The 57,671-nt window shown below is 51.8% G+C and carries 46 protein-coding genes (1 of these 46 running past the window's edge); 13 read left to right on the top strand and 33 right to left on the bottom strand.

The genetic code is table 11. The features are described from left to right. Positions 1–567: 567 nt before the first annotated feature. Together DRI82_RS17280 and DRI82_RS17285 are read right to left on the bottom strand one after the other, a co-directional pair. On the bottom strand, positions 568–867 hold the full coding sequence (locus tag DRI82_RS17280) for a DUF1161 domain-containing protein (protein ID WP_114195157.1): 300 nt from the start codon (positions 865–867) through the stop codon (positions 568–570). An 88-nt stretch (positions 868–955) separates the two neighbouring features. Beyond that, positions 956–1,321 (bottom strand): DUF1283 family protein, encoded by a 366-nt coding sequence (locus tag DRI82_RS17285; protein WP_114195158.1) that lies wholly within the window; start codon positions 1,319–1,321, stop codon positions 956–958. 137 nt (positions 1,322–1,458) lie between these two features. Between DRI82_RS17285 and DRI82_RS17290 the strand changes: the two genes are divergently transcribed. Continuing rightward, positions 1,459–1,788: a YnfA family protein gene (locus DRI82_RS17290; protein ID WP_114195159.1), complete on the top strand. Its 330-nt coding sequence runs from the start codon at positions 1,459–1,461 to the stop codon at positions 1,786–1,788. 35 nt (positions 1,789–1,823) lie between these two features. On the opposite strand, the gene ydfG is transcribed toward DRI82_RS17290, so the two are convergent. The 4 genes from ydfG to DRI82_RS17310 all read right to left on the bottom strand — a co-directional run bounded on the left by ydfG (position 1,824) and on the right by DRI82_RS17310 (position 7,236). Then, on the bottom strand, positions 1,824–2,573 hold the full coding sequence (gene ydfG / locus DRI82_RS17295) for a bifunctional NADP-dependent 3-hydroxy acid dehydrogenase/3-hydroxypropionate dehydrogenase YdfG (RefSeq protein ID WP_114195160.1): 750 nt from the start codon (positions 2,571–2,573) through the stop codon (positions 1,824–1,826). Positions 2,574–2,742: 169 nt separating this feature from the next. Continuing rightward, positions 2,743–3,801: an aldo/keto reductase gene (locus tag DRI82_RS17300; protein WP_114195161.1), complete on the bottom strand. Its 1,059-nt coding sequence runs from the start codon at positions 3,799–3,801 to the stop codon at positions 2,743–2,745. Between the two features lie 4 nt (positions 3,802–3,805). Further along, positions 3,806–5,272, bottom strand: a complete 1,467-nt coding sequence (locus DRI82_RS17305) for an MFS transporter (RefSeq protein ID WP_114195162.1) — start codon at positions 5,270–5,272, stop codon at positions 3,806–3,808. 1,358 nt (positions 5,273–6,630) lie between these two features. Continuing rightward, on the bottom strand, positions 6,631–7,236 hold the full coding sequence (locus tag DRI82_RS17310; RefSeq protein ID WP_114195163.1) for an FMN-dependent NADH-azoreductase: 606 nt from the start codon (positions 7,234–7,236) through the stop codon (positions 6,631–6,633). A 297-nt stretch (positions 7,237–7,533) separates the two neighbouring features. Between DRI82_RS17310 and hrpA the strand changes: the two genes are divergently transcribed. Then, entirely contained in the window at positions 7,534–11,409 is a 3,876-nt protein-coding gene (gene hrpA / locus DRI82_RS17315) for an ATP-dependent RNA helicase HrpA (RefSeq protein WP_114195164.1), read from the top strand. Here the strand turns inward: hrpA and DRI82_RS17320 are convergent. Then, entirely contained in the window at positions 11,390–12,223 is an 834-nt protein-coding gene (locus DRI82_RS17320; protein ID WP_114195165.1) for a trypsin-like serine peptidase, read from the bottom strand. The two genes, hrpA and DRI82_RS17320, sit on opposite strands and share 20 nt — an antisense overlap. Positions 12,224–12,353: 130 nt before the next feature. Beyond that, positions 12,354–12,437 (bottom strand): small membrane protein YdgU, encoded by an 84-nt coding sequence (gene ydgU / locus DRI82_RS24855; RefSeq protein WP_484068168.1) that lies wholly within the window; start codon positions 12,435–12,437, stop codon positions 12,354–12,356. A gap of 419 nt (positions 12,438–12,856) precedes the next feature. Here ydgU and dcp point away from each other — a divergent pair, with 419 nt between their 5' ends. Continuing rightward, entirely contained in the window at positions 12,857–15,025 is a 2,169-nt protein-coding gene (dcp, locus tag DRI82_RS17325; protein ID WP_211317676.1) for a peptidyl-dipeptidase Dcp, read from the top strand. Positions 15,026–15,205: 180 nt separating this feature from the next. Here dcp and DRI82_RS17330 read toward each other — a convergent pair whose 3' ends face one another. Then, positions 15,206–15,424, bottom strand: coding sequence for an EF-hand domain-containing protein (locus tag DRI82_RS17330; RefSeq protein WP_114195166.1), 219 nt, complete (start codon positions 15,422–15,424; stop codon positions 15,206–15,208). A 571-nt stretch (positions 15,425–15,995) separates the two neighbouring features. On the opposite strand from DRI82_RS17330, the gene DRI82_RS17335 reads away from it, so the two are divergent. From DRI82_RS17335 to DRI82_RS17345, 3 genes are all read left to right on the top strand, one after another. Next, positions 15,996–16,652: an HAD-IA family hydrolase gene (locus tag DRI82_RS17335; protein ID WP_157968090.1), complete on the top strand. Its 657-nt coding sequence runs from the start codon at positions 15,996–15,998 to the stop codon at positions 16,650–16,652. Between the two features lie 361 nt (positions 16,653–17,013). Continuing rightward, the gene (locus DRI82_RS17340; protein WP_114195168.1) at positions 17,014–17,652 is read left to right on the top strand and encodes an RpiB/LacA/LacB family sugar-phosphate isomerase; all 639 of its coding nucleotides are present in this window, start codon (positions 17,014–17,016) and stop codon (positions 17,650–17,652) included. 687 nt (positions 17,653–18,339) lie between these two features. Next, positions 18,340–19,398, top strand: a complete 1,059-nt coding sequence (locus DRI82_RS17345) for a hemin-degrading factor (RefSeq protein WP_114195217.1) — start codon at positions 18,340–18,342, stop codon at positions 19,396–19,398. A gap of 140 nt (positions 19,399–19,538) precedes the next feature. Here the strand turns inward: DRI82_RS17345 and DRI82_RS17350 are convergent, their stop codons facing one another. From DRI82_RS17350 to DRI82_RS17370, 5 genes are read right to left on the bottom strand one after another with little or no spacing between them, the layout of a single operon-like run. Beyond that, positions 19,539–20,666, bottom strand: coding sequence for an ABC transporter ATP-binding protein (locus DRI82_RS17350; RefSeq protein WP_114195169.1), 1,128 nt, complete (start codon positions 20,664–20,666; stop codon positions 19,539–19,541). After that, entirely contained in the window at positions 20,667–21,620 is a 954-nt protein-coding gene (locus DRI82_RS17355) for a carbohydrate kinase family protein (RefSeq protein WP_211317673.1), read from the bottom strand. A gap of 7 nt (positions 21,621–21,627) precedes the next feature. Beyond that, the gene (locus DRI82_RS17360) at positions 21,628–22,467 is read right to left on the bottom strand and encodes a carbohydrate ABC transporter permease (RefSeq protein WP_114195171.1); all 840 of its coding nucleotides are present in this window, start codon (positions 22,465–22,467) and stop codon (positions 21,628–21,630) included. Continuing rightward, the gene (locus DRI82_RS17365) at positions 22,464–23,366 is read right to left on the bottom strand and encodes a carbohydrate ABC transporter permease (protein WP_114195172.1); all 903 of its coding nucleotides are present in this window, start codon (positions 23,364–23,366) and stop codon (positions 22,464–22,466) included. Before DRI82_RS17365 ends, DRI82_RS17360 begins: the two co-directional genes overlap by 4 nt. A gap of 9 nt (positions 23,367–23,375) precedes the next feature. Continuing rightward, positions 23,376–24,626: an extracellular solute-binding protein gene (locus tag DRI82_RS17370; RefSeq protein ID WP_114195173.1), complete on the bottom strand. Its 1,251-nt coding sequence runs from the start codon at positions 24,624–24,626 to the stop codon at positions 23,376–23,378. Between the two features lie 378 nt (positions 24,627–25,004). Here DRI82_RS17370 and DRI82_RS17375 point away from each other — a divergent pair, with 378 nt between their 5' ends. Continuing rightward, positions 25,005–26,177, top strand: a complete 1,173-nt coding sequence (locus tag DRI82_RS17375; RefSeq protein ID WP_114195174.1) for an ROK family transcriptional regulator — start codon at positions 25,005–25,007, stop codon at positions 26,175–26,177. Between the two features lie 91 nt (positions 26,178–26,268). Here the strand turns inward: DRI82_RS17375 and DRI82_RS17380 are convergent, their stop codons facing one another. The 6 genes from DRI82_RS17380 to folM form a co-directional block, all read right to left on the bottom strand. Next, positions 26,269–26,895, bottom strand: a complete 627-nt coding sequence (locus tag DRI82_RS17380; RefSeq protein ID WP_114195175.1) for a glycosyltransferase — start codon at positions 26,893–26,895, stop codon at positions 26,269–26,271. Beyond that, positions 26,896–29,193, bottom strand: a complete 2,298-nt coding sequence (locus DRI82_RS17385) for an RHS repeat-associated core domain-containing protein (RefSeq protein WP_114195176.1) — start codon at positions 29,191–29,193, stop codon at positions 26,896–26,898. A gap of 152 nt (positions 29,194–29,345) precedes the next feature. Continuing rightward, positions 29,346–30,827, bottom strand: coding sequence for a carboxypeptidase M32 (locus DRI82_RS17390; protein ID WP_170138729.1), 1,482 nt, complete (start codon positions 30,825–30,827; stop codon positions 29,346–29,348). Positions 30,828–30,890: 63 nt separating this feature from the next. Continuing rightward, positions 30,891–32,195, bottom strand: a complete 1,305-nt coding sequence (rstB, locus tag DRI82_RS17395; RefSeq protein WP_114195178.1) for a two-component system sensor histidine kinase RstB — start codon at positions 32,193–32,195, stop codon at positions 30,891–30,893. Next, entirely contained in the window at positions 32,192–32,920 is a 729-nt protein-coding gene (rstA, locus tag DRI82_RS17400) for a two-component system response regulator RstA (protein ID WP_114195179.1), read from the bottom strand. Before rstA ends, rstB begins: the two co-directional genes overlap by 4 nt. A gap of 92 nt (positions 32,921–33,012) precedes the next feature. After that, complete coding sequence (gene folM / locus DRI82_RS17405; protein ID WP_114195180.1) at positions 33,013–33,735, bottom strand: dihydromonapterin reductase; 723 nt, start codon at positions 33,733–33,735, stop codon at positions 33,013–33,015. 127 nt (positions 33,736–33,862) lie between these two features. Here folM and DRI82_RS17410 point away from each other — a divergent pair, with 127 nt between their 5' ends. Then, positions 33,863–34,276: a hypothetical protein gene (locus tag DRI82_RS17410; RefSeq protein WP_114195181.1), complete on the top strand. Its 414-nt coding sequence runs from the start codon at positions 33,863–33,865 to the stop codon at positions 34,274–34,276. Between the two features lie 43 nt (positions 34,277–34,319). Here the strand turns inward: DRI82_RS17410 and DRI82_RS17415 are convergent, their stop codons facing one another. After that, on the bottom strand, positions 34,320–35,711 hold the full coding sequence (locus DRI82_RS17415) for an amino acid permease (RefSeq protein ID WP_114195182.1): 1,392 nt from the start codon (positions 35,709–35,711) through the stop codon (positions 34,320–34,322). Between the two features lie 265 nt (positions 35,712–35,976). After that, positions 35,977–36,930, bottom strand: coding sequence for a DUF1471 family protein YdgH (gene ydgH, locus DRI82_RS17420; protein WP_114195183.1), 954 nt, complete (start codon positions 36,928–36,930; stop codon positions 35,977–35,979). A gap of 532 nt (positions 36,931–37,462) precedes the next feature. Between ydgH and pntA the strand changes: the two genes are divergently transcribed. The 3 genes from pntA (at position 37,463) to DRI82_RS17435 (ending at position 41,924) form a co-directional block, all read left to right on the top strand. Then, a complete protein-coding gene (gene pntA / locus DRI82_RS17425) occupies positions 37,463–38,989 on the top strand; it encodes a Re/Si-specific NAD(P)(+) transhydrogenase subunit alpha (RefSeq protein WP_114195184.1) in 1,527 nt (508 codons plus the stop codon). Between the two features lie 10 nt (positions 38,990–38,999). Next, the gene (pntB, locus tag DRI82_RS17430) at positions 39,000–40,391 is read left to right on the top strand and encodes a Re/Si-specific NAD(P)(+) transhydrogenase subunit beta (RefSeq protein WP_114195185.1); all 1,392 of its coding nucleotides are present in this window, start codon (positions 39,000–39,002) and stop codon (positions 40,389–40,391) included. Positions 40,392–40,700: 309 nt separating this feature from the next. Then, the gene (locus DRI82_RS17435; protein ID WP_114195218.1) at positions 40,701–41,924 is read left to right on the top strand and encodes a LysR family transcriptional regulator; all 1,224 of its coding nucleotides are present in this window, start codon (positions 40,701–40,703) and stop codon (positions 41,922–41,924) included. A gap of 31 nt (positions 41,925–41,955) precedes the next feature. Here DRI82_RS17435 and DRI82_RS17440 read toward each other — a convergent pair whose 3' ends face one another. The 11 genes from DRI82_RS17440 to DRI82_RS17490 all read right to left on the bottom strand — a co-directional run bounded on the left by DRI82_RS17440 (position 41,956) and on the right by DRI82_RS17490 (position 53,273). Next, a complete protein-coding gene (locus DRI82_RS17440) occupies positions 41,956–42,297 on the bottom strand; it encodes a hypothetical protein (RefSeq protein WP_245956871.1) in 342 nt (113 codons plus the stop codon). A 116-nt stretch (positions 42,298–42,413) separates the two neighbouring features. Beyond that, positions 42,414–43,148, bottom strand: coding sequence for a siderophore-iron reductase FhuF (gene fhuF, locus DRI82_RS17445; protein ID WP_114195186.1), 735 nt, complete (start codon positions 43,146–43,148; stop codon positions 42,414–42,416). 285 nt (positions 43,149–43,433) lie between these two features. Next, positions 43,434–45,035, bottom strand: coding sequence for a gamma-glutamyltransferase family protein (locus DRI82_RS17450; RefSeq protein ID WP_114195187.1), 1,602 nt, complete (start codon positions 45,033–45,035; stop codon positions 43,434–43,436). A gap of 75 nt (positions 45,036–45,110) precedes the next feature. Beyond that, positions 45,111–45,986 (bottom strand): ABC transporter permease, encoded by an 876-nt coding sequence (locus DRI82_RS17455; RefSeq protein ID WP_114195188.1) that lies wholly within the window; start codon positions 45,984–45,986, stop codon positions 45,111–45,113. 1 nt (position 45,987) lies between these two features. After that, positions 45,988–46,932 carry an ABC transporter permease gene (locus DRI82_RS17460; protein WP_114195189.1) on the bottom strand — a complete coding sequence of 315 codons (945 nt, stop codon included), beginning with the start codon at positions 46,930–46,932 and terminating at the stop codon, positions 45,988–45,990. A gap of 27 nt (positions 46,933–46,959) precedes the next feature. Continuing rightward, entirely contained in the window at positions 46,960–48,477 is a 1,518-nt protein-coding gene (locus DRI82_RS17465) for an ABC transporter substrate-binding protein (RefSeq protein WP_114195190.1), read from the bottom strand. An 18-nt stretch (positions 48,478–48,495) separates the two neighbouring features. Further along, on the bottom strand, positions 48,496–49,569 hold the full coding sequence (locus tag DRI82_RS17470; RefSeq protein ID WP_114195191.1) for an ABC transporter ATP-binding protein: 1,074 nt from the start codon (positions 49,567–49,569) through the stop codon (positions 48,496–48,498). Continuing rightward, positions 49,566–50,591, bottom strand: coding sequence for an ABC transporter ATP-binding protein (locus DRI82_RS17475; RefSeq protein ID WP_114195192.1), 1,026 nt, complete (start codon positions 50,589–50,591; stop codon positions 49,566–49,568). The genes DRI82_RS17470 and DRI82_RS17475 overlap by 4 nt, the downstream gene beginning before the upstream one ends. Next, positions 50,591–51,322 (bottom strand): FadR/GntR family transcriptional regulator, encoded by a 732-nt coding sequence (locus tag DRI82_RS17480; protein ID WP_114195193.1) that lies wholly within the window; start codon positions 51,320–51,322, stop codon positions 50,591–50,593. Before DRI82_RS17480 ends, DRI82_RS17475 begins: the two co-directional genes overlap by 1 nt. 428 nt (positions 51,323–51,750) lie before the next feature. Further along, positions 51,751–52,512, bottom strand: coding sequence for a 2-dehydro-3-deoxy-D-gluconate 5-dehydrogenase KduD (kduD, locus tag DRI82_RS17485; protein ID WP_114195194.1), 762 nt, complete (start codon positions 52,510–52,512; stop codon positions 51,751–51,753). 293 nt (positions 52,513–52,805) lie between these two features. After that, entirely contained in the window at positions 52,806–53,273 is a 468-nt protein-coding gene (locus DRI82_RS17490; RefSeq protein WP_114195195.1) for an outer membrane lipoprotein, read from the bottom strand. Positions 53,274–54,107: 834 nt separating this feature from the next. Between DRI82_RS17490 and DRI82_RS17495 the strand changes: the two genes are divergently transcribed. Continuing rightward, positions 54,108–56,795, top strand: a complete 2,688-nt coding sequence (locus DRI82_RS17495) for a two-partner secretion domain-containing protein (RefSeq protein WP_170138730.1) — start codon at positions 54,108–54,110, stop codon at positions 56,793–56,795. Positions 56,796–56,875: 80 nt separating this feature from the next. Continuing rightward, positions 56,876–57,671, top strand: the start of a protein-coding gene (locus tag DRI82_RS17500) for a ShlB/FhaC/HecB family hemolysin secretion/activation protein (protein WP_114195197.1). Its footprint extends 914 nt past the window's final position; the window shows 796 of its 1,710 coding nt (coding positions 1–796); its start codon is at positions 56,876–56,878; its stop codon lies beyond the right edge, outside the window.

Genomic DNA, 57,671 nt, shown 5'->3' on the forward strand with positions numbered 1-57,671 from the left:
GAGGAAACTCTTGCAATTGGCCTATGGAGTATTGAAGTCAGGAATGAAATTCAATGCAGAAATCCGTCTTGCCAACTAAGGTGACAAGACGGTATCTTGAACGCCAAACATAATACTTAAAGAACAATAACATAACTTGAGCGTTCAACCAGCAAAGCTATATTTTGACATTCAAGAACATCAATCTGATATCAACTGAAGCCTGCTCGGAGCCAGCTTTTAAACAACCCTTGAGAAATCAAGTCCAACATGACAACCGAAGGCATCCGCAACGCGGGCAATTCATGCTGCGAAAAAGCCCGGGTTCAAAGGGTCGCGGCGACTGGCGACCCTTTGTCGGTTGAGGCTACTTGGCTCAAGTAGAAAAATACACTTATATCAACCGAAATTTACTCCGATATTATTTTTAAATATCAAAACCATAGCCTGGGCATCTAACCAACAAAACCATCTTTTGACCTTCACAGACATAGAAATACAAAGTTCACTTTGAAGAACATAGCCATGTAAAAAAGGCACAGTTCTCAATCACTGTGCCTGTTGTCTTTTTAAATAATGCCACATCAATTATTGACTGCTGGAATCCTGACTGGTACCCGTTTGCGGGCTGGCAGCAGACTCGTCACCGCCATTGGAAAGTTTGGTATAAACAATCTTCTGGGTATCATTTTCACAATGACCCACAACCTGTCCACCGGCTTGATTAGCCTGATCGTTAGCGACGATATCAAGTTTGAAATTTGATTCCGCTACGCCGTTGTTGATGATTTTCTGCGAGATATCCGCTTTCACGCTTTCACATGACGCCTGTGCTGCCAACGGGGCTACCGCCAGTAACGCAACGCCGAAGAGAAGAGATTTATTCATCATAAGTCCTTAGTTAAACAAGAGCGATCGGTATAAAGATAGCACTCATTGTCCGATCGGCCACTAACCTATTGCTAACTCTCTGAAGTTAAGGATTTATCTGGCGGCCTGTTTTGCGATCCAAACAGCGCTGGGTGTTGGCTTCCCAGTACGCGTTAAGGTTCGTACTCTTGTCACAATTATCACGAGTGTCGATAGCCGAATCGAATTTATCGAACTGTTTCTCAACGCGGGTGTTCACTTTTTTACGCAGCATGCGCGTGTCATCCCACTCCTCTTTACTTTGACGTGCCTCTTCATTGGAGATGGCGCTGTTGCTGTTGCCGCCAAATACGCAGGTACCGCCAGCGCAGTTGGTGGCTGCCTGAACCGGGGCTTGCCATGCAGCGGCCAGCAGGAGCAGGGCAATTGGCAGTATTCCAGACATCAGCCGATTAATAGGGATTGTTTTCATCACGTCTTCCTTATAGGTTAACTGCCGGACAGGTTCCGGCTTAGCCACTGAGGCAGTCGCATAAATTATAACACCCCGCCGTGAGACAGCACTAGCCGTCGACATCGCGGTTTATTATTGATTGCAGGAGCGCCCTGATGTTCAAAATTACCTTGCTGTTTTTTGCTACGGCGCTGGCAGAAATCATTGGTTGTTTTCTACCCTATCTTTGGTTGCGCAAAGGAGGGAGTATCTGGCTGCTGTTACCTACGGCGTTGAGTCTGTCACTGTTTGTCTGGCTGCTAACGCTGCATCCGGCGGCGAGTGGGCGCGTGTATGCGGCTTATGGCGGGGTGTATGTGATGACGGCACTTGTCTGGTTGCGGGTGGTGGATGGCGTCAAATTGAGCACGACAGACTGGTTAGGCGCAGCGGTGGCCTTGGCGGGCATGCTGATTATTGTTTCAGGTTGGCGCACGGCGGGCTGAGAACGAGGGTGCAGAACACACCCTCGGTGAAACGTTTAAGGTTCGCGGTGCACATTCAGACCGGCGAAAGACTGGCTGACCGGCATCATTTCAAGGCTATTGATATTGACGCGGGCAGGCAACGTCGCGACCCAAAACACGGCTTCCGCAATATCTTCTGCCGTCAAAGGATTGGCATTGTCGTAAATTTTGCTTACGCGGTTGTCATCACCTTTAAAGCGTACATTTGAGAACTCGGTGCCGCCAACCAGACCGGGCTCAATGTCCGTTACGCGCACGCGGGTACCGAACAGATCGGCACGCAAACCCAGGCTGAATTGCTTCACGAAAGCTTTGGTCGCGCCATAGACGTTGCCGCCATGATATGGCCAACTGGCTGCCGTTGAACCGATATTGATCACGTGCCCCACATTACGCTCAACCATGGCAGGCAATAGCGCTCGGGTCATATAGACCAAGCCTTTGGCATTGGTATCGATCATGGTTTCCCAGTCGTCCGCATTGGCTTTGTGTGCAGGCTCAAGTCCTAACGCCAAACCGGCATTATTGACCAGAACATCGACGTTACGCAGAGCTTCAGGCAGTGCGCCGATGGCCTCCTGAATCGCTGCACGATTGCGGACATCCAGACGAACAGTGTGCAACGCATCGCCAAGTTCTTGTTTCAACGCATCCAGACGCTCCTGACGGCGACCGGCAGCAATGACCTGATGACCGTGGTGAATAAACTTACGCGTGATGGCTTCGCCAAATCCCGACGTTGCACCGGTAACAAAAATGATCATGTTGCTGTTCCTCAAGTAATTTTAATCCGTAGATTTATCGCTATTACTATTAACATACTCTGCGGGTAAGTTGCAGTGGTTCGGCTTTCCTGGCGGAGAATTCAGTGCAAATCCCTTTTCGGGATCGAATGCCCGGTGACAAATGCTTTGTTACCGGGCGCAGGGAAAACTATTTTTGCTTGAGGAATGGCGCGAGCAACGACAGATCAGCCGGGGACAAACGATCGGGGGCGGTCTGCGCCTGATGCCAGTAAGGATAAATCAGCGTTGGCAGGCTAATCTCATCCAGACGTTTCAACTCTTCCGTGTTGAGGATCAGATTGGCTGAATGAAGGTTGTCCTGCAACTGCTCTTCACTGCGCGCGCCGACGATGACGGAGGTCACCGAAGGGCGACTGATTAGCCAGGCCAGAGCGATTTGTGCGGCTGAAACACCGCGCGATCCGGCAATGTCCACCAGGACTTCGATGATGTCATACAGCGCATCTTCGTTATAAATCGGTGGTTCACCCCAATTGGCCAGATGGCGGGTTCCTTCTGGCGCCGCCTGTCCACGGCGGTATTTACCCGACAGCAAACCGCCTGCCAGCGGGCTCCATACCAATACGCCCAAACCCTGATCCTGCGTGATAGGCAGTAATTCGTATTCGGCTTCGCGCGCCTGCAATGTGTAGTGAATCTGCTGGCTGACGGGTTGTACCCACTTGTGTGACTGCGCCACGCCCAATGTTTTCATCAGATGCCAGCCGGAAAAGTTGGATACGCCGACATAGCGGACTTTGCCGCTGGTAACCAGATGTTCCAGCGCAGCCAGCGTCTCTTCCAGCGGCGTCTGTCCATCCCATTCATGGAGTTGATAGAGATCGATATGATCGGTATTCAGTCTTTTCAGGCTTGCTTCGCAGGCACGAATCAAATGATGGCGGGATAAGCCTCCGTCATTCGGGCCATTACCCATATTGAAACGGGCTTTGGTGGCAACCAGTACCTGATTGCGTTTTTCACCCAGGGCTTTGCCCAAAATCTCTTCTGAAACACCGCCGGAATAGACATCGGCGGTATCAAACAGGTTAATGCCGGCATCGATACACATGTCGATTTGGCGTCGTGCGCCGTCGACATCCGTTTCACCGGTTTTGGAAAATTTTCCCTGGCCACCGAAGGTCATGGTTCCCAGACTCAGTACCGATACTTTCAGGCCAGATCGGCCCAGATTGCGGTATTCCATCGTGTTAACTCCTTGACTTGCTGGTTACTGGATCCCCATCCGCCGGGTGGGCCGATGAGGCAGATACTTTTTGCTTTTTATGGCGGATTTCGTCACCGGCATCACGTTGCAGGCTGAAGATATCACACACCGCCAATACCGCGATGACGCCAATGACAACGAAGGCGATCTGGAAATCTGTCACAGGTATCGCGCGATCCGCTTGTGGATGAAACAACTCGGCGAGTCGCAATGCCAGAGCACCAATGGCAATACCCAACCCCGAACCAAGTTGCTGCGACATATTGAACAGCGTGTTGGCTCCCGACATTTGCTGTGCCGGTACTTGTGAGAACGCCAGCGTATTGAGTGCAGTAAATTGCATCGACCGTGTCAGGCCACTGACAAAGAGTAGTGTGATTATTGCCACCATGGGAGTCTCGGGCGTAATAAATGCACAGGCAAAAATCGTGGCTGCGTTCAGTAAACCATTAACGATGAGCGTGGTTTTGAACGGGAATCGATACAGGATGGCGGACGTGAAGGGCTTCATCACCAAATTACCGGCAAACACCGCAAGCACCAGCAGACCGGCGTCGAAAGCGCTCATGCCGAAACCAAGCTGGAACATCAGCGGCAGAAGGAAAGGGACCGCACCGATCGCTATACGGAATAGTGTTCCGCCATAAATAGTGACGGCGTAACTTTTTATTTTTAGCGAAACCAGTTGAAGCAGTGGGTGGGGGTAACGCCGCGAATGGCGCACCAGCAGCGCCGCGAGGGTCAGGCTCCCAGCCACACACAACATGGGTACCATCCAGGACAATGACGGATGACTCACCAGATCCAGGCCGAACATCAGCGCGAAACACGCGACACCGCTGAGCAGAAACCCGCGGATATCGAAGGGAACATTATTGGTCAGAGGTTCTTTTGGAATCAGGCGCAGGCTGAACCACAGCCCGGCGATGCCAAGTGGTACATTAAGAATGAAGATCCAATGCCATGACGCATAGGTGGTGATAAATCCGCCGACCGGTGGCCCGAGGATTGGCGCAACCAGCCCGGGCCAGGTAATGGTCGCGATGGCTTTGATCAGATCGGATTTAGAGGTACTGCGCAGCACCACCAACCGACCGACGGGCACCATCAATGCACCGGCAAATCCTTGTAAAATTCGCGCAGCAGTAAATGTGCCCAGGCTGACACTCATTGCGCACAGAATGGAGGCCAGGGTAAACAGCACAATGGCGATGGAAAAGACATTACGCGCGCCGAAGCGATTGGCAATCCAGCCGCTGGCGGGAATGAACACGGTCAGCGTCAGGATATAGGCGGAAACCCCGATATTGAGATCTACCGCATGCACGCCAAAGGCAGTGGCCATTTGCGGTAGCGCGGTCACGATCACGGTGGCATCGAGATTTTCCATGAAAAATGCGCCAGCCACCAATAGGGGCAATGCAGAACCGACAGGAAGTGACAACTTCATCGCGACCATCCGGTGTTTATCCGATGTCCGCTGAACAAGAAATGCATGATCAATTTCCCTGAAAAACAATAAGCCACACAATTGGATTGGCGAACGATGTTCGAGGACCGGGGCGGCGAAAGAAATGATAAGGAATGAGAATAGCTCATACTGCGATTAATTGGTTTAAAAATAGATTTGGGGCAGATTTTGGTTAAGGTGAGTTTTGTTTTCTACTTGGGGCTTAGACGTGAGCGTTAAAAGGTAGTTTTGCTGGTTGATTGCTTAAGCTATGTTGATCTTTAAAAACAGGCTCGGAGCAGGTTTCGGTTGGTATCAGAGTGATGTTTCTGATTTTCAAAAGATAGAGTTGTTGGTTGAACGCTTTGGCTATGTTGTTGTTCTTTAAGTATTAAGTTTGGCGTTCAAGCAGGGGACAAAAGCGTGTCCCCTGCACCCGCGCTTTCCGCAGCATAAATTGCCCGCGTTGCGGGTCCCTTCGGTTGTCGTGCGGGACTTGATTTCTCATCAAGTGGCTGGTTTTTAAAACAAGCTCGGAGCAGGTTTCGGTTGATATAAAATGGTTTTTCTACTTGAGCCTCCCTGCCTCAACCGACAAAGGGCCGCCAGTCGCCGCGGCCCTTTGAACCCGGGCTTTTTCGCGGCATTCCCCGCCGGCTGCGCCGGTTCCTTCCCTCATCACTCCGGCGGACGGGTCGGCTTTAGCCCACATCCATGTGGGCGGACGCCTCTCACCGCCATCCTGGCGGTTCGCCCCTGCCTGCGTTCTTCGCTCAGCGAGTCATGACGCTCTGGGAAGGTCAACGGAAACAGCAACTTCAAAAAATAAGACAACGGATGAGTTGACAATTTCTTGATGAAATCTTGATATTTTAATTTTGGTTTTATTTCTGTATTTCTTTGCCTTTGCCTTTGACCTTCCCCCGAGCATCATAAATTGCTGAGGGCGGAATGAAGGCAGGGATGAGCCGCCAGGACGGCGGCGAAAGGCGTCCGGCTACAGGGACTGTAGCCTAAAGCCGACCCGTCCGCCGGAATGACAACCGAGGGGACCCGCAACGCGGGCAATTTATGCTGCGGAAAGCGTGGATGCAAGGGGTGCGCTTCACCCCTTGCTTAGATGCCGATCTTCACACTAAAAGAACAACATCATAGCTTACGCATCTAACCAGCAAAGCTATCTTTTGACGCTCGCGTACATTGAAATACATGGCTCAAGTAGAAAAACCATTTTATATCAACCGAAACCTGCGCCGAGCCTGTTTTAAAACCAACAAAGTCATCTTCGACATTAAATCTAAAACCGATCCCTAAAAGCGCGGATGCAGGGGCGCGCTTTTGCCCCTGCTCTCCCAATCTTATGCAGCAATAACCTGCTCAATCAACGACTTCGCCGCATCTTGCGCTTTAGTCGCCACTTCTGGCCCATACGCAATACCTTCCGCAAACACAAAATCAACGTCGGTCATGCCGAGGAAGCCCAGGAACAGACGCAGGTAAGGAACTACCAGATCGCTCGGGGTATCTTTGTGAATACCACCACGGCTGGTCAGCACGATCACCCGCTTGCCAACGATCAAACCTTCAGGGCCTTGCTCGGTGTAGCGGAACGTCACGCCCGCACGAGCGACCAAATCGAAATAGTTCTTCAATTGGGTTGGGATATTGAAGTTGTACATCGGTGCAGCGATAACGACCACATCATGAGCCTGAAGCTCTGCAATCAGTTCATCTGACAGATCCAGCGCTTCCTGCTGACGTGGGGTCAATGTTGCATCAGACGGACGCAGCGCACCCACCAACTCACCATCCAACACAGGGATAGGATTTGCCGCCAGATCGCGGATGGTGATCTCGTCATCCGTATGGTCAGCCTGCCATTGTTTAACAAAATAGTCAGCCAACTGGTTGGTCTGAGAGAAATTCGCCAGAATGCTTGATTTAAGAATCAGTACTTTACTCATGGATAATTCCTTGGTGATTAAGGGCAGAACAGGATGTTCGCTGAATGACTCACACTCTATTGAGAATGTTCAGCCAGTGAAAGCGCAATATTTCGAGCCCTATGTTCGATTTTATTGAACAAGATTGTGCAGGCAGTGCGCGGTGAGAGTGCGGATAGGGGGCCGGTATAGCGCAGCAAGATACAGCCTGCGCAAATCCTGTGCTAACATGATGTGAATAAATGACTTACCCCGATTTCCATGCCTGACATTCATTACAACCAGAAACAGGCCATCCAGTAACAAGGAATTCCGAACGTGAAATCTCCGCTCGCGGCATTGTCCCAGCAGCTTGGGCAATTGATGCTCCGTGACCAGCTCCGCCTGCAGCGTCGTCTGCAAGGTGCCAGCAAAGTAAAAAATCCGCAGGCCCAGCAAGCCATTATGGCTGAAATAGAGGCTGAAATTGCGACCGGTCTGCTACGTACCAAGGCGCGTGAAGCCGCTCGCCCAACCCTGACATATCCAGAAAACCTGCCCGTCAGCCAGAAGAAGCAGGACATACTGGAAGCCATCCGCGATCATCAAGTGGTGATTGTTGCCGGTGAAACAGGTTCCGGTAAAACCACGCAGTTGCCAAAAATCTGTATGGAATTGGGACGTGGGATCAGAGGACTGATTGGCCACACGCAACCGCGTCGACTGGCGGCCAGGACCGTGGCAAACCGCATCGCCGACGAGCTTGATACCTCGCTTGGCGGTTGCGTGGGTTACAAGGTTCGCTTCAACGATCAGGTGGGCGAAAATACGCAGGTCAAACTGATGACCGACGGTATTCTGCTGGCCGAAATTCAGCAAGACCGCCTGTTGATGCAGTACGACACGCTGATTATCGATGAAGCGCATGAACGCAGCCTGAACATCGATTTCATTCTGGGCTATCTGCGTCAGTTGCTGCCAAAACGTCCCGATCTGAAAGTGATTATTACGTCGGCAACCATCGATCCGCAGCGTTTCTCCAAACATTTCAATAACGCGCCGATCATTGAAGTATCGGGAAGGACCTTCCCGGTCGAAGTGCGTTACCGACCCATTGTGGATGATGCCGACGATACTGACCGCGATCAACTTCAGGCGATTTTCGATGCTGTTGATGAATTAGGGCACGAAAGTCCCGGCGATATCCTGATCTTTATGAGTGGTGAGCGTGAAATCCGTGATACCGCCGATGCGCTGACCAAACAGAATCTGCGTAACACCGAAATATTGCCACTCTATGCGCGGTTGTCGAATAGCGAGCAGAATCGCGTGTTTCAATCGCATACCAGTCGGCGGATTGTGTTGGCCACCAACGTGGCGGAAACCTCGCTGACCGTGCCGGGCATCAAATACGTGATCGATCCGGGTACAGCCCGGATCAGCCGCTACAGTTTCCGCACCAAGGTCCAGCGCTTACCGATCGAAGCCGTTTCACAAGCCTCGGCAAATCAACGAAAAGGGCGATGTGGCCGCGTTTCCGACGGTATCTGCATTCGGCTCTACTCGGAGCAGGATTTCCTTTCCCGACCGGCGTTTACCGACCCGGAAATACTCCGTACCAACCTGGCGTCGGTTATTTTGCAGATGACGTCATTGGGGCTTGGCGACATTGCCGCCTTCCCGTTTGTTGAAGCGCCGGATAAGCGCAATATTCAGGATGGGGTGCGACTGCTTGAAGAGTTGGGGGCAATTGAAACCCATGAAGCAGGCCACTACAAATTGACACCGCAGGGACGCCAACTGGCGCAATTGCCTATCGATCCGCGGTTGGCGCGAATGGTTCTGGAAGCGCAGAAGAACGGCTGTGTGCGCGAAGTGATGATTATTACGTCGGCGCTGTCAATTCAGGATCCCCGTGAAAGGCCGATGGATAAGCAGCAGGCATCTGACGAGAAACACCGGCGATTTGCAGACAAAGACTCGGATTTCCTGGCGTTTGTGAATCTGTGGAATTACCTGAAAGAGCAGCAAAATGAGCTCTCTTCCGCGCAGTTCCGCAAGCTTTGCCGCAGTGATTTCCTTAACTATCTGCGCGTCCGGGAATGGCAGGATATTTACACCCAGCTGCGTCAGGTGGTCAAAGAGTTGGGATTGCCGGTCAACAGCGTTGAAGCCGATTATCGCAGCGTACATTGCGCGTTGTTGACCGGTCTACTGTCCCATGTCGGGCAAAAGGATGTCGAAAAGCAGGAATTTACCGGAGCCAGGAATGCGCGTTTTGCTATTTTCCCTGGCTCGGGACTTTTCAAAAAGCCGCCAAAATGGGCGATTGTGGCCGAACTGGTCGAAACCAGTCGCCTGTGGGGGCGCGTTGCGGCGCGTATTGAGCCCGAGTGGATTGAACCCCTGGCGCAGCACATTGTTAAACGCAGCTATAGCGATCCGCATTGGGAAAAAGCGCAAGGTGCAGTCATGGCCGAAGAGAAGGTCACGCTGTTTGGCTTGCCGATTGTGGCGGGCAGGAAAATCAATTACAGCACCATTGATCCAGCCCTGTGCCGCGAACTGTTCATCCGCCATGCGCTGGTTGAAGGCGACTGGCAGACCCGACACGCCTTTTTCCGCGCCAATCTCAAATTGTTGGCTGAAGTCGAAGAACTGGAACATAAGTCTCGTCGCCGCGATATCTTGGTCGATGACGAAACGCTCTTCACCTTTTACGATCAGCGCATTGGGCATGAGGTGATATCCGCACGTCACTTCGACAGTTGGTGGAAAAAACAGCAGCCTGACCTGCTCAATTTTGAAAAGAGCATGCTGATTAAGGAAGGGGCGGGAAAAATCAGCGCGCTTGATTACCCTAACTTTTGGCATCAAGGTGCGATCAAATTGCGCTTGAGCTATCAATTTGAGCCGGGAACGGATGCGGACGGCGTGACCGTGCATATTCCTTTGCCGTTGCTTAATCAGGTTGAGGCGCAAGGATTCGACTGGCAGATCCCCGGAATTCGGCGCGATCTGATCATGGCACTGATCAAATCGCTGCCCAAGCCGATTCGTCGTAACTTTGTTCCTGCACCTAACTATGCCGATGCTTTTCTCGCAAGGGCAACGCCATTGGAAATGCCACTACTGGACTCCCTTGAGCGTGAGTTACGCAGAATGACCGGCGTTACGGTGTCACGCGAAGATTGGCAATGGGATCAGGTACCCGATCATCTTAAAATGACGTTCCGGGTGATCGACGAAAAAAATCGTACCTTGCGAGAAGGTAAAGATCTGGCCGAGCTTCGCACGCAACTCAAGGAAAAAGTGCAGGAAACGCTGTCAGCGGTAGCGGATGACGGTATTGAGCAGAGCGGTCTGCATGTCTGGAGTTTTGGTACACTGCCTGATTGCTATGAGCAAAAACGGGCGGGTTATCAGATGAAGGCCTATCCCGCGCTGGTAGACGATAAAGACAGTGTGGCGATCAAGCTCTTTGACAGCGAGATTGAGCAGAAGCAGGCGATGTGGCGCGGAACCCGGCGTTTACTGCTGCTGAATATTCCTTCGCCGATCAAATACCTGCATGAGAAACTGCCCAACAAAGCCAAGCTCGGGCTGTACTTCAATCCTTATGGCAAAGTGCTGGATCTGATTGATGATTGCATCTCCTGTGGCGTCGACAAACTGATCGATGAGTTTGGCGGCCCAGCCTGGCAAGAAGAGTCTTTCGCCAGTCTGCATGAGCATGTGCGCGCGCATCTCAATGAGGCCGTGGTGGACATTGCCAGGCAGGTCGAGCAGATCCTGACCGCAGTATTCAACATTAATAAACGGTTGAAAGGGCGGGTGGATATCTCACTGGCACTGGCATTGTCAGATATCAAGAGCCAGATGTCCGGCCTGGTTTATCGGGGTTTTGTGACGCAAAACGGCTGGAAACGGCTCGGGGATACGTTGCGTTACCTGCACGCCATTGAGCGGCGTCTCGAGAAGCTCGCTATCGATCCTCATCGCGATCGGGCGCAGATGCTGAAAGTGGAACATGTGCAGAAAACGTGGCAACAGTGGCTGACTAAGCTGCCTCCGGCGAAAATGGAGCTTGATGAAGTCAAAGAAGTGCGGTGGATGATCGAGGAGCTGCGCGTCAGTTATTTCGCGCAGCAACTCGGTACGCCATATCCGATTTCGGATAAACGTATACTGCAAACTATCGAGCAGTTGTCGTAGTCGCCAGCGTCTTTAACTGCGCCTTGATGGTCGTGACGGCCAGGGCGCGGTTATCGGCGCGATAACGATCGGCGGCGCCGGGCGCGGAGCTTTGCACCGCAATCAAGGACCAGCTATTGTCATCAGGGTTCTTCATCAGCAGGGGCGAGCCGCTGTCTCCGGGGAGCGTATCGCACTGATGTGACAAGACACCGTCCTGCGCCCAGCCAGTGATCAGGCAATCCTGATGGCTATAAAGATTATCCAGATGATCTTCTGGATAACCTGCTTGCGTTACTCGCCTTTCAACCTTTTTCAGGGCGGCATTCAGCTGCGAGCGCGAACCTTGCCAGAGCGGCAGGGGTTTAATCGGCAACGGTTGCGACTGCATTAACCTGATGAGCGCGAAATCCCACGCGGCAGCCTTGGGGGGCACAATCCAGCCATCGCCATCAGCTTTCAGTTTTTTACCCAGATTTCTGTCTACCAGCGTTTCCAACTGGGTTATTTGATAACGCCAATGCCCGCCGGATGAAACAAAACGCAGCGCAATGGCTTTATCGATATTGCCCGGTGGTGCCAGCACGCAGTGTCCGGCGGTGAGTGCCAGATGCGGCGATATCAACGTGGCGGTACATAAATTGCCACTCACCGTTTCGATTTGACCAATAGCCTGCCACGGCCAGATTTTGGATTTGGCTACCTTGTTGCGATCGTCATGACCGTAGAATAACCGCAATTGCTCGCTGTCTGCGCTGTCGGGCGCGTCTGAGTGCGCCACGGGAACGGACAGCCACAGCAGGCTCATCACTATTAAAGGGAAAGAAGTGCGCATAACGATCTGACCTTGAAAAAAGGGAAATCCCTAATCATTTTTATAGGTTAACTATAGTCGCATTCTGTGCCGCTGGTGATCGGCACTGATTGATTTTCCGGACTATTTTAGCAGAAGTTCGGAAATATCTTCATAGATAGAAGAATACCGTGATTAATCCACTAATAATCAGGGTGGCCAGAGTGATTTCGAACAGATAACGTCTCAGCATCATCCATCAGTGCCTCATAGTGAACTGATGAAAAAACACCCGGAGGGGACCGGGTGTTCAACGTTCAGTCTTGATATTACGCAGAGAGGAGATTTCTGCGAGGTCTTACTATCAGGCTGCTGGGGTAGTACTTGCAGCAGGTGCTGCTTTCTTGTGGGCAGGTTTTTTGACCGCTTTTTTCATGGTAAATCCCTCAGGAATATATGTATATTTCCGCCCATTGATGGAGCTGGTGAATGAATACTAGATCCATTCCCGGCGACCGTCCGTGAGTGATTGGTGTCGGCGTGTAACGGTATGTACAGCGTTGACGTTTGTTCAGTGAAATAGTTCTTTGTCGTTCGCATCATCGCGGCCTAAGCTGAACAGTTGGAACAGGTTATCTATCTTCAGGGAGGAGAACTATTTTGAGACGTTTATCAATGATCATGCTGGCTGTCAGCATGGCATTAGGGGGCACGGCGCAGGCTGATGAGATCACAGCAGTGAATAGCGGCACCCCTCCGTCACAGGAGTCGACTATGTCAGGTAACAGCAAGAAAATCGCGATTCAGAACCCGTTCTTCCAGGCCAGTGATTTACCCTTTCAAGCGCCTGAATTCAATCTGATCAAAGAAAGTGATTACGCGCCGGCGATAACCCAAGGCATCGCGCTGAAATTGGCAGAAATCAACAAGATTGCCAACAATCCGGCGCAGGCTGATTTTGAGAATACCTTTGTGGCCCTGGAGAAGTCAGGGTCACTGTTGACGCGCGTGATGAATGTTTTTGGCGCAATGACGTCGGCCAATACCACCGATGAACTGCAACGACTGGATGAAGAACAATCGCCAAAACTGGCGGCGCTGAATGATGAGATTAAGCTCGACAGCAAACTATTTGCGCGGATAAAGGCGGTATGGCAGCAGCGCGATGCGCTTGAATTATCGCCGGAAGGCAAGCGATTGGTTGAGGTGACCTATCAGAATTTTGTTCTGGCGGGGGCAAATCTCTCGGATGCCGATAAAGACAAACTTAAGGCACTGAATCAGGAAGCCGCAACGCTGGGCACCCAGTTTACCAACCGCTTATTGGCGGCAACCAAGGCTGGGGCGTTGACCGTCAGTGATAAAAATCAACTGGCGGGATTAAGCGATGAGGAGTTGTCCATCGCCGCTGATGCAGCAAAAGAGCGTAAATTGGAAGATCGTTGGGTCATCGTGCTGCAAAACACCACCCAGCAGCCAGCGTTGCAGCAATTGACCGATCGCAATACCCGTCAGGCGCTGTTTGAAGCCTCTTGGAACCGGGCAGAAAAGGGCGATGACAACGATACGCGTCAATTGATCGCCCGCCTGGCGAAAATACGCAGTGAACAGGCAAATCTGCTGGGTTTCCCGACCTATGCGGCATGGCAATTACAGAACCAGATGGCAAAAACGCCAGAAGCCGCGCTGACGTTCATGCGTGACATTGTTCCTGCGGCCTCCGCGCGGGCGCAGCGGGAAGCCAAAGATATTCAGGAGGTGATCGACAGCCAGAAGGGCGATTTCAAGGTCGCCGCCTGGGACTGGCAATATTATGCCGAGCAAGTGCGCAAGGCGAAATATGATCTCGATGATGCACAAATTAAACCTTATTTTGAACTGAATAATGTTTTGCACAATGGGGTGTTCTACGCCGCCACCCAACTCTATGGCATCACTTTTAAAGAGCGTAACGATCTGCCGGTTTATCATCCCGACGTCCATGTTTTTGAGGTTTTCGATAAAGACGGAACGTCTATGGCGCTGTTCTATACCGATTACTTTAAGCGGGACAATAAGGGCGGTGGTGCGTGGATGAGCAATTTTGTCGATCAATCGAGATTACTTGGCACAAAACCAGTGATTTATAACGTGGCGAATTTCAGCAAACCCAGTGCGGGCCAGCCTGCCTTACTCGCTTACGATGATGTCATTACTATGTTCCATGAGTTTGGTCATGCGTTACACGGCATGTTTGCCGATCAGGAATTCCCGAGCCTGTCTGGCACGGCGACGGCGCGGGACTTTGTTGAGTTTCCGTCACAGTTCAATGAGCACTGGGCAAGCGATCCCAAGGTATTTGCGAATTACGCCAAACATTATCAAACCGGTGAGCCAATGCCCGCCGCACTGCTTGCCAGGATCGAAAAAGCCGCGAAATTCAATAAAGGGTATGAAATGACCGAATTGCTGTCCGCCGCGTTACTGGATATGCATTGGCATGCCATTACCTACGATCAGCCACTGCAGGATGTCGATCGGTTTGAAGCCGCAGCACTGAAGAAAGACCAGTTGGATCTGCAATATGCTCCACCGCGCTATCGCTCCAGCTATTTCCAGCATATTTGGGGGAATGGCTATGCGGCCGGTTATTACGCTTATCTCTGGACGCAAATGTTGGCAGATGATGGTTTCGAGTGGTTTAAAGAGCACGGTGGTCTGACGCAGGAAAATGGTCAGCGTTTTCGCGATAAGGTTCTTTCACGCGGCAATACTGAAGATCTCGAAAATATGTACCGTAATTGGCGTGGCAAAGATCCGGATATTGAACCCATGCTGGAAAATCGCGGGTTGAAAGACGAGTAGTTATTTATTATCAGTCATTGGAAAATATAGACATGTTAATTAAAACGATCGTTAAATAAAAAATAAACCCGGAAAGAGATTTCTTCTCTCCGGGCTTTTCTGCATGGAAATCTACGCGTAATTTCTTGTGCTATAAATAAGACGAAGAATAGTTTGTTTGCAAGCAGAAAAGCAAAACTATCATGATTTACTATCTAAATATTCTTGATAGGAAATCTTGCCATCGTTATTTTTATCCACTCTATCTTTGATACGTTGTAATTCATCATCGTCGACATATTGTGCAAAGGCCGCAGTAAACTCTTCAAAAGTCACAGTGCCATCACCATCTCCCTCGCTATCATAAGCTTCGAGTTCTTGCTTGATGAGTTCTAATTGTTCAGCAGTAAGTTGGCTCATACATACCTCTTTTTAATTAAATGAAAAGACACAATTAACACAGCTTTGCGCCGTGGAGTTTTGAGTATAGATGAGAACGGCTAAATAGAAATATTATTGAGTGAATTTTTTATGAAGGGTGGTTATTTGGTTTTTAACCATTGGAATCATATAATTATAGGATTTTCTGGTTTGAATTGGCATTCATCTGAGTGGGCATTAAATGATACAATGCCATTTAAATATTACCATTGCATGCAATGGGGTTAATTCGCTTGAGCAATAAAATAATACCCATATAAAATACGCGCTTTATGCTTTGTGAGGAAAAGCTTGTTCAGGTTATGTATTAATTGATTCCTTCTGCACCTTATTATAATGCGCACCCGTTCGGATTTTTATCTTAAAATACCAACGAGTTATTATTTTAAGATGACTTGCGGTCAGTCCAAAAAAATTATGTGAACCACACGTCATTCTGTGATCCTCACAATGTACAGAGTGCATAACCCTGCCCATTATGGCCTTTGTTGTTAAAAAGCCGCTCTGGCAAAAAGGGATAGATTTTTAGCACAAGGAAATGGAGTGTTACATGCTGAAGTTGAACTGCAAGGCTTTTATCTTTGACCTGGACGGAACACTGGTTGACTCAACTGCCTGTGTCGAAAATGTATGGCGCATCTGGTCGGAAAGATATCAGCAGGATGAAGACACCGTTATGTCTGTTGTTCATGGCCGACCGATTGAAGACACTCTGAAACTGGTTTCACCACATTTTCTAACGCCAGAGCATGTACAGGAAGTGAAGGATATTGCGCTGGAACAGATGAAAGATGTCATGGAAATTGCCGGTGCGCGGAGTTTTTTAAGCAGCTTGCCTTTATTCAGTTGGGCAGTTGCCACCTCTGGGCCCAGGAATGTTTCCCTGCAAAGTATGCACGCGGCCAAACTTCCCACACCGCTGGTGTTAGTGACAGCGGACGATGTTGCAGAGGGAAAACCATCGCCAGAACCCTATCTGACCGCGGTGGAAAGACTGGGTGTCTCTCCTGATGAGTGCGTAATTTTTGAGGATTCGCCCGCCGGTGTTGCGTCAGGCTTCAACGCCGGATGCACGGTTGTCGCATTGGGTAAAAAAGCACAACATATAGAGGATGTGACGATTTGCATCCGGGATTTTACCCAATTAGCCATCAGGAATGTCGGTACTAATGGTGAGATGCTTTTCGAACTACATATATCCAAATAGTTGGCGGACAATAAACACCGTTGCTGTAGTCATTCATGCGGCAAGGGTGTTTATCCTTTAAGCGCCAGCATCGTGCTGGCCGAACGTGGCTCATGGAGGTGATCGACCAATTTTCGTCACGGCACTATCATAACGGCACTTTCATCACGACACTTTCCTAACGCACGTTGATACCTTCCACTGAATCCCTGCTTTTTCATGAAGCTACTGCTTTTAGCCGTAAACTGTGACCAATATATTTGAAATGTATTTTCAAAAAATATAGACTGTTGTTTCTTATGAAAACTTAAGAACCTGACTACGCTTGATACTCACATTCAAGATGCCAGCATCAGGACGTATCATTACAGAGGAAAGAGTTATGAAAATTGCCTTAATCAATGAAAACAGCCAGGCCGCGAAAAACGAAGTTATCGCTGCATCCCTGACCAAAGTGGTAGAGCCTATGGGCCACACTGTCTTTAACTACGGCATGTACACTGCCGAAGACAAAGCGCAACTGACCTATATCCAAAACGGAATTTTAGCGGCTATTCTGCTGAACTCTGGTGCGGCTGACTATGTGGTTACCGGTTGTGGTACCGGTATGGGCGCAATGTTGGCAACGAACTCTTTCCCAGGCGTGATTTGTGGTCTGGTTGTTGATCCTACCGATGCATTCCTGTTTGCCCAGATCAACAATGGTAATGCGGTTTCCCTGCCGTTCGCCAAAGGCTTCGGTTGGGCTGCGGAACTGAACCTGCAGACTATCTTCGAAAAACTGTTTAGCGGTGAGAGCGGCCAGGGCTATCCACTGGACCGTGTAGTACCGCAAAAACGCAATAAAGGCATCCTGGATGCGGTCAGAGCTGTAGCGTACAAAGATCTGATCTCCATCCTGAAAGAGCTGGACCAAGATCTGGTGAAAGGTGCGGTTGCTGGTGAGAAATTCCAGGAATATTTCTTTGCCAACTGCAAAGATCAGAAGATTGGCGACTACGTGAAAACGTTGGTAGCGTAAGACTGCACTCTAGTTTTTCGTGTTTTTAAGCCCCGACCGTGAGGTGGGGGCTTTTTGCGTTATGGATCTTTTGCGTGGTGCCATTAGAAATCTTTACCGTTCGATTTGGAGCAACAGGTGGTTCCTGACAAAATGAGCACGTTTATTACGCTTTGATACATTCATTTAAATATCTGTTTATTAGTCAAAATTTAGATTTTCGTTTCACTCTGACAATGTTTCCTGCCGGTATAATCCATCGTGAACCCCTGTGTAAAAAAACGCGCGCAATAGCGCTGAAACAGGGAACGAACCCGTTAATTATTAGCAATACACGTAACGTTTTCTCTTAAGAACCAACCAATTAAGTAATAAATAGATAAGGTTTATTTTAGTCAGAATAATTATATTAAAATGTAATGCATGTGTTGTTCATCATATGAATATGTGATTATTAAAGTAGACTTTTCTTCAATCCATTTCTGAATTTCGGCTTTTTCGACCTGCCAGACAAGAGTAAAGTTTCTCCTTGAGGAAATAATCGGAGCAACAATAATGATTTAAATGGGCGAATTATAGCGAGTGTCGACTCTATTATTTTGATCGGGTCGGAACAATTCTATTCAGGGCCAAATCAATATTGGATGAGTAGTGGAATACTCAATAGCGACAATCCCTCGTCGAGAAAACAACCTGTTATATACAAGGATATTAACTGTGGAAATTTATGAGCGATATCTTGCATTGAAAGCTGCATCTGCGGGTAAATATGTTCGTGAACTGGCCAGCGAATTAGGCATTACGGAAGCTGAATTAACCCAATCGCGGGTTGGGCACGACGCGGTTCGACTGGAATATGAAGATGTGAAGTTACTGCTGGCAAAACTTGAAATGCTGGGAGAAGTGAAAGTGCTCACCAGAAATGAGTATGCAGTAAGTGAAGTGGTGGGCAATTACACTAACCAGTATCTGAATGGCTATAAGCAAATGTCAGTCAGCGCCAGCGCTGGTTTGGTTCTTAACCCACGGGGTTTGGATTTACGTATTTTTTACCGGCACTGGGCCACGGCATTTGCTCTGGAAGAAAAAGTGACGTCCGGCATTAGATATAGCATTCAGTTTTTTGATCAACAGGGCAATGCGTTGCATAAGATTTATGCCACGCCGAATACGGATATGGGCGAATGGAATAACATTGTTACCCTGTTTGCCAGTGACTATGCGGATGGCGTGCATATTGTCCCACGACCTCACGTTAACATTTCACCTATTGCGGAAGAAACGCCGGCGAAGGTAGATGCAGAATGGCGTCAGATGAAAGATGTACATGATTTTTACATGTTAGCCCATAAGTACCAACTGACCCGCCAGCAAATATTCAACTGTGTAAAGGACGATCTGGCTTACAAAGTTGATGTGGGTTCCCTTGAGACCTTATTGCGGGAAGCCAAAGGCGCAGGGCTTGAGTTGGCGATTTTTGTTGCCAACGAGGGCTGCGTACAAATAACCACCGGGGTTCTGGAGAAGATTGCGTTACAGAAAGGGTGGTTGAATATCTACCATAAAACTTTCTGCCTGCATATTCTGCCTGCCTATATTACTGAGTGCTGGGTCACCATGAAACCGAGTGAGTTTGGTTGCGTTACCAGTCTTGAAGTATTTTCAGCCGACGGCACTCAGGTTTTGCAAGTTTATGGCCAACGTGACGAACACGAGCAAGAGCGGCCGGCCTGGAAAGAGTTAATTGAGAAATTGCTACGTATTTAACGAGCAGGGAAATAAAAAATATCCTCTCGTCACGTTGCCAGAGGAAATATTTCCCCCGAAGGCTGTGCCAACCCTGTTTTTAAAACTATCAGCCTGATATTACCAATGTTAACAATGTGCCCGAGAGGGCACACAAAATATTATACGGCTTCGCTCAACCGATCCCCCGTCTGTGCATCAAACAAATGAATCATCTGATGATTCGCCTCCAACCACAAAGGACGATCCTGACTGCATTCTACCCGCCCCTGAAATTGAACATGCATGGCGAAACCGCCCCAGGTGATGTGCAACAAACTGCTTTCACCGGCTACCTCAAGCAGTCGCAATGTGGCAGGTGGTTGCTTGCCGCTCCCCGTCAAACTGCTATTTTCTATTAAACGGCTATTTTCTATCAAACGAAAGGCATGAGGCCGCAGACCCACTTTTACCTGTTTACCCTCCGCGCTCCTCGCCGCTGCCCACCAAACGGTTGGCAAAGGGAATGCCAGTTCACCGCAGATTACGCCAGGTTGCCCCGCAACCAAACCAAGTACCCCATCCAGCAAATTCATTGGCGGAGAACCAATAAAACGGGCAACAAACGTATTGGCAGGGTGGTCGTAAATCGTCAGCGGATCGCCTTGTTGTACAATATGCCCGTCCTTCATTACCACAATCTGATCGGCAAGCGTCATCGCCTCGACCTGATCGTGGGTAACGTAAACCGTCGTTGTACGGAATTGCTGGTGGAGGGATTTTATTTCTGCCCGCAGTTCCATACGTAGCTGGGCGTCGAGATTAGACAGGGGTTCATCAAACAGGAAAACTTTCGGATTGCGTACCATCGCTCGCCCCATCGCGACGCGCTGGCGCTGGCCGCCGGAAAGATCTTTCGGCAATCGATGCAATAGATGATCGATACCCAGGATTTTCGCTGCTTGCTGTACTTTAGCCTGCCGTTCGGCCTTGGGTACTTTTATCACCTGCATATGGAATGCCATATTTTCTGCAACGGTCAGGTGTGGATACAGGGCGTAACTCTGGAAAACCATCGCAATATCACGATCGGCTGGGTCGCGATCATTGATCAGTTGACGATCGAGAAGGATATCACCGTCGCTAACCGAATCCAGGCCGGCCAACAAGCGCAGCAATGTCGATTTCCCACAGCCAGACGGGCCCACCAGAACGGTAAAGCTGCCGTCTGGAATCGTCAGATCGAGCGGACTGAGCACGCTGTGTTTGCCATAGCGCTTGGCGACTTTTACCAATTCAACACTTGCCATCTACTTATGCTCCTCGATACCGCAAATCAGGGTCTGCCAGTCTGGATAGTGACGTGGGGAACTGCCAATCGCGAAACTGGCGGTACGGATCCCCCAGCGTAGCGCGGTTGCAGAAGGGAAACCGTATAGCTGTGCAGTCAGGTAGCCCGCATTGAAACTGTCGCCCGCACCAATGGTGTCAACGACCTCAATGCGATCCGCCGCGCAGTGAATCTGCTGTTGCGCTGACCACAACCGGGCACCGTCTTCCCCGCACTTCACCACACACACTGCCTGTGGGGGGAGACGTTCAAGCAGCCACTGCGCCGCCTCATTGAGTTCCCTTGCGTCGGCCAGCCCCAACGTTTCTACTTCGTTAAGCAACAACGTATCGCACCAGGCCAACCAGCCCACGGTTTGTGCCCGCAGGTCGGGAGTCCACCCCTGCGGCGGCCAGCCGGAATCGACAGCAACGTGATAACCGTGCTGCTTCAGGGTGCGTAACAGCGCCGGATACTCCGCGAGTAACGCGGTACAAAGAAAAGTGCCGCAGAGCAATACGATGTCACCGTTGGACGCCAACGCGGGTAACTGCTGCAACACATCTTGCATATTCAGCCGGACAATATGTCCCTGGTTGCTGAAGAACGTGCGCTCATTGTCAGGATGGGTCACACCAAACGTCAGGGAGGTTTCGCAGTCGCACACTGGCCAATGCGGGGCGCTTTCAGCGAAAAATCCTGCCAGCCACGGCGCGAAATAATCGTTACCCTGATTGGCAACCAATTGGCAGGGCGTCTGTAGTGCTTTCAACGCCAACGCCGTATTTCCTGCCGATCCGCCGGGGCGCAGATCGCTATGCTCGAGCATGGCTTCGGTGCCTTTCTGCGGCCAATGCTGGAGGGTACTCATAATCAAATCGACATTAATATTGCCGACCACATACAGCTTTGCCTGGGTTTCTGGTTTATTCATTATTCTCTCAGCCTTTGCTGCCGCCGCTGGTTAAGCCGCTCACCAGCGTTCTCTGTAAACATATCGCAATCAATAACGGCGGGATCGCCGCCAGAATGCCTACGGCAGCTATCAATCCATCGTCAGTCGCCCGGCCTGCGGTAAAACCGGCAATGGTGACCGGCAGGGTCTGCGCCTCAATGTTGTTGGTAAACAACAGGGCATAAAAAAACTCATCCCACGCCAGCAGCCAGCCAAACAGCGCCGATGCACCGAGTGCCGGTTTCGCCAGAGGCAGGGTAATGCGCAACAGAACCTGCCAGTAACGCAGCCCGTCGAGCCGTGATGCCTGCTCGATATCCAACGGCAAAGCGTCAAACTGGTTCTTCAGCATCCAGGTCAGGAAGGGCAAAATCATCGAGCAATAGACCAGAATCAACCCGAAGTGGGTATTGAGCAGCGACAACTGCTGCAAGATGAAGTAGAGCGGCAGCACGAAAGCGACCGGCGGCACCATATAGATCGCCAGACTGCCAAACAACCAGCCGTCGCGTCCCGGATAGCGTGAAAAACTGTACGCCGCCGGTATGGCCAGCAGCAGTGAAATCAACGTCGCCCCACCGGCAATCAACAGGCTGTTGGCCAGTGCATGCAGGAACAGGGTTCCTGGTTTGCCCGGCTCCAGGGACAACAGGCTCAGATAGCGACTGAAATCCCATTCGCGCGGTAGCCATTCGAGCGGGATACGCGTGAGATCGGCTGCCGAACTTACGCTCATCAAAAATAACCATAGCATTGGCGCGATGATGCTTACGGCCAACAACAGCGCGGCAGAGTAACGCATTATCAGGCGTATTTTGCGTTTCATGTGCTTTTCTCCCCCCGGTACTGACGTAATAACAGCACCATGTACAGCAGAATCAGGATGGCGCACAGTACGGTCATCAGAATGGCGTAGGCCGCGCCACTCCCGGCGCGCAGGTAACTGAATGACTCCTGATAGACAAAGAAACTGACGGTTTTGGTGCTGTCCATCGGGCCACCGCGCGTCATGACGTAAATGATGTCGAACACTTTGAAGGCATCGATCGTCCGTAGAATCAGCGCCACCGCCAAAGGTGCCGCGATCGCCGGGAAGGTGATTTTGCGAAAACGCCGCCAGGGCGAGGCGCCATCAAGGCGTGCCGCCTCATACAGATCCTCAGGAACGGATTGCAGGGCCGCCAGAGTCAGAAGGGTGATTAATGGATAATTCTTCCAGATATCTGCCAGCATCACTGCATTCAGTGCCGAGAGCGGATCGCCCAGCCAACTGCGATAATGATCGATGAGTCCGAGTTGACTGAGCAGTGCATTGATACTGCCGTAATCCGGATTGAAATTGAGTCGCCACATCGTTGCATTGACAATGGTCGGCAGCGCCCACGGCAGGATAACCAATACCCGCAAGGCATTGCGCCCGACGAATTTCTGGTTGAGAAGCAGGGCGACCAACACGCCGATCACGCCTTCAATCGCCACTGAAACCAACGTGAAATAGAGCGTGCGCCAGAGCGCCGCACGGAAGTCTGGATCGGTCACGGCGTAGATAAAGTTGTCAGCCCCAACCCAGGACGGCGCGGTACCATCACCAACCAAAGCAGTATCGGTAAAACTGAGCCAGAGCGTGCGACCTAATGGCCAGGCTGTCAGCAGAAACATCATCAATAACATGGGTGCCAACAGCACCCATGCCTGACGACGCTCACGTTGTGGCAAACTGAGCATGTTCAATCCTTAACGCAGACGGGATGCACTTTCGGTTGCTGCCTGCATACCGGCTTCAGGAGTCACTTTGCCTTGCAACACCTGTTGGACATTCTGTTGCAACCCATTGGACAGGCGAGAATAATCGGGAGTGATCGGACGCGACAGCATCACGTTAAGCGCGATTTTCGCGGCGGCGATCAACTCTTCCTGATCTTTCTGTACGGCAGGATCGTCATACGATGATTTCCAGATCGGCAGGCTCAGTTTCGAGTACTTATCCTGCACCGGTTGCGACGTCATGTAGCTGATATATTCCCAGGCCTGATCCGGATGGGCGCTGGCCTTGGCGATCCCCAATCCCATAGAACCGTTTACCCCGGAAGCGTCACCAGCAACGGAACCGGGCGCCGGAACAATACCCACATCCGCAGACACTTTGCTCTGTTTCGGGTCTTTCGCCATGTTGTACATATACGTCCAGTTCAGGGCGAAAGCGGCATCGCCATTGGAGAAGGATTTGCGTACATCTTCTTCCAGATATTCGCGGGAGTTCGGGTTGGTCAGCCCTTTATCCAGCGTATCTTTCATATAGCTGACGGCTTTCAATGCACCCGGATTGGAGAAATTGAGTTTCCCATCCTGATAAAATTGGCCTTTAAAGGCGGAAACCAGGGTGGTGTAGTCGCAAATCAGCGCTTCAGACTGTGACCAACTCCAGACCAGGGGATATTTCACAATGCCTTTTTGCTTGATGATTTCAGCCTGTTGCTCCACTTCCTGCCAGGTTTTTGGCGGGTTGGCGATACCGGCTTTAGTCAGCATGGCTTTGTTGTAATAGAGGTATTTGGTATCGAGGATCCATGGCATTCCCCACACCTTGTCTTGGTAGGTGACCGTGGTCATGGCACCGTCGAATATTTTGCTGGCGTCCTCTTTGCTGACCTTGGACGTCACATCCTGCAGCAGACCAAATTTGGTGAATTCGGCAGGCCAGATAACATCAAACAGCACCACGTCATAGCCATTGCTGCCTGCGCCACGCGCCGCAACAATTTTGTCATGCAGCGCCTCATACGGAACAAATTCCAGATTCACCTTTACGTCGGGATGTAGCTTGCTGAAGTCTGCCGTCATGGCGCGAATGTCATTTTCGCTATAGGCCGCCTGCGACATGAACAGGGCATTGATTTGCGTCTCAGCCAATGCGTGGGCTGACATCGCCAGCGTCAGAGCCGACAGGGCGCAGAAGGTGAGGGTAGGTGTCACTCGCTTATTCATCATTACTCTCCGATGGGATGTGGGTCATGACTTCTTAATTAAATCAATTTGATTGCCTTAATGGGGGTTAAAAATTATGCAGACCCTGTCTGCTTATCGTTACTTATTGATATTTATTGTTAAATAATATTAGTATGATGCCGTTCCCGGATGGAACAGGTGAGCCGTCAATGGCTCGGTTGCTGAAATGTTAACTGATTACAGCTCTCTTGTAACATGCCCTTAACAGTGAAAGCTGTGAAGTGGCGTGCAATTCCTGAAAGCTTTAATCACTTAACATTCGTGCTGCAAATCGTTACGGGTTAACAAAATCAATTTGATTGCTATAACGCATCAAACCATACTGCGTTCACGTTACCTCCTCTCGAGATGGATCTTATGGCAACTTCCGGTACTAATCTGGAGCATGCGCGGGCACATAACCGGCGCGTTGTTATTGAAGCCATTCGTCTGAATGGCGAACTGACCCGGGCTGAACTGGCGCGTCTAACCTCACTTACCCCACAGACCGTGTCTAACATCGCAACCGAGCTTGAGCAGGCTGGAATTGTTTCCTCCCACCTGCCGCGCCGGATTGGTGGCAGGGGACAACCTGCTACGCCCCTGACTCTCAATCCTGATAGTGCCTATTCAATCGGTATACATCTCGACCATCAGTCATTGCTGATCGTTCTGGTCGATCTGAGCGGCAATGTCAGATTCCGGCGTTTTATTGCGGTGCAAAAGCCACAACCGGAACCCACGCTGGCGCTGATAGAACAGGTTTTGCAAGAAATGCGCCAACAGGTAAAAATCGACTGGCGCAAGATGCTGGGCATCGGCGTGGTGATGCCTGGGCCTTTTGGCGTGGAAGGGATCTCCTCTGCGGGACCCACGACCCTGAACGGATGGGACAATGTCGATGTTGCAGAACGAATTTCTGCCATTAGCGGACTGCCTGCGACCTTGGAAAATGATGCCACTGTTGCGGCCATTGGTGAGCGTTTTCACGGTATCGCCAAGCAGATAAATTCTTTTATCTACCTTTATATCGGCACGGGATTGGGGGCAGGGATATTCACCGATGGACGTATTTACACCGGGCATGCGCACAATGCTGGTGAAGTCGGCCACATGGTGGTGCAACCGGGCGGCAGGGCGTGCTATTGCGGCAATGAGGGCTGCCTTGAGCGCTATCTCTCGCTGCAGGCGGCATATGAGGCGTGCGGGCTGGATCCGATGACGGCTTTACCGCAGGATCTGCTTAACGTGGATGTCGCGCTGTTCGACCACTGGCTGGATTCTGCACTGCCTGCCGCGCTGCAGGCGATCAACATCATCGAATGCCTGTTTGATGCTGAAGCCGTGATCATTGGCGGGCTGATGCCCGGTGAACTGGTTGAGAAACTGGTAAAACGCCTGCACCCATTGCATAAATCGGTGCGCAGCAAATACCTGGATGGCCTGCGGGTTCGCGTGGGGATGACCGGCACGGATACTGCCGCGCTGGGCGCGGCAGCATTGCCCATTTTTGATGAATTTAATCCGCAGTACGAAGTCCTGCTGAAATAATCGCCTCTTTTCATGATTCCTCTGGGCGCCCTATAAAAGTGCGCCCGCATAAAATCCGCCTGATAAGCAAACTCGGTTGCCCCTGAATACGCTACACTGTTGCGGCGCGCGCTTTTACTCTTGGTACGACCCAGCGCCCCTCAGCGTTCATTCCTTGTTTCCATTCACCCAAAGGGGTGGTTCTTTGACCAAAATTTTCTGGCTCCAAAATAGTTTTACTTAATTGCATTCTTGGGGAAAGACCTGATGCATTCAAATACGAACTGACTACTCCGGGACCAGTTGCCGCTATGGTTAACGCGTGTCTTATTGATGGAACACTTCGTTTTCCCTCCCACATTAAATCGGATAGTGAAAAATCAGGAAAACGTGCCAATGCCCGGGTAATTTCACCTTTACCTCGGGTTCTGGCAAAACCCATGTCGAAAACTTGATTATCGTAAGGGCTTATCGCGTATCGCAACATTTTCTTTATGTCTGGCCCATTTTTTTCACTCGCTATAACAGCGTTGGATATTCTCACTCTTCCATCAACGACTTCTTGATGAATCAATAATGTAGATGGACCCGTGGTGCTTTGTCGTTGTGGATTCAGTCCTCCTAATGACTTTCGAGTAGCAACATCAACATCCATATAAATTCCGCCATGCCTTTCTAAAATAGCCAAGCGAAGAATATCAGAGGCGGCCGCATAGTTTTTATAGGTGGTATCTGCCAACTATCTGCCAATGGCCGCATCAATGTGAGGACCGAAGTTTTCAATGGTATTCACATTTATTCTCTTTAGAAATGCCTGGCTATACCCTCGGTTAATGAGATCGCTGATCAATTTGTCGGATCTATCAACCCATAGATTAACGGTGAATTCACTGTTTTTAGCTTTGAAGTCAATAATATTACTCATTGCATCTGCGGGTATTGAATTATTACCCAACCAAATGTAATGAGCTGTTTTGGCTATTTCTCCAAACATATCGATGTAGTTAATGGGATTATTCCTTACCATCCGATATAAATTCAATCCATCCACTGTCCCCGCTGGGTCAGCGCTTAACCAACGGCCAATCCACGGCTGGTAATAGCGGTAGCCGTAGTAATACAGCCCGGTGGCATCGCGCTCTTTGCCGGAATAACGGCGTGTTTTGTAATCGGCCTCAATACTGCTGCGTGCCGCCCACAGTGCGGTACCGCCATACGGGTAATACTCCTCCTGACTGATGACTTGCCCCGTTGAATCCAGCTCCAACTGGCAACTGCCAATCTGGTCACCGTAGCTGTAGCGTAATACGTCACCGGTTATACCGTCTGGTTCGCCGCTCTCCCAATGCAGCACCCGCACCTGCGCCCGACCGGCTTCACCGACCTTCACCACCTGCAAAACCTCGGTATCTGTCGTGCCGTTGTTGGTGGTACGCAACTCCAGACCGGGCAGGTAAATCACCGTTTGGGTCTGGGTGGTGCCGCCAGTGAGTTGGGTGGTCTGTTTGACGATGCGCATATTGCCGCCGTCATACAGATAGATTTCCCTGTCGTCGTCGTCGCCTCCGCGAACGACCGGCGTCACCTGCTGCAATTCGTTGCGCAGCGTCCAGGCCAGTGCCGGGCTGCCAGATTGCAAGGCATTCTGGTTGCCGTTGGCGTCAAACTGGCTTTCCACGTCGCTCGCCGTCAGCCCGGAAACTGCCAGCACGGCGTGGTTGCTGGTGTCAGAGACGGTGATAGCTGTCGTGTACTGGCTGGCGCCGTTATGGCTGATTTGCGTTAGATTACCGCCGCAGTCATAAGTGTATGAACGGGTATAGTTGACGTACTGGGTACTGTCGGTGGGGATCGGGGTAATCAGGTCAGGCAGGCCGGGGCTTTGGTTGGTATTGGTGGAGGATTCACGCCCGCTGGCGCTGATGAGTTGGTAGAGTGCGTCATAGGCGTAAGTGCTCTCTGGCGTCACTTTCTGGTTGCGGTAAAAGCGCGTGGCTTCGGAGTCGTTGCTGACGGTGAGAATATTGCCCACCGGGTCATAGCCGTAGTTCAGGGACTGAAGCGTCGCCGCCGTCACACCGCTGCTTTCGGGACGGGTGGTGGTGATACCGAGCAGGCGCTGGGTTTGCGGTTCATAGCGATAGTCGGTTATCACGCCGTTGCCGCCGATTTCCTGCAACTTCTGCCCGGCGGCAGAATAGCTGAGTGAGGTGATAATCGGCTGTTCGGTCTGGCCGTCGAGCGTCAGCCAGCTTGCCGCCAACTGCCCATCAACCGAATACGACAGACGCTGGATATTGCCTTTGGCGTCGGTCTGGCCCAGCATGTTACCCGTCGCATCCCACCGCCATGCGGTGACGTAAGCCGTAGCGCCGAGCAGTGCCGTCCAATCCTCCGGGGCCTCTCCCGCCCAGTCGGCGGCTGACGTGACATCGGCGAGCAACGTGCGCTGCAGCTCAAGCGGGTGGCCGGTGATGGTCATACTTTGGCGCGCATTCAGCCCGGCGGTGTCGTAATGTCCGGTGCACTGGCCGCACAGGTTCAGTGCCTGACTGTCGGCGCTGGCATCGGCATAGATAAAGCGTTCGCTGACCCGCTCATCGAGGGAATCAGGCTGTTCATAAAGCGCCAGCGGGCGGCCAAGGGTGGTTTCATACTCCCACCGGCGGACAGTGTTGCGTCCATCGGTCTGCCAGGCGTGACGCCTTTCAGCATCAAGCAGCGTCACGCTGAAACCGGCATCGACGCTGTCGCTGCGCAAGATCTGGTCGATAAGCGAGTATTTATTCTGAAGATTGGGAACGGCGGCGTTTGCCGCAAAGAGCCGGGCATCGATGGCGCTTTCTGCACGACCGAGAGAGTCATATACCATGCGGGCGAGGCGTTGCTCGGGAGTTGCTGATGCCGTGATTGAACGGGAAACTGCCGCGGCAGGCGTAACATTGTATTGCAGTATTCTGACGCCCAGCCCGCGATTATCCTGAACAGAAATCATCGGGGTTTGGGTAAAGGGGGACAGCGTTGAAGTTAATGACATGGGTAAGGCCCTCAGTAAAAAGAGACGATCTCTTTGACCGAGTGTATCGGTAGGGCATTGTTAGAGGGGCTGGCAAAAACAGGAAGTGCAGAGGCAGGAAATGCGTTCAAGAGAGAAGGAAATGCGGGGCAACGTCTGTTGCCCCGGAAAACTTAGAGATAACGGTTTTCGAGATGCTGGCGGAAATAACGTGGATTCAATGTTTCGCCCGTGGCGTTGGTAATCAATGCATCGGTCGTGAAGCGGCTGCCATGCTGCCAGATATTCTGCTGTAACCATTGGAACAGCGCGGTCAGATCGCCCCGCGAGATCTCATCCTGTAACGAGGGAATGGCGTTATTGGCGTACTGGAACAACTGCGCGGCATACATCGCCCCCAGCGTGTAGGTAGGGAAATAACCGAATGCGCCGTCTGTCCAATGAATATCTTGCATGCACCCATCACGATAATTACCTGTGGTATCAATACCGAGGTAGCTCTGCATCTTGTCGTTCCACAATGCAGGAATGTCATCGACCTCAATATCACCCTCAATCAACGCCTGCTCAATCTCGTAACGCAACATAACGTGCGCCGGATAGCTGACTTCATCGGCATCCACACGGATCAAACCCGGCCTGACCCGCTGATGCAAACGGATGAAATTATTTTCACTCAGTGCGGGCTGATCGCCAAATTGTGCCACGACCAGCGGGCGGAGGATCTTCAGGAAGGTTTCACTGCGTGCCAGTTGCATTTCAAACAGCAGACTCTGGGATTCATGAATCGCGGTAGAGCGGGCAAGGGCGACCGGCTGACCCAACCATTCGCGCGGCAGATTCTGCTCATAACGGGCGTGCCCCGTTTCATGAACAATGCCCATCAGCGCCGTAGTGAACTCTTTTTCATTGTAGCGCGTGGTAATGCGCACATCTTGCGGAACACCGCCGCAGAACGGATGCACGCTGACATCCACCCGGCCACCGTCAAAATTGAAACCGAGCAGGTGCATAACGCTCAGGCTCAGTTTGCGTTGGGCCTCAAGATCGAACGGCCCCTGAGGCAACTGGCATGGCTCACTTTTCTGTTTTTCCACCACCTGCTGCAATAGATTGGGCAGCCACTGTTTGAGATCGCCGAAGATAGCGTCAAGGGCGGCGGTATTCATGCCCGGTTCGAAGAGATTCAGCAATGCATCATAGCGACTGGTGCCGGCGGCTTCAGCGCGGATCTGCGCTTCCTGTCGACTGAGCTTGACCACGTCGCGCAGGTTTTCAGCAAATCCTTGCCAATCATTGGCCTTGCGCTGGATTCGCCAGGCGTGTTCACAGCGTGCGCCAGCCAGGGATTTGGCTTCGACCAGACTCTCCGGCACTAAAACGGCGTTGTCATAGGCGCGCTGCATTTCGCGCAGATTGGCCAGTTCCAGATCGTTGAGCCGATCCTGTCGTGCCTGTTCCAGCCATTGCCCAACCTGGGTTGCGGTCAGAATCTGATGTTGCAGCACGCTGAGTTCAGCCAGCGCTTCGGAACGCGCCTGCCCGCCCTGTGGTGGCATCATGGTTTGCATATCCCAGCCAGCGATAGCCGAGAGATGCCCGAAACGGGAAAGCCGTGTAAATGTCGTGCGCAGGTTTTGGTAAGCAGTGGTCATGTTGCACTCCATGTTGTCAATGCGTCATCAGTCGGGGGAATCTGCCCGTTGATGGCGATAAAATCAGGCTTTTTCTGCCGAGTGGCTGAAGGCAGGTTTGATGGGCCAGCAGAAGCGAAAACATGCGCCGCCCAACGGGCTGGTATCGACGTAAACCCGCCCCTGATAGGCTTGGGCGATAGAATAGACAATGGCGAGTCCCAGACCGCACCCGCCCGTTGCGCGATCGCGGCTCGGATCCAGCCGCACGAAGGGTTCAAAAACCCGCAATCGCTCTTCGGGCGGGATCCCCGGCCCGTCGTCTTCGACCTGCAAACAGGCCTCAAGCCCGTCCAGCCACAAGCCAATCCGCAGGCGTTTGTCGGCGTAGCGCAGGGCATTGTTGACCAGATTGTCGAGCACGCGTTCCATCAAACGCAGATCGATTCCGCCGTAGTCACCCTGATGCGGCATGTCCAGCAGCAGTTCCCGTTCAGGATTGATCAATCGCATGTCTTCAACTTTGTCTTCCAACCACGCCGGAAAATCGATCGGATCGCGTTTCAGCGTCACCTGCGGACGATCGAGACGCGCATAGGTCAACAATTCATCGATTAACGCCTCAAGTTGACCGATATCGCGGTTAAGTGCCTGATGCTCGGATTCTGGCAAATTTTCACTCATCGCCAGGCGATAACGCAGGCGAACCAGCGGCGTACGCAGCTCATGGGCGATACCGTCAATCAGCTGTTTTTTACTGGCGATCAGCGTGCTGATGTTGTCGGCCATCTGATTGAACGCGACACCGAGGCGATTGAGACTGGAGGTGGTTTCGAAATTCGTGCGCTCATCCAGATGGCCGGCGCCTAACCGTTGCGCGGCATTTTCCAATTTCAGCAGATCCTGCCAGTGCGGGCGCATCCACAAAAAAACGGGCAGGGCGAGCGACAAACCAATGAACAGCAAGAGCGCCAGATCGAGCAGGCGCATTTCGTGCAAATAGAAAAGATAAGGGATCGGCCCCACGGCCAGAACGTAATGGCTGCGAGGAATGCGCTGCAAGAAGGTATATTCGTCATCCAGCGCCACGATTTCGCCCATCCGCAGGCGTCGATCCAGTTCATCGCTCAGTTGGCGTTTACCGATGGGCTCAATATGCAATTTGAAGGACAAATTGAGATCCAGCGTATTAATGGTTTTATTCCAGTCGCGGATGGGGATTTCGCGCAATTCACTGCGCATTAGATACAGCGAACTTTTCATCAGGTCATCCATTGACTGTCGGCCAGCACGTTCAGCCGTGACTTTATAGACCAGCCCGACCAGCATCGCCATGACCAGAAAACAGACAAACAGCAGGAGGAAGAACTGAATGAAAAGTTTCTTCATTGCTGCACGGACTCCCAGGCATTGGGGGCAAACAGGTAACCTTTATTGCGCACGGTTTTGATGCGAAAAGGTTCCAGTGCATTGTCGTAGAGTTTGCGGCGCAGGCGGGAAATCGCCACGTCGATACTGCGATCCAGCCCGTCATAACTGACGCCGCGTAAATTCAACAGCAGCGCCTCGCGATCCATGATCAGACCCGCATGGGTCGCCAACTCCCAGATCAGATCGAAATCCGACGTCGACAGCACGATATCCTCGTCGCCGAGCGTAACCTGACGGTTGACCGGATCAATGCACAGCAGACCGAAATGCAGCGCATTGCGCGGTAATAGCGACGACATGTTTTCATCCCAACCCGGTTGTTGATTGTGTTGACGCAGATGCAGGCGTAAACGCGCCAATAGCACGGCGGGCGGGGTGGTTTTCAGAATATAGTCATTGGCGCCCATCTCCAGCGACAGGATGTGGTTCATGTCGCTGTCGAGTGAGGTCAACAGTACGATGGGGCCGCTGAAGCCGGGGCGCAGGTCTCGGCAGAGCGTCATGCCATCCTTGCCCGGTAACATGATGTCCAGCAAGACCAGATCGGGCTTTTCCTGCTCGATAAAGCGTTGCGCGGTATCACCGCGGGGCTCAACCAGCACTTCGATATCATGTTTGCCAAGATAGGCGGCAATGAGCTTACCGACTTCCGGATCGTCTTCTACAAATACAATTTTATTCATTAGCCTTTTAATTCATTCGCTAAATAGTTGTGAGAAAAACGATAGTCAGCATAGCGCGAGAGTTGAACTAACGCCATGGAACCGTAAACGGGTCAGCGCAGCGGTCTGCCGCCGTCAACGCCATGGGTGCGACCAGTCACATAACGGCTACGCATGAGATAATGAACCAGTTCGACTATCTCATCCTCACCCGGTTCGACCTTCATCAGGGACTTGTCCAACGCCTGTTTGCGGTACAGCGCGTCGTCAGCCGGATTAAACAGAATGAGGGCGGGCGCGATGGCATTCACTTTTACGTCCGGTGCCATTTTTTTGGCAAAAGAGCGGGTCATATTATCGAGCGCCGCTTTACTTGCCGCGTAGGCAATATGCCGGGCACTGCCTTTCTCTACGACAAAATCGGTCAGGTGGATAACGTCTGCCCCGGCGTTACCCTGTCCACGCAGCGTGTTTTCCAGCAGTTGATTGAGCAGATAAGGGGTGTAAACGTGAATTTGCAGCATGGTTGCCATCGTTTGTTCAGGCGGTGTGCCAGGCGATTCCGCCAGCCAGGCACTGGCATTATGCACAATGGCGCGTAACTTGGCGTGACGCTGTTGAACGGTGGCTGCAAACTGGTAAATACCCTGATTGCTGGAAAAATCCGCCTGAATACATTCCGCACCCAAATCAATCAGCTCTGTCAACGCCGGATATTCGCTGCGGTAGGCAACGATGACGGGCTGGTTTTTTTGCAGCAGCGATTTCGCCAATGCCAGCCCAATACGTCTGGCGCCACCGGTAATCAGCACGGGCGCAAAGTGGGTGTTACTCATGTTTAAAGCTCCTGAACTGACTGGCACTCAATGGGTAAATTATGCCATTATAGGCAATAAAATTCGCTGTAACTGATTTTCATTATACATTTCATCATGCTGGCACTGATCAGGAGAGGAATAGGGGATGAACGACGATCGCCTTGCACCCATCGCACGCAGTGAGAGAGCCAGTTTCGATTACATGGAATTTCTGTCTGCATCGTGCAAGAAGCACTGGCGCTTTGTTGATGCGATTTACGGCGTAATGCCTATTTTTGGTATGGTTTTGAAGTCCCGCCAGCCCCATGCGAGAACCCGCCAAGAGCAGTTGCGGGAATTGGCGTTGCAAGTGGTCTCGACTCAGGTCAGTGATGAAACCAATATCGTGCGGCTGATCACCCTCGCCGGGCAGCAGGGACTGAGTGAAGTATACATTCAACTGCCTTATGCATTGACGCTTGAGCAGTTGCAAAGTATCCGCAAGGAATTCAAGAGCGATCTGCAGTTGACCCAGCAGGGGGAACGTTTGGAAGTGGTGTTTTCCAACTCCCCTCATTGAGAGCCTGTTAAATTGACTATTTGCCAGGCTCTTGGCTTCTCTCTCATCCCATCAGCAACCAGGTCGCTGGCGCGGTGGCGAGCAGGATCAAACAGATAGCGCCTTTCTCCAGTCGGTTCAGTAATTTCCTTTCCGTATTGCCATAACGTGCATAAATAAACACCAGCAAACCCGGGGCATACAGCAGAACGGACATCAATAAATTGATTAGTCCTGATGCATACAAGAGCCATAAACCATAGCTACAGGCTCCGGTAGCGGCCAGAATCAATCTTTTATCCTGCCGCTGCCGTGCGATCTTAAACAGGAATGCGCCAACCAAAAAGTAGGGCACCAAAATCATTTCTGACGCAATAGTCAGTAAGTTATTGTAATTGCTGCCGGTCAGCCAGATGGCGATCAGTGCCAATTGCACTGCGCCGTTGGTCAACCACAGGGACGCCGCGGGGGCGTCATTTTTGTTCTGGCCGCGAAAAATCCGTGGAAATGCACCATGTTCTGCCGCCATAAGCGGAACTTCTGCCGCCATGATCGTCCAACTGAGATACGCGCCGCAGACCGATATGATCAATCCGGCAGCGATAATGATTTCACCCACCGGCCCCATCATACCGACCATAATCCCGGCCATTGACGGATTGCGCATCTCTGCCAGTTCAGGCCGGGCCACCACCCCCAGCGACAGCAGCGTAATCATCAGATACACCGCCAGCGCAGATAACACCGCCATCATGGTGGCACGACCCACATCTTTTTTGTTTTTCGCCCGGGCTGAGACGACCACTGCGCCTTCCACGCCAATGAATACCCACAGCGTAAACAGCATGGTGTCCTTGACCTGTTGCCAGACCGGTTCGCCCAGCGCAACACCGGTAAAGTCCAACTTGAATGTGTCGAACTGAAAGGCCATTACCGCCAGGATAATGAAGAGACCCAAAGGCAGTAATTTTGCCAATGTTGCGGCCATATTGATGCCAGCGGCGGTCTGTACACCGCGCAGCACCAGGATATGAACAATCCACAACAGCAGGGATTCCCCGATCAGCGCTTGCCAGGTATTGCCATCGCCGAAAATAACCTGCCCATGATTGTCGGTAAAAAAACTCAGGGCGGCAAAGACGATCACCAGATAAGAGACATTGGCAATCACCGCGCACAGCCAGTATCCCCAGGCGGAGCAGAAACCAATCAGTTCGCCGAATCCTTCCTTGGCATACGTGAATATTCCCCCGTCAAGGTCGGGCCGCAAACGGGTCAGCAACAGCATGGCCAGTGCCAGAAAAATAATGCCAACGCCAGTGATACCCCAACCGATGAGCAGCGCTGCCGGACTGGCCACCGCCGCCATATTCTGCGGCAGGCTGAAGACACCTGCGCCAAGCATGGAACTCAGTACCAGCGCCGTTAGCGCCGTCAGACCCAATTTCTTTTCCAATGAGGGATTCCCGGTGCAGAATAAATAGCTGGTCGTTACGTGCAGGCCAGCACAATGGTGACTCCTCTCAGTGAGTGACTGGAGGTTTCATCTAAAAAAGTGGCGCAAATTCTACGGAGTGAATCGGCTTGATGCAATGATTGACTATGCATTCAAGTCAAAAAAGCAGGCATTCAAGTCAAAAAAGCAGGCATCTTCCAGGGCAGGAGGACAGAAACAAACAAGGCAGCCATAAGGCTGCCTTGTGGGGGATTCGCGAACAGTCTTACTTGAACAGATCCGCATCGACGGTCAGGTTGCCGCCGCTCTTGTTTTGCCATTGACGGGTAACGTGATAGTACTTGGCACCTTTCGCTGCCGCACGTTTTGCCACTTCTTCAGACACATCGGTCATGCTGTTGAAGTGCCCGGTAAAGCTTACAGAATCGAACGGTACCATCTGCGCCGCCGTCACCTTGTTCACTTCCTGAATTTTGGTGCCATCTGGCAACGTTACGGTGTAACGTTTCCCGGTAGACGACTGGGTTTCAAAGTAACGGCCAACGCTGGTCGTGGGGGCGCTGGAAGACGCGACGCCAGGAATTTCCACTTTAGCGGCAGCGGCACCACCGGCAGCGAGTGCGGCTTTACCGGCTTCAGAATCAGCAGGGATCGCATCCGGACTCTGTACCTGGCGTTTAGGTGCATCGGCTTTATAGATAAAAGCGGTGATGTACTGGTTGCCGCCGCTATTGGCATCAATCTGGCGCACGATGAAGAAAGAGGCCGCGCCTTTTTCTTTCGCGGCTTTTGCCACAGCTTCGTTAATGTCTGGCTGGCTACGGAAGAAACCGCTGACGCTCACTGTGTCATAAGGTTCCAGCAGGTTCGCTTCGTCTTTTGGCAATTCATTGATGCCATTGAAGGTGCGATAGGTGGTGGTTTTTTCAACTGCCGGGGCATCGTTATGATAGATATCTGCGGTAACCCGCCAGTTGCCACCGTTGTTACTGCTGTTCAAATCCTGGATATAGAAAGCATCTGCACCCAGTTGGTCGGCCTTGCGGGAAACAGCGGCGGCGGCTTCATTGATAGCATTGAAACGGCCACTTACAGTAATGCGATCAAAGGGTTTAATCGCCGCTGCTTTCTCGGGAGTCAGTTCTTGCGCAGCCTGGGCAGCAGACAGCGCAGTGATGGAAAACAGGGCTGATGCGATGATCGTTTTCTTCAGCTTCATAAAAAATCCTTTCGGCTTGCGCATTAACGTTTGTAACGTGCTGAATTATTGATGTGTAACAGAATAGCCGACAATTATTACATGTAATAATGCCGAGTGTCTCAGCAATTTATGTCACCAGGTACGACAGAGTGATTATGTTGGGTTTGATCGATAAAGGCACGTTATATACATAAGTTTATCGAATTAACCCTATCGTGACATTAATGTTAATAATTTACAATTTGATAACGTATGTGTGCGTCAAACCTGAAGTTTGTGAAGCAGGCATTATTAACATTGATACAGGGATGTTAAAAATAGTAAGCGGTAAGGGTGCTTTTTAACGCCAGATAGCGGGTTATTTTACTCACAGCGCAGTTTTCGCCAAAAAAGGGTCATCTTCCTGTAACCAAGTATGGATCATCGATCACATTTTCAGTAGGTTATAGACGAGCGAATGGCGAGGATTATGCACTTCGATGCATAACAACGCAGTAAAAGTGGGTAGGGTGACAACTAACATCATCAAAGACAGGTGAAAGGGATTATTATGCGTATTGGTGTACCAAGAGAACGGTTGACCAATGAAGCCCGGGTGGCAGCAACACCAAAAACGGTGGAACAGCTGTTGAAATTGGGTTTCACCGTTGCCATTGAACAAGGCGCGGGCAGGTTGGCAAGTTTTGATGACTCGGCGTTTCAGGAGGCAGGTGCCTCAATTACCGACGGTGCCGATGTCTGGCAGTCCGATATTATCCTCAAGGTGAATGCGCCGGATGACGACGAAATTTCGTTGATGCGTCCGGGTTCCACGGTGGTCAGTTTTATCTGGCCTGCGCAGAATCCAGAACTGATTCAGAAACTGGCTGACCATCAGGTTACCGCGCTGGCGATGGATTCGGTTCCCCGTATCTCCCGTGCGCAATCCATGGATGCCCTGAGCTCTATGGCGAACATCGCCGGTTACCGTGCAATCGTGGAAGCGGCGCATGAATTTGGGCGCTTTTTCACCGGTCAGATCACCGCAGCTGGTAAGGTTCCGCCAGCGAAAGTGATGATTATTGGCGCGGGTGTGGCGGGTCTGGCTGCGATTGGCGCGGCGGGCAGTATGGGGGCGATAGTTCGCGCGTTCGATACCCGCCCTGAAGTCAAAGAACAAGTACAGAGTATGGGCGCTGAATTCCTCGAATTGGATTTTGAAGAGGAAGCGGGCAGTGGCGATGGCTATGCCAAAGTCATGTCTGAGGCGTTCATCAAAGCTGAAATGGCGCTGTTTGCCGCGCAGGCCCAGGAAGTCGATATCATTGTGACCACCGCGTTGATCCCAGGCCGCCCTGCGCCGAAGCTGATCACCCGCGAAATGGTCGAATCCATGAAACCGGGTAGCGTGATTGTCGATCTGGCCGCGCAAACCGGCGGTAACTGTGAACTGACCGTGGCCGATCAGATCACCGTGACCGACAATGGTGTGCGCATCATCGGTTATACCGATTTGCCAAGCCGCCTGCCGACCCAATCTTCACAGCTCTATGGCACCAATCTGGTGAACCTGATGAAGCTGCTGTGCAAAGAGAAAAACGGTGAAATCGATATCGACTTTGAAGATACGGTTATCCGCGGTGTCACGGTAGTGAAAAGTGGTGAAGTCACCTGGCCTGCGCCACCGATTCAGGTGTCTGCACAGCCAAAAGCCAAAGCCGCTGAACCGGTGGTGAAAGTTGAGGCCAAGCCGGCTTCGCCGATGAAGAAATACGCCATTATGGCGATCGCCATCGTGCTGTTTGGCTGGTTTGCCAATGTCGCCCCGAAAGAGTTCCTTTCTCACTTTACCGTGTTCGCGCTGTCATGCGTGGTGGGTTATTACGTCGTGTGGAACGTGAGTCATGCATTGCATACGCCATTGATGTCGGTGACCAATGCCATCTCGGGAATTATTGTTGTCGGTGCTCTATTGCAGATTGGGCATGGTGGATGGGTTAGCTTCCTGTCATTTATTGCCGTGTTGATCGCCAGCATCAATATTTTTGGTGGATTCACCGTCACTCAGCGCATGCTGAAAATGTTCCGGAAGAACTAAGGGGTAGCATATGTCTGGGGGATTAGTTACTGCAGCATATATTGTTGCCGCTATTCTGTTCATCTTCAGCCTGGCGGGCTTGTCAAAGCATGAGACGTCACGGCAGGGGAATATTTATGGTATGACCGGGATGGCGATTGCGTTACTCGCCACCATTCTCGGTCCTGACTCCAGCAACGTTGGCTGGATTATCGTTGCCATGGTGATCGGTGGTGCGATTGGTGTCTATCTGGCGCGTAAAGTCGAAATGACTGAAATGCCGGAACTGGTTGCCATCCTGCACAGCTTTGTTGGTCTGGCCGCGGTTCTGGTCGGGTTCAACAGCTATCTGGATCACGGTGCGGTGCCGATGGATTCCGTGTTGGAAAACATCCATCTGACCGAGGTCTTCCTCGGTGTCTTTATCGGTGCGGTAACCTTCACCGGTTCCGTGGTGGCATTCGGTAAACTGCGCGGCATCATTTCGTCCAAGCCTCTGGCCCTGCCACACCGCCATAAGATGAATCTGGCCGCATTGGTAGTGTCAGTCTTGCTGATGGTGCTGTTTGTCAGTACGGACAGCGTTGGCCTGCAAGTGTTCTGCCTGTTGATTATGACCGTGATTGCACTGGCGTTTGGCTGGCATCTGGTTGCTTCCATTGGTGGTGCAGACATGCCGGTCGTGGTCTCCATGCTCAACTCCTATTCTGGTTGGGCAGCGGCGGCGGCGGGTTTCATGCTGAGCAACGATCTGTTGATCGTGACCGGTGCGCTGGTCGGTTCTTCCGGTGCTATCCTGTCGTTCATTATGTGTAAAGCGATGAACCGCTCTTTCTTCAGCGTGATCGCCGGTGGTTTTGGTACCGACGGCTCCTCAACGGGCGATGCGGAAGAGATGGGCGAGTACCGTGAGGCCAGTGCCGAAGATGTGGCTGAACTGCTGAAAAACTCCAGCTCTGTCATTATCACCCCAGGCTACGGCATGGCGGTGGCGCAGGCGCAATATCCGGTACACGACATCACTGCCAAACTGCGTGCCAGAGGCATCAAGGTTCGTTTTGGTATTCACCCGGTTGCTGGACGTTTGCCAGGCCATATGAACGTGCTGTTGGCAGAAGCCAAGGTGCCATATGACATCGTGTTGGAAATGGATGAGATCAATGATGATTTCACCGACACGGATACGGTGCTGGTTATTGGTGCCAACGACACCGTGAACCCGGCCGCACAAGAAGATCCGCGTAGCCCGATTGCCGGGATGCCGGTACTGGAAGTCTGGAAAGCGCAAAACGTCATCGTCTTTAAACGTTCGATGAATACCGGTTATGCCGGCGTACAGAATCCGCTGTTCTTTAAAGAGAATACGCAGATGCTGTTCGGGGATGCGAAGGCCAGCGTTGAGAATATCTTGCGTGCGCTGTAATAAGCTGTAATAAGTAAAGGCTTAACGCTCATTTTCCCCCATGAAAGTGAGTCAGACAGAAATGCCGGTCGGTGCGAACTGACTGGCATTTTTTTGCCTGTAATGGCTCCCACGTTGAAAATAATTGATCGGTTGTAGTGGTTCGCTCACCAAACCGCAGACAATCGATATGCACTTGATATCCTCATTGGGTATGCTTGAAGAAGCAACCATCAATGCGAAAAGGATATCGGCAGAATGGATACTGCTGATGCGCACACGTTGAGTTTTAATAAAGAGTCCCGGAAAAAGGAACGATGGGAGACGAATATGTCACAGTCGACGGAATTATCGAATCTGATTCAGATTCGCGCTTTTTGCCAGGTCGTCGATCAGGGAAGTGTTTCTGCTGCAGCTTCTGAGTTGCATAGAACTCAGTCCGCAGTGACTCGATCAATTAACGATCTGGAACACCATCTTAATGCAATGCTGTTTGAGCGCCATGCCAAAGGTATGCGCCTTACCGATTTTGGCCGCACTGTACTGTCCCGAGCGCGGCGAGCTATTCACGAACTTGATCAAATCCCGCTGAGATTACAGCGTATCAGGGGCCGATCGATCCACAGCCACTACAACGCAGAACCCTTGTATCTGTTCAACGTTCGCCGTCTGCAAATCTTTATCTCATTGTGCGAGACGGGACACATGCCAACCGTTGCCACCCGATTGGGAATGAGCCAGTCGGCTGTCAGTGCATCAATGAAGGTGCTGGAGCAAGGTGCCGGTCAATTGCTGATGGAGAGAACGTCAAGTGGTATGCGGGTCACACCGGCAGGTACTGAAATTCAACCCTATGTTCGGCGCGTACTGAATGAATTGATGCATATTCCCGCAGATATCGCGGCGTTGCGCGGGGAAATGGCCGGATGTGTCCGGATCGGTGCCCTTGCGCAAGGACGCACCCGGTTAGTTCCGCAGGCGATCGTCAAACTTACTCAACGTTACCCCAGCGTAAAAGTCGTGACCAATGAAAGTGCGTTTGCAACGTTGGTCGCAGAACTACGCTCCGGCGAGATCGACTTTATTTTTGGTGCGTTGCGTTCCAAGGATTATGCCGAAGATATAGTCAGCGAAACGTTACTCACTGAGGAGTTGGCGATTCTGGTTCGTCAGGCCCATCCCTTGGCAGCGGCTGAACTCACGGCGAATTCATTGTGTGAGGCGCGATGGATATTTCCACCTGCGGGAACCCCGGAACGCCTGCTGCTTGACGAGAATTTAGCTGCGATGGGGTTCATAACCAACCCGATAGTCGAGAGTAGCGATCTGGCGGTTGTTCGCGGACTGTTGCTTAATTCGGATATGGTGGCTGCGGTGTCCGCCCGCAAATTTGGGCACGAACTGAAGCTGGGCACATTGGTGCAGTTGCCGCTGAGGCTGGCGAATACCCGAAGGCAGATTGGCTTTACGTTCCGGGTAGGAAGTTTGTTGTCTCCGGCCGCCAATGCGCTGGTCGAGTGCTTACGTGAGGCTCATGAGGTGCTGGAAAGCTAAAAAGGGAGTCAGAGAGGGCCCCCCTTTGGGATCAGTGGGTGTGAATATCGATATGATCGCCGATATTGATCGCATGGTAGGTCGTGTGCGGTACCTCGACCTGATACTTCTGGTCGCCGTGAGCCACTTCAAGAATATATTTCTCGTTCTCGTAGGATTCGATCGGAATAAAGCCGAAAAAGCCTTCTGCGACGCTAATGCTGCGTGTGGAGGGAATGGCATAACGGTGAGTGATTCTGGCGAGCAGGGGCGTCTGCTTGCCGGTCAATGTGTTCCACACCTGGGAAACAGGGGCAGCGATGACGCTACGCAGCGTAGCGCTCAACAGTGTGAAGTGTGCGGCCAGCGCTTTTAACGTCGAAGAAGTATTCATGATCGTTACCTCGTTGGTCATATATAACCTGATTACTATAATTTTCCCTTGTTAAGATCAAATTATTTTTTTGCATAAGGTTAAGCAAAATTGAGGTAATCCGTTAAAAACAGTGACTAGAGTGTGACTCTTTTGCGCTTTTCTGCCAGCAGCAGCGGGCAGGAGGGACAGATCTCGTGATCGCACAGTTCGTTGCGCAGGCAGCATTGCTTACGGTAGCGTGCGCTGGTTTCATCACCAGGAATTTCATGGCGCACAGGCTCAAAGAGCGGGTTTTTACGTCCGTCATCCAGTTGCCTTGCGGCGAGTAAAGCCCAGCCATCGCTGATATCTGCTTGTGTGCTGGCCGCCTGCGTGATGCCATAACCCACGCGAATAGCGGCGTTATTCCAGTATAAACCGGGTTTCAGGCCGGAAATCGCGGCAAGCGAGTGACACACCGGCGCGAGATGCGAGTCAATCATATTGACGAAACGCGCCAGCGATCCGGTTTTCACCACCGCTTCACCCGGTTCGGCCAGCAGAAATTGTACCGGCAAGCCATCTTCGCCGAGCCGCAGGAACACGCGATCCGGTTCAATCGGCAATTGCCAGTTGCACAGCAGATTGACCACCGTCCAGGAAGGCAACAGTTTGGCAAAATACCATTGCGACCACATCGAGACCCGGGCGCGGTGCTCAGTTGCGGGAAAGTTATCGAGATAGGTTGAAAGCAGTTCACGGGCACCCTCAGGGCTCGTCAGACGGGTCATTGACAGGGCAGAACGATCGCCATTTTCCAGTGGAATGAACGCCTGCTTCACCCAATCGAGGGGGCCATCGCTAAAAGAATCCAGAATAGTCAGCATCATGATAGTGTTCAAAAAAATGGCTATGTTCAAAAAATGGCTATGTTCACAAAGGACCATGTTCACAAAGGACCATGTTCACAAAGAGAAGCCAGATTGTGCGGAGCTTTTCCTCAGTTCGGCAGTGTAAATTAATCTAATAGAAAATAGTAATGATTTCTATTTGTATTACCGTCTGGGGTGTGGAAGTGGATTTGGGAAAGTGCGTCAGGCGAGGGAGATTGAATACGGCCAGTTTTACTGGCCGTTGAAAAGACTCACGTCTATTTAAGCTATTCACTTAAATAATCAGAAAACCAGTGCCTGACCATCCTTGCGGGATTCGGTGCCAGCAATGTAATGTCCCTGCGGATGCCTGACGATCACTTGCGCACCGCCAAAGTTATAGCCCAATAACGGATCTTCGACTTCAATCACATGCCCCATGGCGCGCAGCGCAGCCAGCGTGTTGCGATCGAAGGTTGATTCCATCGAGACTTTGCGCCCGCTGATGACCCGCCAGCGCGGTGCGTCAATCGCCGCCTGCGGATTCTGACCATACTTCATGATCCTCAGCGCCATTTGCAGATGCCCCTGTGCCTGCATCGGGCCACCCATCAAACCAAAAGACATCAACGGTTGCCCATCAGCATCCAGCGCGAAGGCAGGGATAATGGTATGGAACGGACGCTTGCCCGGCGCAACGCGGTTGGCGTGGCCTTCGGTCAGCACAAAACCATTACCGCGGTTCTGCATACTGATCCCGGTGCCCGGAATGACGACGCCCGATCCGAAGCCCATATAGTTGGACTGAATGAACGACACCATCATGCCGCTGGCATCGGCGCTGGTCAGGTAGACGGTGCCACTTTGGCGCGGTGAACCGTAGGCGAAATCGCTCGCCTGTTGACGATTGATCAAGTCAGCACGCTGTTGCAGATACTCATCGCCGAGCAGGTGTTTGGCGTCGAAAAACATGGTGTCCGGATCGGAAATGTGTTGATCCAGATCGGCCAGCGCCAGTTTCATAGCCTCAATGGATAAGTGCAGCGTTTCGATGGAGTCCACCGGGTGTTCGCCAATGTTCAGTTTTTCCAGAATGCCCAGCGCGATCAGCGTCGCTATGCCCTGACCATTGGGCGGCAGTTCATGAACCGAGCCACCGGCAAATGGCTGGGATAACATCTCGACCCATTGCGGTTGATGCGCCGCCAGATCTTCCAGCGTCATGGTTCCGCCGCATTCTGCGCTGAAATCGGCTATTTTCCTGGCAAGTTCACCACGATAAAAGGCTTCGCCTTCTGTTTCGGCAATCAGCGCCAGCGTGCGGGCCTGATCCGGGTTGCGAAAGATTTCACCTATCGAGGGTGCGCGACCTTCTGGCGCAAAGCAGGCGCTGAAGCCGGGTTTATCGCCCAGTTTATCGACGCCACGCTGCCATAGTTGACCAATCAGCGGTGACACCGGGAAGCCGTCCCGGGCATACTCAATAGCCGGTTGCGCCAATGTCGTCAGCGGCAGGGAGCCAAATTTCTTCGCCAGTTCCACCCAGGCCGAGACCGCACCGGGAACGGTTACGGCATCCCAACCATACAAAGGCATTTCGTCGAGACCGGCGAAATACTCCGGCGTCCAGGCCTGGGGTGAACGGCCTGATGCATTCAGCGCATGCAGCTTTTTACCATCCCAAACAATGGCAAAAGCGTCGCTACCGATACCGCAACCGGTTGGCTCGAGTACCGTCAATGCCATCGCTGTGGCAATGGCGGCATCCACCGCATTACCCCCTTGTTGCAACATCCGTATTCCCGCCTGAGCCGCCAGGGGTTGTGAGGTCGCAACAGCGTTACGGCCAATCACTGCCGGGCGCAGGGAAGGGTAAGCTACATTATAATCAATAGGTTGAGTCATTTTCAGATCCTTTCAACTGAGTCCATGACGTTGACGCTGAGCTGCAACACCAACGCAATATTCATGCATTCCACATCAATCCGCCCGTGGGTCGAGCGCATCGCGTAAACCATCCCCGAGCAGGTTGAAGCCCTGCACGGTGAGAAAAATGGCCAGACCAGGGAAAATCGACATCCACGGTGCCTGTTCCAAAAAGCTCTTGGCAGTATTGAGCATGGCGCCCCATGAAGGCGCGGGCGGTTGCTGACCAAGGCCCAGAAACGACAGGCTGGCTTCGGTGATAATGGCGGACGCAATCGCCAGCGTTGCTTGTACAACGATCGGTGACATGACGTTGGGCAAAATGTAACGGATCACGATCCACCGGTCGGGCAAACCGATAGCCCGCGCACCTTCGATATAATCCTCGTTGCGGATGGCCATTACCTGACCGCGCGTCAACCGGGCAAAGATCGGCATGGCCGACAGACCGATGGCAATCATCGCGTTACCCAGGCTCGGGCCGAGAAAAGCACCGAGGGCAATCGCCAGCACGAGAAACGGACAGGAGAGCAGCGCCTCAATAAAACGCGAGATTATGCCGTCCAGCCAGCCCTGCCAATATCCGGCGATCAATCCCAACGGTACGCCGATAACGATGGCAATAGTGACCGAAATACACCCCGCCATCAGCGAGGTGCGTGCTCCCCAGATTAAACGGGAGAGAATATCGCGACCGAGTTCATCCGTACCCAGCCAGTAAATTGCCGACGGGGCTTTTCGCACGGCAAGGAAATTCGCTTTGATAGGATCAAAGGGCGCGATCCACGGGGCGAACACGGCCAGCAGGGCAAACAAAATGACGATAATGGCACCCGCCACGGCACTCTTATTGCGCGTGAATTTGGTCAGAACGCGATTGGGTGCGCGAGCGGGGAGTGACGTTGTCACTGAAGTCAGTACCTGGCTCATATCAGGCATTCCTCATGCGTGGGTTGATCAACACATACAGCACGTCGGCCAGCAGGTTGAGGAACAGGAAACCGATCGCGACCACCATGACTACGCCCTGAACCACCGCATAATCGCGGTTGAACACCGAATCCACGATCATCTTGCCGAAGCCGGGAATGGTGAAAACCTGTTCTGTCAGGACGGCACCGCCGAGCAACTCGCCAAAGAGCAGCGTGGTGAGAGTCACTATCGGGATCAGCGCGTTGCGCAGTGCGTGCTTGAGGATCACTTTTTTGGACAGCAGCCCTTTGGCCCGCGCCGTGCGGATATAGTCAGCTTTCATAATCGCGATCATCGAGGCCCGCGTATGGCGCATCAACACCGCCGACAAACCGGTGCCTAGAACCAGTGAAGGCAGCAGCAGCGTTTTCAGGTTCTGCAATGGATCTTCGCTAAACGGCACATAGCCGGAGGCGGGCAGCCACTGCAACTTGACGGAAAACACCAGGATCAGCAGCACGCCCAGCCAGAAATTGGGGATCGAAATCCCCGACAGCGCCACTATGTTCGCACTGTAATCTACCCAGGTGCCTTTGCGGACAGCCGCCAGCACCCCCATCGAAATCCCGATGGCCAGCGCAATAATCATCGACAGCAAAGACAGCTCCATCGTGACCGGCAGTTTGCTGGCAATCAGTTTCATCACCGGTTCCTGGGTGCGCAGTGACACCCCGAGATCACCACGCAGCGCGTTACCGAGCCAGTGGAAATACTGGCTCGGTATCGGATCGTCCAGATGATATTTGTCGCGCAGCATCTGAATGACTTCAGGATCGCGCTCTTCGCCGGCCATTGCGGTAATCGGATCGCCCGGCAGCAGTTTTTGCAGGGCGAAGACCATCAGCGTGACCAAAAATAGCGTGGGTATCGATAACACCAGCCGTTTGACTACCAGCTCTAACATGGCGGCTCCTCGTGATACATAGGCCGGTTACGGAGTCAGGCTTACGCCGGAGAGACGGATCAAGCCATCAGGATAGGCCTGGAAGCCGGTCACCATTTTGTTCATCCCGAAGATCCGTGGTTCGAAGTAGAGATAGGCGATCGGCATATCGGTTTGCAGTTGGGTCACCACTTTGGTGTAGAGCGCTTTACGCTGATCGCTGTTGCTATTCTGACGGGCATCGAGCAGCCATTGGTCAATTTGTGCGTTGCTGTAACGGCCATCGTTCAAATTGCCTTTGGTGCTCGCGAACGAGTAAATGCTGCCATCGGGATCGGCACGGCCAGACCAGCCGGACATACTGATCTGATAGTTACCCTGTTGCTGGCGATCGAGCAGGGTGGCAAATTCGGTCATTTGCAGATTGACGTTGAAACCGGCTTCACTGGCCATGGCCTGAATAACCTGGCCCACTTGCAGCGACGTCGGGTTGTTCGGCACCAGAATGTCGACATTCAGCGGCGTTTTTATCCCGGCAGCGGCCAGCAATGCTTTGGCTTTTTCTACATCGCGCCCGGCTACAGGCAGGTTGACGTGGTACGGACTGACGGGCGAGAAAGCCTGATTCGACGGGGTGTATTGCCCTTCAAAGACCACCTGATTGATGGCATCACGATCCAGTGCCAGCGAGAATGCTTCGCGCACCCGCGCGTCTTTGGCGAATGGATTGTCCGGCGAGACACTGCCATTGGCGATATTGTAGGTGAGCCCCATGTAACCCAGACCGGTGACTTTGGCGAGCGCCAGTTTGCTGTCGGCCTGAACGGTTTTGATGTCACTGGCCGCGATGCCTTCGGTGATATCCAGATCGCCCGCGCGCAGGTTGGCCAGACGCACAGAAGCGTCAGGGATCGGCAGGAACACGACTTTGTCGAAGTGATAGGCGTCTTTGTTCCAGTACTTGTCAAAGCGCTTCAGGATAATGCGATCCTGTTGTACGCGGCTGACAAATTCATACGGGCCGGAACAAACCGGATGTGCAGCCACGTTGCCTTTGGCGGTGGCTTGCGGTGCCAGCATGGTGCCTGCGCGATCGGTCAATTGTGACAGCAGCGCGGCGTCGGGTGATTTCAGGTGGAAAACCACGGTGTAGGGGGCGGTGACTTCCACGCTTTCGATGGACGAAATTTCACTTTTGCGCAGTGAGCCCGGTAAAGTCAGCGCCCGATCGATATTGAATTTCACCGCGTTGGCGTCAAAGGTTTCGCCGTCGTGGAATACCACGCCCTGGCGCAGGTTCAGCGTCAGCGTTTTGCCGTCATCACTGTATGCCCAATCCGTCGCCAAACCCGGCACGATTTGCAGGTTCTGATCGATATCAACCAGTCGGTCGCACATGGCACTAAACACAAAGCGACCGTAATAAGTGCGGGCGGTATGCGGATCCAGCATATCCGGATCGGCACCCAGACCAATGCGGATCACACTTTCAGACTGTGCATAACCGCTGGCGGCGAGCAGCATCAGACCGGCGAGTGAGGTGGTGAGCGTTTGGCGTGATTTCATCGTTTATCTTCCTTCCTGTCAGGATTGACGGTTAACGGCGTTTTCAAATAACGCCCGACGCAGTACAAAGTTGTCAGACGGTGGGGGCAAAAGTACGGCGGTGCTATCGCGTTGCAATTCAGACCAGCGGTGACAGGAGACCTGACGGCCTTCACCGACATTTTCCAGTCGCGGCTCTACCTGACGGCAATGGTCAGTCACGTAAGGGCAACGGGTATGGAAACGGCATCCGCTGGGCATGTTGGCCGGGTTGGGCAAATCACCTTGCAGCATCGGCGTAGGGCGCTTGACCCCCGGCGTCAGCAGCGGGGCGGAGGCAATCAGCGCCTGGGTATAAGGGTGAAGCGGCTGGTCAAAAATATCGTCGACGGCAGCCAGTTCCACGATCTGCCCGAGATACATCACCGCGACGCGATCGCTCATGTGGCGGATCACCGCCAGACCGTGCGCGACAACAATCATTGTCAGGCCAAATTGCTCTTTCAGATTCTCCAGCAGATTCACCACCTGCGCCTGTACCGAGACGTCCAGCGCGGAAACGGGTTCATCCCCCAGCAGCAGTTTTGGATTGGAGGCCAGCGCGCGGGCGATACCGATACGCTGGCGCTGACCGCCGGAAAATTCATGCGGGTAGCGATCGCCATAGGCGGCAGGCAAACTGACGGTCGTCAGCAGTTCATTCACCCGCTGGCGGCGATCGCTGCGGGACAGTTTTTCATGCAGCCACAGCGGTTCACCGACAATTTCGGCTACCGTCATGCGCGGGTTCAGGGAGGCGAAGGGATCCTGAAAAATGATCTGCAGGTCGCGGCGCAGCGTATTCAATTCAGAACCTGAAAGTTGGCTGATGCTGCGCCCCTGATAAAACACCTCACCTTCGCTGGCGCGCAAAAGGTGCAGCAGCAGACGGCCAAGGGTAGATTTACCTGAACCGGATTCCCCGACGATCGCCAGCGTTTCGCCGGTCCACACTTGCAGGGAAACGCGATCCACGGCCTGTACCGCACTGGTTTTGCTGAGGAATTTTTTCGGTCCACCAAAGACTTTGCTTAAGCCAGCGGCTTCAAGAATCGGGACGTCAGGCTGGCTCATTGGATTTCTCCTGCGGTGACATACTGTTCCAATGAATGGTTTTCCAACGGGGCGTTGAAACAGGCCACGTGGTGCTGGCCGTCAAGATGCTTCAAGGGAGGACGTTGCTGATGACAGCGGCGTTCGGCAAAAGGGCAACGGGTCGCGAAACGGCAACCGGCGGGCATGTCATGGGGTTGGGGAACCGAACCAGGGATGGTGGACAGTTTGCCTTGCCGTGAAGAGAGCGAAGGCATCGATCCCATCAGACCGATGGTGTAAGGGTGCTGCGGATCGTTGAAAACCTCTTCGACGTCGCCTTGCTCCACGACTTGCCCGGCGTACATAACGGCGACCTGATGGGCAACTTCAGCCACCACACCGAGATCGTGGGTGATCAGCAGCATGGCGCTAGCGGTCTCCTGCTGTAAACGGCTTAACAGCGCGAGGATCTGCGCCTGAATCGTCACGTCCAGTGCGGTCGTGGGTTCATCGGCGATCACCAACTGCGGATTATTGATCAGCGCCATCGCGATCATCACGCGCTGACGCATCCCGCCTGAAAGCTGGTGGGGATAGGATTTCAGACGCAGTTCGGGCGCGGGGATCTGCACCAGTTTCAGCATGTCCAGCGCCCGTACCCACGCCTGTTTTTTAGTCGCGCCCTGATGGCGGATAAGCGCTTCGGCCAGTTGATCGCCGAGGGTGAACGCCGGATTGAGCGAGGTCATCGGTTCCTGAAAAATCATCGCCAGTTCGCTGCCGCGCAGATCGGCATATTGGCGGTCACTCAGCGCCAGAAGATCGTGACCGTTGAAATGTGCGGAACCTGAAAGAATCTGCGCACTTTGCGGCAGCAACCCCATCAGTGCCAGTGAGGTCACACTCTTGCCACAACCGGATTCACCTACAACGGCCAGTGTTTGTCCTGCCGGTATCGACAGCGAAATACTATCCAGAACCGTGGCTGGTGAGCCTTTGAATTGCACCACCAGATCGCGAATCTGCAAAACTTGCGCAGGGGTCGGGGGACGGTCATTCATTACTGATCTTCTCCTTCATTGTCGCTGACGGCGGTAATCAGCGCCTGTTGCAGCGACAGCAAGTGTTCACGCATCACCCGGGCGGCCTCGTTAGGCTGATGGGCGGCAATATGGTTGACGATGCGCTGGTGATGGTCATCGTAGTTATCCAACCGTTCCTGGGTTCTGGCCTGAGTACGCAGATTCTGCCAACTCTCATCACGGCGAATCGCGTCGACGGCATCAAACAGCCCCAGCAACAGACGATTTCCTGCCGCTTCGGCAATGGCGCGGTGAAAGGCGCTGTCCCACAATTCAATCTGGTCTGCGTCACAACTGTCGATGGTGCGCACACGTTCAAGCAGACGCTGGAGCAGGGCGACCTGTTCTGCGGTGGCACGCATGGCGGCAAAACGCGCCAGCCCCGGCTCTATTTGCAAGCGGGCCTCCATCACTTCAAACAGATTGGATTGCCGGGGAAGTGTTTGCAGGATCAAGGGCTGCGCCGGGGCTTCCGGACCGATAAAGGTGCCTTTACCCTGTTTGCGCCAGATACGCCCTTCTTCTTCAAGCACGTCCAGTGCGCGGCGGATTTCACGTCGCCCCACGCCAAAGCGCTCGGAGAGATCGCGCTCGGTGGGCAGCGGTTTTCCCGGCTCACCGGCATGCTGACCGATCAATTGTCGCAACTGCTCCAGTGCCGAGTGGGAGGTTCCTGCAGGAACTGAACCGTCTTCGATGCGTTGTTGCATGATGGATACCTCCGCGTGAGGTCATCGCCAATGAGTTACTTCTCACCATGCATAAAATGAACCAATGTTTTATTGGTTCAGAAATGGCTGATGCAAAATGTAAATTTTTATTAATAACCAACAACTTGGTAACAATGCAAACTGGTTTGCATTTAAGCCGATTATTGTTAACCCACTGATATATTGTGATTAAAACAGTGCAATCGCACCAGTTTAGTGCGTTTATTGCACTATCATGATGCATTTTGTGTTGCGTTGATGTTAATGACAGCAGTGAATCATTTTAAGAATGGTTAGGAGAATTGGTGTGAATGGATGCCACTGACTGTTAGCCCGAACAGGAGTCAACGATAATCGATAGGGTAAACATCAGGGGGCAACCGGACGTGGATAGCGCCCGGTTGAATAACAGGGGAAGAGGGCGTGGGTTATCTCGCCAACCATCCGCCGTCAACTGCCAGCGTATAACCGTTCACATAGTCTGAGGCGGGTGATGCCAGAAAAACCACCGGTCCCATCAGATCGTCGGGAAGTCCCCATCGACCCGCCGGGATACGATCCAGAATCTCTTTGCTCCGCTCTTCATCGACCCGCAATTGTTGGGTGTTATTGGTTGCCATATAGCCGGGGGCGATAGCATTGACGTTGATCTTGTGCTGCGCCCACTCATTGGCCAGCAGACGGGTGACGCCAATAACGGCGCTTTTGGATGCGGTATAAGAAGGAACGCGGATCCCGCCCTGAAACGAAAGCATGGACGCTATATTGATGATCTTGCCGCCGCTCTGTTGTTTTTTAAATTGACGCGCCACGGCCTGGGACAGGAAAAATACGCTCTTGATATTGACGTTCATCACATCGTCCCAGTCTTTCTCGCTGAACGCGATCGCATCTTCACGGCGGATGATCCCGGCATTGTTGACCAGAATATCGATATGACTGAATTCGGCCAACGCCTGTGCCATTAAGGCTGGAATGCAATCAATATTGCCGAGATCGGCACCGAGACCGAGAAATCGACGGCCCAGCGCTGTTATTCTCTCCCCGGTATCTTTGGGAGCCGAGGTTGCAACGCCAATGATATCGCAGCCTGCCTGCGCCAGTCCGACAGCCATTCCTTGTCCAAGTCCTGTACTGCAACCCGTTACAAGTGCAACTTTGCCTTTTAAATCAAAGGAATTCAAAATCATAGCCCTTCTCTCTCTGTAAGTGGCAGAACATTACCGCTGGCGCATAAGGGATCGGGGGAAGCGTTATGGCAGCGCCGATGGTCACGATGACGATGTTGATGACAAGGATAGTATAGCGGCATCTCAATAAAAATAAAACAGCGTTTCATTTTTATTGAAGGAAGTAAGAGAGTGAAGGGCAGACGCGGGTGTTGTGGGGGGAATCATCCATGCCCCAGCGGCGCATACCTCATTCCCTGTGCTTGGGCATGTGAAAACACAGGGAAAGGGTCACCGCTGGGTTCCCGCAAAAGTTAGCGAGGTGTGATGGTCACCGTTTTACCCTGAGTCGCAATAGTGACACGCTGACCTACCTGGAACTGGGTAACGCCCTGAGCCTGAACGACCATGAAGGTGGTTCCGTTATCACGGCGGACTTCCAGTTCAACCCCATTACTGCGATTCATCAGGCTTTGGACTTGTTGTCCCACGACGCCACCGGCAACCGCACCTGCGGCTGTACCAAGACGACGCCCGGTTCCACCACCAATGGTATTACCCAAGAAACCACCGACAACGGCACCGCCGATAGCACCTGCAACGTTATTTCCATCACCGCCCTGAATAGTCACCGGACGTACAGAAACCAGAGTACCGTAAGTAACCGCCTGAGCTTGTCCGGCCTGAGAACTACTGAAAGTATCGCTCGAAAGAGTATTATTATTGACACAGCCACTGAGTGTGGCAACAGCGATAGCAGCAACAACGAATGGTTTAATCATATAGCATCCCCTTAGCACCTAACCGGTTGAATATCGCCCGGTAAAATAAGCATAGCACGGCTAAATTAGTTGGAAATTTATTCATAACTGGCCGTTGGTGAGCCACTGATGTCTGTCCACTGCTGATAGAGAATGAAATTGCTGTCTTTGCTGATCGAGTGCGTGTGCTACTCCTCATGCTATTTCTCATGGTGTCCAGGCAGAGCAGAATTTGCTGCGCAGCCTGAACCGGTACAACGCTACTTCCAGATAATACCGTTTGTTTTCTCAATTGCCCGCGCCGCCAGTGGCAAGATTTATCCATGAATATCCATTCTGAATGGTCAGGTCTGTTATTTTTTAATATAGGTAATATCTTATAAGTGTGGGATTTATCTCTATATGAATAAAAAGCCCTATGAATAAGGATGGGCGGCATCTTATGAATGTAGGCTTGATCTCAATTTAAATGAGTTTTTGGTTTCTTAAATATAAGATATACCCTACAAAAACGGGATATATCTCTTTATTGGAAAATTCGTCCTTCAATAATAGATCGAAATTTTTGAAATGATAATTTTTAGCGATAAATAACGATTGCATGGGTGGTTATTTCATTAATGTTAAAAATGCGCCTTTATTTAAAAAGTGTTATTCTTTGATCGAAGTAAATTTATAGTAAAAAACATAGACCTTACAAAATGCTTCGACCAGGTTCTTCATGCCTGGTACTTGTCGGTGCTTTGTTTTTTCTCAAAAATACGACTCCTGAAGCAAGTATTCAGTCCGATGTTTCTTATGCAGAGTTTACTTTATTTGAATTGCTTTCATTTCCTAGGATGGAGAATGTCATTCATGCGTAAAATAACTCGCTCTATAGGCAATACCTCATTAAATCGCCTCTCGTTAGCCATTTTGGGTAGTTTGGCGTTTGCTCCCAGTCATGCTGCCGATCTGCCTGCCAGTGGCTCGGTTAAATTTGGTTCAGGCACGATTACTCAGCCCACAAGTCAACAAATGCAGATCAATCAAAGCAGCGATAAGCTGGCGATTGAGTGGCAAAGTTTCAATATTGCTGAGGGCAATAAGGTCAATTTCCAACAGCCAAACAGTAAGTCTATTGCGCTGAATCGGGTAGTAGGGACTGAAGGTTCGAAAGTTATGGGGCAATTGAATGCCAATGGCCGCGTGTTTCTGGTGAACCCGAATGGCGTGCTGTTTGGCAACAATGCTCAGGTTAACGTCGGTGGGTTGGTCGCTTCTACCCAAGATTTGACCACCACCAACTTTTCCCTTGGTAAATTCAATTTCAATGGCAGTAACAACCCGGCCAGCGTGATTAACCAAGGCACTATCATCGCCAAAGATGGCGGGGCGGTGGTATTACTCGGCGGGCAGGTGAGTAATCAGGGGAATATCCAGGCCAATCTGGGCAGTGTGAAACTGGCCGCGGGTAAAGCCACAACGCTGGATTTTAGTGGTGATGGGTTGGTAAATATTCAGGTGACGGGCGCCGCGGCAAACGCGTTGGCGGAAAATAGCGGTTTGATTCAAGCTGATGGCGGCCAGGTTGTGATGAGCGCCGCTTATGCCAACAGTAATGTTCTGCAAACCGTGGTGAATAATACCGGCACCATTCAGGCGCAAACGCTGAGCAATAAGTCAGGTAAAATTATCCTGAGCGGTGGGCAACAGGGCGTGGTCAACCTCGATGGCATTCTTGATGCCAGCACCGCCGATCAGGGTGACGGCGGCAGTATCGATACCACAGGTCAGTTGGTCAATGTGAGTGCGAGTACCATTGTGGATACCCGTGGTATTGGTGGTCAAACGGGGACATGGAGTGTGGCGTCTGAGCAGCTTAACGTTAATGACAGCACCAGCAGTAATAAAGTCTCTGCACGCACAGTGACCAATAACCTGCGTACCAGCAATATCGAACTCATCAGTAATAACAGCGACTTAACGGTAGGAAACGATATTACATGGAGCAGTGCCAATCAGCTATTGCTGGCAGCGCAAGATAACATCGTGCTGAACGCCAACCTGAAAGCCAGCGGCAAAAATGCGGGTGTTGCGTTGATTGAGGGCGGCGACTATCAACTGGCAAAAGGTAAAAGCATCACGCTTTCAGGTCAGGGCGCGCGCTTTAGTAATAATGGTCAGAGTTATACCGTGATCCAGAATTTATCCCAGTTGCAGGCGATGGAAAACGATCTGGCGGGTAACTATGTACTGGGTAATACCATTGATGCCAGTGCAACAGCACAGGGTGTGGGATTCAGGCCGATTGGTGGTGATTTTACTGATGGTCAGCCTAATGATTTTAGTGGCATATTTTCAGGTCTCGGGCAGACCATCAATCAACTCACCATAACCCAGGGGCGAGCCTATTATGGGTATGCTCTCCCTTATAGATATACCGGCTTATTTAGCACCTCGAGGGGCGAGATTCGTAATATTGGGCTGATTGATGCCAAAGTCAGTCCCGGCGGTATCATTGCCGGTATGATTGAGGGATCAACATCTCATAACGATTACGGCAACATATATCCAACAGACTTTATTGGTGGGCTTGTCGGTCAGCAAATTGGAGGTAGTATCCATGATGTCTATGCTGAGAATATAAATGTCAATAATCACGTTGACAATGTTTTTCGTATTACTCGCGCAGGCGGGTTGGTGGGAGATTCTCGTTATACTGATATCAGCAATGCTTATGTAACAGGAGTTGTAAAAGCAGACGATCATACTGCGGGTGGTCTGATTGGTATTTTCGAAAATGGGCGGATTGATAATGCCTATGCAAATGTCGATGTCAGTGCGAAGGGTAACGTCGGCGGTTTGGTTGGACTAGCCGTAGGAACAATTACCAATTCTTACGCGACAGGAAATGTTGTCGGAACAGGTAGCGCTTCTATAGGAGGGTTGATTGGTCATGGTGCCGGTATGTTTAGCAATGTTTACTCTACAGGGAATGTTTACGCCACAGGGAATGGGAATGATGCAAGTTACTCTGTAGGTGGACTGATCGGTTCCGTTGGTGTTTCGTCTTTCTTCGGCCCAACAGTGCTCAGTGACAGTTATGCCACGGGTAAGGTTAGCGGGCAATGGATCGTCGGTGGGTTGGTGGGTTCTGCCTACGGGGTACTCGATCATGACCCGAATGGCACATTAACCATCAGTAAATCTTATGCTACAGGGGATGTTACTGCCACAGACCATGGAATTGTTGGCGGCCTGGTGGGTATGCTTAGTTATTCAGATATTAGAGATTCTTATGCAACGGGTAATGTGACAGGAGAAAGTTATGTCGGAGGGCTCGTAGGGCACGTTGAAAAATCAACGATCAGTAACTCTTATGCTCGGGGAAATGTGGTGGGTGAGACGGGCACCAATGGTCTATGGCCACTCGGGCAGTACAGTATCACAGGTTCACTGGTTGGCTATCTTGACTCTGCGGAAAGTGTTGTCAACTCCTATGGCTACGGCACAGTGAATGGCAGCATGTGTTCCTATCCCATTTTGTTCTGCGGCGTGTAATACCTGAATATAGCCTGGCGCAAGTCAGGCTTTTTACTGCCCATTTTTTGTAACAAGCCTCGAACAGATGTGATAACAACATGAAAAATAATCAAAGAAATTCCGTATCTTATTTTCGTTCATTGAACAATTTCGCATTACTCTCCCTGCTGCTTGGTTTCGACTGCGCACAGGCAGCACTGCCTGCCATACCTGACGCAGGCCAAAGTTTGCGTGAGATCGATACCAGCAGGCCGACTCTGGCACCTTCACTGGCCCCAGAACTGGCATTGCCATCGCCCCCCGAACCGGCTCCCGCAGAACCCACCAGCGGTGAGCAAGTCACGGTAATGGTGAACGCTTTTACTCTGAGTGGTAATTCACTATTTTCCAACGACATTTTGTTATCACAACTGCGGGAGTTAACTGGCCGTGCACTGACGTTGGCGCAACTTAATGAAGCGGCACTACGTATCACCACCTTTTACCAGCAGCACGGTTACGTGCTCAATCGCGCCTATCTGCCGGAACAAGAAGTTGAAAACGGTGTGGTAACAATCGCGATATTGGAAGCGCACTATGGCGATATCAAAACGGAGAATAGCTCGCACCTTGCTGATGCCACAATTAACCGTCTGCTCGGCAGACTCACGCCAGATGCACCGATTGAAACCGGTAAACTGCAACAGACTCTGTTGTTATTGAATGATACGCCCGGCGTTCAGGCGAGATCTGTTTTATTAACCAGCAATAAACCCGGTGCTGCCGATCTCTTGGTTGAGGCGAATCCCGCACCCTGGTTCAACGGCAGCATTGATCTGGATAACTTTGGTGGGAGTTATACCGGTAAAAATCGGTTGAGTGGTGATATCTCCATAAATAGCCCGTTGGGATTAG

Source organism: Edaphovirga cremea (assembly GCF_003332275.1).
GTDB classification, from domain to species: Bacteria; Pseudomonadota; Gammaproteobacteria; order Enterobacterales; family Enterobacteriaceae; genus Edaphovirga; species Edaphovirga cremea.

Bases quoted from the DNA above. Each gene is read 5' to 3' on its own strand.
- DRI82_RS17370 (WP_114195173.1), bottom strand. From the start codon at position 24,626: ATGAATAAGCGAGTGACACCTACCCTCACCTTCTGCGCCCTGTCGGCT.
- ydgU (WP_484068168.1), bottom strand. From the start codon at position 12,437: ATGATGCTGAGACGTTATCTGTTCGAAATCACTCTGGCCACCCTGATT.
- folM (WP_114195180.1), bottom strand. From the start codon at position 33,735: ATGAGTAACACCCACTTTGCGCCCGTGCTGATTACCGGTGGCGCCAGA.
- DRI82_RS17320 (WP_114195165.1), bottom strand. From the start codon at position 12,223: ATGCGCACTTCTTTCCCTTTAATAGTGATGAGCCTGCTGTGGCTGTCC.
- DRI82_RS17440 (WP_245956871.1), bottom strand. From the start codon at position 42,297: ATGAATACTTCTTCGACGTTAAAAGCGCTGGCCGCACACTTCACACTG.
- rstB (WP_114195178.1), bottom strand. From the start codon at position 32,195: ATGAAGAAACTTTTCATTCAGTTCTTCCTCCTGCTGTTTGTCTGTTTT.
- DRI82_RS17490 (WP_114195195.1), bottom strand. From the start codon at position 53,273: ATGATTAAACCATTCGTTGTTGCTGCTATCGCTGTTGCCACACTCAGT.
- rstA (WP_114195179.1), bottom strand. From the start codon at position 32,920: ATGAATAAAATTGTATTTGTAGAAGACGATCCGGAAGTCGGTAAGCTC.
- pntB (WP_114195185.1), top strand. From the start codon at position 39,000: ATGTCTGGGGGATTAGTTACTGCAGCATATATTGTTGCCGCTATTCTG.
- fhuF (WP_114195186.1), bottom strand. From the start codon at position 43,148: ATGATGCTGACTATTCTGGATTCTTTTAGCGATGGCCCCCTCGATTGG.
- DRI82_RS17470 (WP_114195191.1), bottom strand. From the start codon at position 49,569: ATGAGCCAGCCTGACGTCCCGATTCTTGAAGCCGCTGGCTTAAGCAAA.
- DRI82_RS17465 (WP_114195190.1), bottom strand. From the start codon at position 48,477: ATGAAATCACGCCAAACGCTCACCACCTCACTCGCCGGTCTGATGCTG.
- DRI82_RS17365 (WP_114195172.1), bottom strand. From the start codon at position 23,366: ATGCTCAGTTTGCCACAACGTGAGCGTCGTCAGGCATGGGTGCTGTTG.
- DRI82_RS17495 (WP_170138730.1), top strand. From the start codon at position 54,108: ATGCGTAAAATAACTCGCTCTATAGGCAATACCTCATTAAATCGCCTC.
- DRI82_RS17285 (WP_114195158.1), bottom strand. From the start codon at position 1,321: ATGAAAACAATCCCTATTAATCGGCTGATGTCTGGAATACTGCCAATT.
- DRI82_RS17460 (WP_114195189.1), bottom strand. From the start codon at position 46,932: ATGTTAGAGCTGGTAGTCAAACGGCTGGTGTTATCGATACCCACGCTA.
- pntA (WP_114195184.1), top strand. From the start codon at position 37,463: ATGCGTATTGGTGTACCAAGAGAACGGTTGACCAATGAAGCCCGGGTG.
- DRI82_RS17335 (WP_157968090.1), top strand. From the start codon at position 15,996: ATGCTGAAGTTGAACTGCAAGGCTTTTATCTTTGACCTGGACGGAACA.
- DRI82_RS17330 (WP_114195166.1), bottom strand. From the start codon at position 15,424: ATGAGCCAACTTACTGCTGAACAATTAGAACTCATCAAGCAAGAACTC.
- DRI82_RS17385 (WP_114195176.1), bottom strand. From the start codon at position 29,193: ATGTCATTAACTTCAACGCTGTCCCCCTTTACCCAAACCCCGATGATT.
- DRI82_RS17450 (WP_114195187.1), bottom strand. From the start codon at position 45,035: ATGACTCAACCTATTGATTATAATGTAGCTTACCCTTCCCTGCGCCCG.
- DRI82_RS17410 (WP_114195181.1), top strand. From the start codon at position 33,863: ATGAACGACGATCGCCTTGCACCCATCGCACGCAGTGAGAGAGCCAGT.
- DRI82_RS17305 (WP_114195162.1), bottom strand. From the start codon at position 5,272: ATGAAGTTGTCACTTCCTGTCGGTTCTGCATTGCCCCTATTGGTGGCT.
- DRI82_RS17375 (WP_114195174.1), top strand. From the start codon at position 25,005: ATGGCAACTTCCGGTACTAATCTGGAGCATGCGCGGGCACATAACCGG.
- DRI82_RS17455 (WP_114195188.1), bottom strand. From the start codon at position 45,986: ATGAGCCAGGTACTGACTTCAGTGACAACGTCACTCCCCGCTCGCGCA.
- DRI82_RS17280 (WP_114195157.1), bottom strand. From the start codon at position 867: ATGAATAAATCTCTTCTCTTCGGCGTTGCGTTACTGGCGGTAGCCCCG.
- DRI82_RS17300 (WP_114195161.1), bottom strand. From the start codon at position 3,801: ATGGAATACCGCAATCTGGGCCGATCTGGCCTGAAAGTATCGGTACTG.
- ydfG (WP_114195160.1), bottom strand. From the start codon at position 2,573: ATGATCATTTTTGTTACCGGTGCAACGTCGGGATTTGGCGAAGCCATC.
- DRI82_RS17350 (WP_114195169.1), bottom strand. From the start codon at position 20,666: ATGGCAAGTGTTGAATTGGTAAAAGTCGCCAAGCGCTATGGCAAACAC.
- kduD (WP_114195194.1), bottom strand. From the start codon at position 52,512: ATGATTTTGAATTCCTTTGATTTAAAAGGCAAAGTTGCACTTGTAACG.
- DRI82_RS17310 (WP_114195163.1), bottom strand. From the start codon at position 7,236: ATGAGTAAAGTACTGATTCTTAAATCAAGCATTCTGGCGAATTTCTCT.
- DRI82_RS17290 (WP_114195159.1), top strand. From the start codon at position 1,459: ATGTTCAAAATTACCTTGCTGTTTTTTGCTACGGCGCTGGCAGAAATC.
- DRI82_RS17435 (WP_114195218.1), top strand. From the start codon at position 40,701: ATGTCACAGTCGACGGAATTATCGAATCTGATTCAGATTCGCGCTTTT.
- DRI82_RS17390 (WP_170138729.1), bottom strand. From the start codon at position 30,827: ATGACCACTGCTTACCAAAACCTGCGCACGACATTTACACGGCTTTCC.
- DRI82_RS17480 (WP_114195193.1), bottom strand. From the start codon at position 51,322: ATGCAACAACGCATCGAAGACGGTTCAGTTCCTGCAGGAACCTCCCAC.
- DRI82_RS17475 (WP_114195192.1), bottom strand. From the start codon at position 50,591: ATGAATGACCGTCCCCCGACCCCTGCGCAAGTTTTGCAGATTCGCGAT.
- DRI82_RS17360 (WP_114195171.1), bottom strand. From the start codon at position 22,467: ATGAAACGCAAAATACGCCTGATAATGCGTTACTCTGCCGCGCTGTTG.
- DRI82_RS17340 (WP_114195168.1), top strand. From the start codon at position 17,014: ATGAAAATTGCCTTAATCAATGAAAACAGCCAGGCCGCGAAAAACGAA.
- dcp (WP_211317676.1), top strand. From the start codon at position 12,857: ATGATCATGCTGGCTGTCAGCATGGCATTAGGGGGCACGGCGCAGGCT.
- DRI82_RS17355 (WP_211317673.1), bottom strand. From the start codon at position 21,620: ATGAATAAACCAGAAACCCAGGCAAAGCTGTATGTGGTCGGCAATATT.
- ydgH (WP_114195183.1), bottom strand. From the start codon at position 36,930: ATGAAGCTGAAGAAAACGATCATCGCATCAGCCCTGTTTTCCATCACT.